General features: G+C 27.6%; 60 protein-coding genes, 1 tRNA gene and 2 pseudogenes (2 of these 63 running past the window's edge). 53 read left to right on the forward strand and 10 right to left on the reverse strand.

Annotated features, from left to right (window positions below; translation table 11 throughout):
• The 3 genes from MTX53_RS04665 to MTX53_RS04675 form a co-directional block, all read left to right on the forward strand.
• A protein-coding gene (locus MTX53_RS04665; RefSeq protein WP_244833335.1) for a DUF6431 domain-containing protein crosses the window boundary here: on the forward strand, nucleotides 1-175 show its end. The gene continues 359 nt to the left of window position 1, outside the view; the window shows 175 of its 534 coding nt (coding positions 360-534); the start codon falls outside the window, past its left edge; it ends in the stop codon at nucleotides 173-175.
• Nucleotides 176-256: 81 nt separating this feature from the next.
• On the forward strand, nucleotides 257-1501 hold the full coding sequence (locus tag MTX53_RS04670) for a DDE-type integrase/transposase/recombinase (protein ID WP_244833926.1): 1245 nt from the start codon (nucleotides 257-259) through the stop codon (nucleotides 1499-1501).
• Nucleotides 1501-2229 (forward strand): AAA family ATPase, encoded by a 729-nt coding sequence (locus MTX53_RS04675; RefSeq protein WP_244835068.1) that lies wholly within the window; start codon nucleotides 1501-1503, stop codon nucleotides 2227-2229. Before MTX53_RS04670 ends, MTX53_RS04675 begins: the two co-directional genes overlap by 1 nt.
• Nucleotides 2230-2335: 106 nt before the next feature.
• Here the strand turns inward: MTX53_RS04675 and MTX53_RS04680 are convergent, their stop codons facing one another.
• Complete coding sequence (locus MTX53_RS04680) at nucleotides 2336-3604, reverse strand: IS4 family transposase (protein WP_244835070.1); 1269 nt, start codon at nucleotides 3602-3604, stop codon at nucleotides 2336-2338.
• A gap of 414 nt (nucleotides 3605-4018) precedes the next feature.
• Between MTX53_RS04680 and MTX53_RS04685 the strand changes: the two are divergent.
• From MTX53_RS04685 to MTX53_RS04705, 5 genes and pseudogenes are all read left to right on the forward strand, one after another.
• Nucleotides 4019-4798: pseudogene (locus tag MTX53_RS04685) on the forward strand (DUF6179 domain-containing protein); the annotation flags it as partial.
• Between the two features lie 75 nt (nucleotides 4799-4873).
• Nucleotides 4874-5092, forward strand: coding sequence for a helix-turn-helix transcriptional regulator (locus MTX53_RS04690; RefSeq protein ID WP_244835072.1), 219 nt, complete (start codon nucleotides 4874-4876; stop codon nucleotides 5090-5092).
• Nucleotides 5076-5321, forward strand: a complete 246-nt coding sequence (locus MTX53_RS04695) for a hypothetical protein (RefSeq protein WP_244835075.1) — start codon at nucleotides 5076-5078, stop codon at nucleotides 5319-5321. Before MTX53_RS04690 ends, MTX53_RS04695 begins: the two co-directional genes overlap by 17 nt.
• 22 nt (nucleotides 5322-5343) lie before the next feature.
• On the forward strand, nucleotides 5344-5532 hold the full coding sequence (locus MTX53_RS04700) for a DUF4250 domain-containing protein (RefSeq protein ID WP_244835077.1): 189 nt from the start codon (nucleotides 5344-5346) through the stop codon (nucleotides 5530-5532).
• A 182-nt stretch (nucleotides 5533-5714) separates the two neighbouring features.
• Nucleotides 5715-6886 (forward strand): IS3 family transposase gene (locus MTX53_RS04705; RefSeq protein ID WP_244835078.1). Its coding sequence is split into 2 segments (ribosomal slippage): nucleotides 5715-5955 and nucleotides 5955-6886, totalling 1173 coding nucleotides; the frame shifts between segments, so codons are not numbered across the junction.
• A gap of 130 nt (nucleotides 6887-7016) precedes the next feature.
• Here MTX53_RS04705 and MTX53_RS04710 read toward each other — a convergent pair.
• A tRNA-Glu gene (locus MTX53_RS04710) sits at nucleotides 7017-7091 on the reverse strand.
• Between the two features lie 165 nt (nucleotides 7092-7256).
• Here MTX53_RS04710 and MTX53_RS04715 point away from each other — a divergent pair.
• From MTX53_RS04715 to MTX53_RS04830, 24 genes are all read left to right on the forward strand, one after another.
• Complete coding sequence (locus MTX53_RS04715) at nucleotides 7257-8108, forward strand: sirohydrochlorin cobaltochelatase (RefSeq protein WP_244835081.1); 852 nt, start codon at nucleotides 7257-7259, stop codon at nucleotides 8106-8108.
• Nucleotides 8109-8115: 7 nt separating this feature from the next.
• Nucleotides 8116-9426 carry a cobyrinate a,c-diamide synthase gene (locus tag MTX53_RS04720; protein ID WP_244835083.1) on the forward strand — a complete coding sequence of 437 codons (1311 nt, stop codon included), beginning with the start codon at nucleotides 8116-8118 and terminating at the stop codon, nucleotides 9424-9426.
• 21 nt (nucleotides 9427-9447) lie between these two features.
• Nucleotides 9448-10074, forward strand: coding sequence for a precorrin-8X methylmutase (locus MTX53_RS04725; RefSeq protein ID WP_244835085.1), 627 nt, complete (start codon nucleotides 9448-9450; stop codon nucleotides 10072-10074).
• 2 nt (nucleotides 10075-10076) lie between these two features.
• A complete protein-coding gene (gene cbiD, locus MTX53_RS04730; protein WP_244835087.1) occupies nucleotides 10077-11186 on the forward strand; it encodes a cobalt-precorrin-5B (C(1))-methyltransferase CbiD in 1110 nt (369 codons plus the stop codon).
• Nucleotides 11183-11785, forward strand: a complete 603-nt coding sequence (gene cbiE / locus MTX53_RS04735; protein WP_244835088.1) for a precorrin-6y C5,15-methyltransferase (decarboxylating) subunit CbiE — start codon at nucleotides 11183-11185, stop codon at nucleotides 11783-11785. Before cbiD ends, cbiE begins: the two co-directional genes overlap by 4 nt.
• Before the next feature lie 16 nt (nucleotides 11786-11801).
• Nucleotides 11802-12371 (forward strand): precorrin-6Y C5,15-methyltransferase (decarboxylating) subunit CbiT, encoded by a 570-nt coding sequence (gene cbiT / locus MTX53_RS04740; protein WP_244835089.1) that lies wholly within the window; start codon nucleotides 11802-11804, stop codon nucleotides 12369-12371.
• Nucleotides 12372-12385: 14 nt separating this feature from the next.
• Nucleotides 12386-13057 carry a cobalt-factor II C(20)-methyltransferase gene (locus MTX53_RS04745; RefSeq protein WP_244835090.1) on the forward strand — a complete coding sequence of 224 codons (672 nt, stop codon included), beginning with the start codon at nucleotides 12386-12388 and terminating at the stop codon, nucleotides 13055-13057.
• A 2-nt stretch (nucleotides 13058-13059) separates the two neighbouring features.
• Nucleotides 13060-13839, forward strand: coding sequence for a precorrin-4 C(11)-methyltransferase (cobM, locus tag MTX53_RS04750; protein ID WP_244835091.1), 780 nt, complete (start codon nucleotides 13060-13062; stop codon nucleotides 13837-13839).
• Nucleotides 13829-14830 (forward strand): cobalt-precorrin 5A hydrolase, encoded by a 1002-nt coding sequence (gene cbiG / locus MTX53_RS04755; RefSeq protein ID WP_244835092.1) that lies wholly within the window; start codon nucleotides 13829-13831, stop codon nucleotides 14828-14830. Before cobM ends, cbiG begins: the two co-directional genes overlap by 11 nt.
• Nucleotides 14831-14833: 3 nt before the next feature.
• On the forward strand, nucleotides 14834-15571 hold the full coding sequence (gene cobJ, locus MTX53_RS04760; protein WP_244835093.1) for a precorrin-3B C(17)-methyltransferase: 738 nt from the start codon (nucleotides 14834-14836) through the stop codon (nucleotides 15569-15571).
• Nucleotides 15568-16341, forward strand: a complete 774-nt coding sequence (locus tag MTX53_RS04765; RefSeq protein WP_244835095.1) for a cobalt-precorrin-6A reductase — start codon at nucleotides 15568-15570, stop codon at nucleotides 16339-16341. The genes cobJ and MTX53_RS04765 overlap by 4 nt, the downstream gene beginning before the upstream one ends.
• Nucleotides 16342-16375: 34 nt before the next feature.
• Entirely contained in the window at nucleotides 16376-17431 is a 1056-nt protein-coding gene (gene cobT / locus MTX53_RS04770) for a nicotinate-nucleotide--dimethylbenzimidazole phosphoribosyltransferase (RefSeq protein WP_244835457.1), read from the forward strand.
• A 5-nt stretch (nucleotides 17432-17436) separates the two neighbouring features.
• Complete coding sequence (locus tag MTX53_RS04775) at nucleotides 17437-17964, forward strand: cob(I)yrinic acid a,c-diamide adenosyltransferase (protein WP_244835096.1); 528 nt, start codon at nucleotides 17437-17439, stop codon at nucleotides 17962-17964.
• A 2-nt stretch (nucleotides 17965-17966) separates the two neighbouring features.
• On the forward strand, nucleotides 17967-18515 hold the full coding sequence (locus MTX53_RS04780) for a bifunctional adenosylcobinamide kinase/adenosylcobinamide-phosphate guanylyltransferase (protein ID WP_244835098.1): 549 nt from the start codon (nucleotides 17967-17969) through the stop codon (nucleotides 18513-18515).
• Nucleotides 18499-19305 (forward strand): adenosylcobinamide-GDP ribazoletransferase, encoded by an 807-nt coding sequence (locus MTX53_RS04785; protein ID WP_244835099.1) that lies wholly within the window; start codon nucleotides 18499-18501, stop codon nucleotides 19303-19305. Before MTX53_RS04780 ends, MTX53_RS04785 begins: the two co-directional genes overlap by 17 nt.
• A gap of 12 nt (nucleotides 19306-19317) precedes the next feature.
• Nucleotides 19318-20304 carry a bifunctional adenosylcobinamide kinase/adenosylcobinamide-phosphate guanylyltransferase gene (locus tag MTX53_RS04790; RefSeq protein ID WP_244835100.1) on the forward strand — a complete coding sequence of 329 codons (987 nt, stop codon included), beginning with the start codon at nucleotides 19318-19320 and terminating at the stop codon, nucleotides 20302-20304.
• 13 nt (nucleotides 20305-20317) lie between these two features.
• Complete coding sequence (locus MTX53_RS04795) at nucleotides 20318-21280, forward strand: cobalamin biosynthesis protein (protein WP_244835458.1); 963 nt, start codon at nucleotides 20318-20320, stop codon at nucleotides 21278-21280.
• 15 nt (nucleotides 21281-21295) lie between these two features.
• Complete coding sequence (locus MTX53_RS04800) at nucleotides 21296-22996, forward strand: diphthine--ammonia ligase (RefSeq protein WP_244835101.1); 1701 nt, start codon at nucleotides 21296-21298, stop codon at nucleotides 22994-22996.
• Between the two features lie 18 nt (nucleotides 22997-23014).
• On the forward strand, nucleotides 23015-24493 hold the full coding sequence (locus tag MTX53_RS04805; RefSeq protein WP_244835102.1) for a cobyric acid synthase: 1479 nt from the start codon (nucleotides 23015-23017) through the stop codon (nucleotides 24491-24493).
• A 41-nt stretch (nucleotides 24494-24534) separates the two neighbouring features.
• Nucleotides 24535-25050, forward strand: coding sequence for a hypothetical protein (locus MTX53_RS04810; RefSeq protein ID WP_244835103.1), 516 nt, complete (start codon nucleotides 24535-24537; stop codon nucleotides 25048-25050).
• A 223-nt stretch (nucleotides 25051-25273) separates the two neighbouring features.
• On the forward strand, nucleotides 25274-25936 hold the full coding sequence (locus MTX53_RS04815) for an ABC transporter ATP-binding protein (RefSeq protein ID WP_244835104.1): 663 nt from the start codon (nucleotides 25274-25276) through the stop codon (nucleotides 25934-25936).
• An 11-nt stretch (nucleotides 25937-25947) separates the two neighbouring features.
• Nucleotides 25948-28446 (forward strand): ABC transporter permease, encoded by a 2499-nt coding sequence (locus MTX53_RS04820; protein WP_244835105.1) that lies wholly within the window; start codon nucleotides 25948-25950, stop codon nucleotides 28444-28446.
• A 73-nt stretch (nucleotides 28447-28519) separates the two neighbouring features.
• Nucleotides 28520-29206: a response regulator transcription factor gene (locus MTX53_RS04825; RefSeq protein WP_244835107.1), complete on the forward strand. Its 687-nt coding sequence runs from the start codon at nucleotides 28520-28522 to the stop codon at nucleotides 29204-29206.
• Nucleotides 29203-30456 carry a HAMP domain-containing sensor histidine kinase gene (locus tag MTX53_RS04830; RefSeq protein WP_244835109.1) on the forward strand — a complete coding sequence of 418 codons (1254 nt, stop codon included), beginning with the start codon at nucleotides 29203-29205 and terminating at the stop codon, nucleotides 30454-30456. Before MTX53_RS04825 ends, MTX53_RS04830 begins: the two co-directional genes overlap by 4 nt.
• 62 nt (nucleotides 30457-30518) lie before the next feature.
• Here MTX53_RS04830 and MTX53_RS04835 read toward each other — a convergent pair whose 3' ends face one another.
• Nucleotides 30519-31085, reverse strand: coding sequence for a spore coat protein (locus MTX53_RS04835; protein ID WP_244835111.1), 567 nt, complete (start codon nucleotides 31083-31085; stop codon nucleotides 30519-30521).
• A 207-nt stretch (nucleotides 31086-31292) separates the two neighbouring features.
• Here MTX53_RS04835 and MTX53_RS04840 point away from each other — a divergent pair, with 207 nt between their 5' ends.
• The 8 genes and pseudogenes from MTX53_RS04840 to MTX53_RS04875 all read left to right on the forward strand — a co-directional run bounded on the left by MTX53_RS04840 (nucleotide 31293) and on the right by MTX53_RS04875 (nucleotide 36428).
• Nucleotides 31293-32030: an N-acetylmuramoyl-L-alanine amidase gene (locus MTX53_RS04840; protein ID WP_244835113.1), complete on the forward strand. Its 738-nt coding sequence runs from the start codon at nucleotides 31293-31295 to the stop codon at nucleotides 32028-32030.
• An 80-nt stretch (nucleotides 32031-32110) separates the two neighbouring features.
• A complete protein-coding gene (locus MTX53_RS04845) occupies nucleotides 32111-32452 on the forward strand; it encodes an ArsC/Spx/MgsR family protein (protein ID WP_244835115.1) in 342 nt (113 codons plus the stop codon).
• A 340-nt stretch (nucleotides 32453-32792) separates the two neighbouring features.
• Nucleotides 32793-33062 (forward strand): annotated as a pseudogene (locus tag MTX53_RS04850) (DUF2520 domain-containing protein); the annotation flags it as partial.
• 156 nt (nucleotides 33063-33218) lie between these two features.
• On the forward strand, nucleotides 33219-33725 hold the full coding sequence (locus MTX53_RS04855) for a DUF2520 domain-containing protein (RefSeq protein ID WP_244835116.1): 507 nt from the start codon (nucleotides 33219-33221) through the stop codon (nucleotides 33723-33725).
• Entirely contained in the window at nucleotides 33725-34552 is an 828-nt protein-coding gene (gene panB, locus MTX53_RS04860; protein ID WP_244835117.1) for a 3-methyl-2-oxobutanoate hydroxymethyltransferase, read from the forward strand. The genes MTX53_RS04855 and panB overlap by 1 nt, the downstream gene beginning before the upstream one ends.
• 55 nt (nucleotides 34553-34607) lie before the next feature.
• The gene (panC, locus tag MTX53_RS04865; RefSeq protein ID WP_244835118.1) at nucleotides 34608-35462 is read left to right on the forward strand and encodes a pantoate--beta-alanine ligase; all 855 of its coding nucleotides are present in this window, start codon (nucleotides 34608-34610) and stop codon (nucleotides 35460-35462) included.
• A gap of 43 nt (nucleotides 35463-35505) precedes the next feature.
• Entirely contained in the window at nucleotides 35506-35880 is a 375-nt protein-coding gene (gene panD / locus MTX53_RS04870; protein ID WP_244835119.1) for an aspartate 1-decarboxylase, read from the forward strand.
• Between the two features lie 254 nt (nucleotides 35881-36134).
• Entirely contained in the window at nucleotides 36135-36428 is a 294-nt protein-coding gene (locus tag MTX53_RS04875) for a hypothetical protein (RefSeq protein ID WP_244835120.1), read from the forward strand.
• Between the two features lie 41 nt (nucleotides 36429-36469).
• Here the strand turns inward: MTX53_RS04875 and MTX53_RS04880 are convergent, their stop codons facing one another.
• A complete protein-coding gene (locus MTX53_RS04880) occupies nucleotides 36470-37594 on the reverse strand; it encodes a GTP-binding protein (RefSeq protein ID WP_244835121.1) in 1125 nt (374 codons plus the stop codon).
• A 211-nt stretch (nucleotides 37595-37805) separates the two neighbouring features.
• On the opposite strand from MTX53_RS04880, the gene MTX53_RS04885 reads away from it, so the two are divergent.
• The gene (locus MTX53_RS04885; RefSeq protein WP_244835123.1) at nucleotides 37806-39242 is read left to right on the forward strand and encodes a carbon starvation protein A; all 1437 of its coding nucleotides are present in this window, start codon (nucleotides 37806-37808) and stop codon (nucleotides 39240-39242) included.
• Nucleotides 39243-39350: 108 nt separating this feature from the next.
• Here MTX53_RS04885 and MTX53_RS04890 read toward each other — a convergent pair whose 3' ends face one another.
• The 5 genes from MTX53_RS04890 to MTX53_RS04910 form a co-directional block, all read right to left on the reverse strand.
• Nucleotides 39351-40604, reverse strand: a complete 1254-nt coding sequence (locus tag MTX53_RS04890) for a DUF4317 domain-containing protein (protein WP_244835125.1) — start codon at nucleotides 40602-40604, stop codon at nucleotides 39351-39353.
• A 183-nt stretch (nucleotides 40605-40787) separates the two neighbouring features.
• Complete coding sequence (locus MTX53_RS04895) at nucleotides 40788-41693, reverse strand: hypothetical protein (RefSeq protein WP_244835127.1); 906 nt, start codon at nucleotides 41691-41693, stop codon at nucleotides 40788-40790.
• Nucleotides 41694-41843: 150 nt separating this feature from the next.
• Entirely contained in the window at nucleotides 41844-42743 is a 900-nt protein-coding gene (locus MTX53_RS04900; protein WP_244835129.1) for a hypothetical protein, read from the reverse strand.
• A gap of 94 nt (nucleotides 42744-42837) precedes the next feature.
• Nucleotides 42838-43740, reverse strand: coding sequence for a hypothetical protein (locus tag MTX53_RS04905; protein WP_244835130.1), 903 nt, complete (start codon nucleotides 43738-43740; stop codon nucleotides 42838-42840).
• 261 nt (nucleotides 43741-44001) lie between these two features.
• Nucleotides 44002-44913 carry a hypothetical protein gene (locus MTX53_RS04910; RefSeq protein WP_244835132.1) on the reverse strand — a complete coding sequence of 304 codons (912 nt, stop codon included), beginning with the start codon at nucleotides 44911-44913 and terminating at the stop codon, nucleotides 44002-44004.
• Nucleotides 44914-45060: 147 nt separating this feature from the next.
• Between MTX53_RS04910 and MTX53_RS04915 the strand changes: the two genes are divergently transcribed.
• The 4 genes from MTX53_RS04915 to MTX53_RS04930 all read left to right on the forward strand — a co-directional run bounded on the left by MTX53_RS04915 (nucleotide 45061) and on the right by MTX53_RS04930 (nucleotide 50294).
• The gene (locus tag MTX53_RS04915; protein ID WP_244835133.1) at nucleotides 45061-46050 is read left to right on the forward strand and encodes a hypothetical protein; all 990 of its coding nucleotides are present in this window, start codon (nucleotides 45061-45063) and stop codon (nucleotides 46048-46050) included.
• 16 nt (nucleotides 46051-46066) lie between these two features.
• The gene (locus MTX53_RS04920) at nucleotides 46067-46801 is read left to right on the forward strand and encodes a hypothetical protein (protein WP_244835134.1); all 735 of its coding nucleotides are present in this window, start codon (nucleotides 46067-46069) and stop codon (nucleotides 46799-46801) included.
• Between the two features lie 355 nt (nucleotides 46802-47156).
• On the forward strand, nucleotides 47157-48818 hold the full coding sequence (locus MTX53_RS04925; RefSeq protein ID WP_244835135.1) for a metallophosphoesterase: 1662 nt from the start codon (nucleotides 47157-47159) through the stop codon (nucleotides 48816-48818).
• Between the two features lie 129 nt (nucleotides 48819-48947).
• Entirely contained in the window at nucleotides 48948-50294 is a 1347-nt protein-coding gene (locus MTX53_RS04930) for an MATE family efflux transporter (protein ID WP_244835136.1), read from the forward strand.
• Here the strand turns inward: MTX53_RS04930 and MTX53_RS04935 are convergent.
• Nucleotides 50272-51153: a LysR family transcriptional regulator gene (locus MTX53_RS04935; protein WP_244835137.1), complete on the reverse strand. Its 882-nt coding sequence runs from the start codon at nucleotides 51151-51153 to the stop codon at nucleotides 50272-50274. The two genes, MTX53_RS04930 and MTX53_RS04935, sit on opposite strands and share 23 nt — an antisense overlap.
• A gap of 135 nt (nucleotides 51154-51288) precedes the next feature.
• Between MTX53_RS04935 and MTX53_RS04940 the strand changes: the two genes are divergently transcribed.
• The 8 genes from MTX53_RS04940 to MTX53_RS04975 form a co-directional block, all read left to right on the forward strand.
• Nucleotides 51289-52041: an AzlC family ABC transporter permease gene (locus MTX53_RS04940; protein WP_244835138.1), complete on the forward strand. Its 753-nt coding sequence runs from the start codon at nucleotides 51289-51291 to the stop codon at nucleotides 52039-52041.
• The gene (locus tag MTX53_RS04945) at nucleotides 52031-52336 is read left to right on the forward strand and encodes an AzlD domain-containing protein (RefSeq protein WP_244835140.1); all 306 of its coding nucleotides are present in this window, start codon (nucleotides 52031-52033) and stop codon (nucleotides 52334-52336) included. The genes MTX53_RS04940 and MTX53_RS04945 overlap by 11 nt, the downstream gene beginning before the upstream one ends.
• Nucleotides 52337-52457: 121 nt before the next feature.
• On the forward strand, nucleotides 52458-53312 hold the full coding sequence (locus MTX53_RS04950) for an SIR2 family protein (RefSeq protein WP_244835142.1): 855 nt from the start codon (nucleotides 52458-52460) through the stop codon (nucleotides 53310-53312).
• 259 nt (nucleotides 53313-53571) lie between these two features.
• Complete coding sequence (locus MTX53_RS04955) at nucleotides 53572-54135, forward strand: AAA family ATPase (protein ID WP_244835144.1); 564 nt, start codon at nucleotides 53572-53574, stop codon at nucleotides 54133-54135.
• Between the two features lie 131 nt (nucleotides 54136-54266).
• Nucleotides 54267-54863 carry an ECF transporter S component gene (locus tag MTX53_RS04960; RefSeq protein WP_244835146.1) on the forward strand — a complete coding sequence of 199 codons (597 nt, stop codon included), beginning with the start codon at nucleotides 54267-54269 and terminating at the stop codon, nucleotides 54861-54863.
• Between the two features lie 175 nt (nucleotides 54864-55038).
• Nucleotides 55039-56244 carry a flagellin lysine-N-methylase gene (gene fliB, locus MTX53_RS04965; protein ID WP_348521803.1) on the forward strand — a complete coding sequence of 402 codons (1206 nt, stop codon included), beginning with the start codon at nucleotides 55039-55041 and terminating at the stop codon, nucleotides 56242-56244.
• Nucleotides 56245-56518: 274 nt separating this feature from the next.
• The gene (locus MTX53_RS04970) at nucleotides 56519-57427 is read left to right on the forward strand and encodes a chemotaxis protein (RefSeq protein WP_244835148.1); all 909 of its coding nucleotides are present in this window, start codon (nucleotides 56519-56521) and stop codon (nucleotides 57425-57427) included.
• Nucleotides 57428-57458: 31 nt separating this feature from the next.
• Nucleotides 57459-57671, forward strand: partial view of a bifunctional diguanylate cyclase/phosphodiesterase gene (locus tag MTX53_RS04975; protein ID WP_244835150.1) — the 5' end (the start) only. It continues 2334 nt past the right edge of the window; the window shows 213 of its 2547 coding nt (coding positions 1-213); the start codon lies at nucleotides 57459-57461; the stop codon falls past the right edge of the window.

Consider the following 57671-nt stretch of genomic DNA (forward strand, 5'->3'; position numbering starts at 1 on the left):
ATTTATCGATGAAAGCAATATTTTTTATATAATAAAACAATATCTAGAGCATTGGAAGGAACGTATTACTTCATTTAAAATTTCATTAGATTTAAGTATTTCAAAGCAATGTTTAAAAAACTTTAAAAGACAATTTATGCAAATTAAATGCATCAATAATATTTTATTTTCGTAAAACCACATAACTTAGTTTTACTGTTAATTTATGTAGATATAAGCTTATATTGTAATAAAACAAAGGAGGCTTTTTCAAAATATGGACGAAAAAACTAGAAAAGAAATAGCACTTTTCAGGTACGGAATCTTGGCTCCTCTGATAAGTGGTACTTATGATGAAAATAAAAGTGTTAAACAATTTTTCCGAGATGCCGCAGGCAAAGTATATCAGACTCCAGATGGTGAAGATACTAAGGTAGCTGCTGCTACTCTTGAACGTTGGTATTACAATTACAAGAATAAGGGCTTTGAGGCACTCATACCTGTAAAACGATGCGACACTGGAAGAACACGTAAATTAGATTCTGATATTACAGAACAGATTAAATATTTAAAACAAGAATATCCAAGAATCCCAGCAACACTTATCTATCAAAAGCTTATTAACAATGGAACTATTGTTAAAGGAGATATTTCACTTTCAACAATTAATAGGTATGTTAATGTTCTTAAGCTTGAGAATAAATATTCTAAAAATAAAGATATGAAAAGATATGAGCGTGCTCATATAAATGAAGTATGGTGTGGTGACAGCAGCGTTGGACCTTATTTGAAGGTAGATGGTAAAAAGAAACGCGTTTACATAATAGCACTTATTGATGATGCTTCAAGATACATAACAGGAATAGATGTATTTTTTAATGATAATTTTGTAAATCTTATGTCTGTTTTAAAATCTGCTGTTACACGATTCGGGAAACCTAAAATCTTAAACTTTGATAATGGTGCTTCATATAAGAACAAGCAAATGGAACTTTTAGCAGCTAGAATAGGTACAACTATTAGTTATTGTGCACCCTATACCCCACAATCAAAAGCTAAAATTGAAAGGTGGTTTCGTACATTAAAAGATCAATGGATGTCCCAGCTTAATATGAATGATTTTAATAATTTAGATGAACTTAGGATAAGCCTTATTTCATATGTTAATAGCTATAATCAGCATATACATTCTTCTCTAGATGGACTATCTCCACAGGACAGGTTTTTCAAGGAATCTCACATGATTAAAAGGCTTACAGATGAACAAATTGAAACTTCCTTTTTACTTGAATATGAAAGAAGAGTATCAGCCGATAACGTAGTTATGATAGATGAAACAGAATATGAAGTTGATTATAGATACTCAAAACAAAGAATAACCCTAAGATATTCACCTGATTTAAGCAAAATTTATGTAGTTGATAAAAACACTTCTGAACTTACAGAAATAAAGCTTTTAAATAAGCATGATAATTCTGTTATAAAAAGGGAAAAAATAAAACTTACTGGAGGTCAAGAATAATGGATTATATAAGTAGATATGGAATGGATTTTAATCCGTTTATAAAAAATTCTAAGGAAATAGTAGTAGAAACTTCTGACTATAAAGAAGTTATTTGTAGACTTAATTATTTACTTAATAATAAAGGTTTCGGAATCCTGACCGGAGGTCCAGGGCGAGGTAAAACTACAATAATAAGAAACTGGTCTAATAGCCTTAATTCATCACTTTATAAAGTTATTTATAGTTCCCTTTCTACACTTACTGTTGCAGAATTTTATAAAAATATGGCTGCCCAGCTTGGACTAGAGCCAATGTGCAGAAAAATTGATAATTTCAAAATTATCCAAAATGAAATAACTAGATATTCAGTTGAAAAACGTATAACTCCTGTAATAATTATTGATGAAGCTAATTATGTAAGTAATGGAATACTTAATGATTTAAAAATGCTTTTTAATTTTGACATGGATTCAAGAGATCGTGCAATAGTACTTCTTGTGGGGCTTCCTCAGTTAAATAATACCATGAGGCTAGTTGCTAATGAGCCTTTAAGACAACGTATAACAATGAATTATAATTTAGATAATCTCACAAAATCAGAAACTAAAGACTATATATTAGCAAAGCTTACTGGTGCTAAATGTAATACTGATATTTTTGATGATACCGCTCTTGAAGCAATTGCTAACGCTTCGAACGGACAATGTCGTCAACTTAGTAGATTAAGCTATGCAAAAATAAATTGAAAGAAATCATTTTTGATGTCTATTTTAATTTATCTTAAAAAATGGTACACTAAATAAATCCACTGGATAAAGTGAATTTTAAATATGTATTTATTTATATTTAATATTAAAAACAGGATTTAATATTATGATGGTGCTTTTTTCTTGGATGTTTGTTTTTGCGCTCACAAGATCGGTTGCAACGTATTTGTGAGCGTATTTTTATAGCTTTTTCAAGTATTAATTCTAACAGCTTATTTCTTAATCTAGATTTAACTAATAAAGCTATAATTCGTTTGAATACCTGTCCCAAAATAAAATTCCTATTTGATTGATATATTGAATTTAAATCTTTATCCTTATTATCATTTGATATCGCAGCATCGGCATCTTTTTTTATAAGAGCTGCAATCATCGATAAATAAATAGAAACGTAAAAATCTTGCTTTATGGCAATTGGCTTAGTACCTGAAAATTCTTCGATTTTAAGACTGCATTTTAATTCTTTATATTTAGATTCAACGCCCCATCTTAAGAAATAGAGTTCTTTGAATTTTAAAGGCGTAATAGTATCATCATAGATGTTAGTCACTAAAGTTTCTGTCACCTCATCTGACAGCTTAACTTTTACTACTCTTATTTTTTTTATTTCACCTTTAACTTTATATTTTAAAATAAAGTCAGGGGAATCTATTGATTGTGCAAGTTTAAAAGATGTTGATACTCGCATTAAAAATAGTAATTCCTTGGAATTTAAATAATCAAACATATCATATGAAGGATAGCCTCTATCAAAAATAACAATGCTTTTTCGAGGACAGAATTTATCTCCTATTGACTCTATATGTTGTTTTGCAATATGTCTTTCACTTGTCTTATATTTAGTAATTCTAGCATCTACAATAATGTCATTTAATACATCATATAAGGCTGACGCCGTCGCAATAGCAGTTCTTGTCTTATTTTGATTACTGCTTAATCCAAAATATTCACCACATTCTTTTGTATCTGGCACTTGTAGACTAGTTCCATCTACAGCTAGAATATTAAAACCATTCCAAGTGTTTAAATTTTTATTTATACTATAAAATTTATCAACAAAAAGTCTGCATAATTCATTAAAGGCTTCTGGTGATATATTTTGTCTTGCCTTAGAAAATGCTTGTTTTGTTATTGACGGAAATTTTAAACATTTATGATCTTCAATAAAATTATCAATTTCAGAAGAGATGGATTTTCGCAATGCGGAGCAAATAAAATGAACCGTATTTGAAAAGGATAGTTTTCTATTCCTTGAGAATGAGTTACCTAAGCTGTATGCTTCTTTGTACTCACTTGAAGTAATTAAATCGTTTGTTTCTTTTAAAATTAAAGATAATAATCTAGTATTTTTCATAATGTAAAACCTCGCTATAAATTTATTTCTCTATAGCGAGGCTGCAAAATTTTCCACTATTGTCAAGTGTTTTTTTTATTAAATTATCATTTTCTCTTAAGTTGACGACATTGTTCGAACGGAGTTCCTAGAATTGTTAATAAAATCTGTGATTCTAGCCTTATGATAGGCAATACAAAAAATATGAATACAATTGATAGTGACATAATAATGCTTGCTGTTAATGAAACTGAACTTGGATAAAAGTAAAATCTGCAAATATCAATAAGGTATTTGTGGATTTTTTTGTAATATTCAGAATATTTATCATCATAAACCGTAACGAAGTAGCCTCATTTTCATTGAAGATTTTGAAGAATATATTCATTTTTAGCATCAAATAAAGTTATGATATTAGCATCAAATAATTTGACGTTCAATAATTTATACAGTTTAAATTTGGAAAATGAGTATTGTAATAAATTTAATATTAGTGAAATTAATAAATTATTATATGGTTATGATAAAAAATGCGAAGAACTTCTTATAAATATATTTGAAATTGTTCTTATTAATTCAATAGGAAGGATAATATGTCAGAAGGATTTAAAGAGTCTTAATATTAATAAATTAGACAGGCTTTATATAAAAAATAAATTAGAGAAATTATCTTTAGAAGAATTAGAAGAAGAATTGGTAATAGATGCAAAAATATGCTGTGAAAGTTTAGAAATTAAAAATGAAGATTTAAAAGGTTATATTAAAAAAGCTTTATCGCCTTTGGCTTTACTTATAAATGAAAGGGTAAAGATAGACAAGTTAGATAAAGTGTTTATATCTTTTGATAGTGATAATAATGAGAGTGTTAAATATGTTGATAGCAGAAAAATGTCAAATTCACAATTTAAAAAGTTGAGTGAGGAAATTAGAGGGTGTTCTTGTGCAGAAGATAAAATTAAATTGATAAAAGATAATATTAAAAGTTTAGAAGATTTATTTGATATGTTAAATGCAGATTGCTTATTTAACGAAGAATATAATATTTATTTTAAAAGTTTATCAAAAATGGAAATAGTACTCTTATCAAAGTATATGGAAGAAAATTATAGTGAAAAAGAGCTAAAGACATTATTTAATGACTATATGTTGAGCCTTAGCAAAGAAGAACAGATTGAAATAAATAAACTTAAAGAAAAAATTACTGATATTTGTTGACATAATGATTATATGGATGTAATATGAAGTTAGTTTCACATGAAGCTAACTTCATATTATTTTGGAGGTGTTTATTTGAAAAATAGAGTGAAAGAATTAAGAAAGAAAGCAAATATGACACAACAGCAGCTTGCAGATTTAGTTTTTGTTTCTTCAAGAACAATTATTTCGCTTGAAAAAGGTCAATATAATCCATCAATTATGCTTGCATATAAAATAGCTTGTGTTTTTAATACAAGTATTGAAAATTTATATTGTTTAAAGGAGAATTTAGAAAATGAAAAAGATATATAATAAGAAGAAATTTTTTAGCGGAATAGTATTTTTAATATTAGCTGTAGTAACTTTTTTTGCAATGAGTATACCATCTATTGATAAAAGCGCTTTTAGAAGTATGGAATCAGTAGTAATTGGTATACTTTGCTTTTTATTTGGAATAACAGAAGTATATAGGAGTTTAAATAAGAAATGTACAAAAGAAGATAGACAAAATGATGATGAAAGAGAAAAATTAATTATTTAGATAAGGAAGGTAGGTGAAAATTATGGATAGAGAAAAATTATTATCTATGGATCCATATATGTTATTAAGTCTTGTTAATATGAAATTAAGAGATGAGTTTATTAATTTAAAGGATTTATGTTCGTACTATGGAATAAAGAATGAAGATCTTAAAGAAAAGCTAAAAAAAGTAGATTATGAATATAACGAAAAAAATAATCAATTCGTATAAGTGAATAATTTATTGATATGGGGGTATGAGTTTATGCAGCGATATTTAATACATGATTTAGAACCCAAAAATATTAAAAAATATTTAAGACAAGTTAAGGATATTACAGTGTTGTGATAAAGTAAAGTTGTAACATGAGTACCTAATAAATTATAATTTTATTAGGAAAAGGGGAATAGATTATGGTACAACATTTTGAGGAAGAAGTAAAAAGAAAAATAGTAGCTCTTCATGTTGAAGGAAGAACAATTAAAAGTTTAGTTGATGAATATAAAGTATCAAAGGCTAGTATTTCAAATTGGGTTAAGCAATACCGCAGCGAATGCCAGACAAACCAGGATTTAAAAAGCGAATATGATTATCTTACTGAAAATAAGAAGCTTAAGAAACAGCTTCAGGAAATGCAGAAGGAAAATGATTTCTTAAAAAAAGCAGCGGCATTCTTTGCAAAGGAAATCGATTGATGGTTTATCGATTTATTGATGATAATAAACAGCACTTCGGTGTACGATGGCTGCTTAGACGATTTAGTATCTATCCTAATGCATATTATAACTACAAAAAAGCAAGAAAACAGGCTTATAATGATAAGAAGAAGTCTATATATTCTACAATAGAAGAAATCTATCATGAAAATAATGGTGTATTAGGCTATAGAAATATGAAAATATTCTTAGAACGTAAGCATATATATTTAAGCTGCCAGATTGTCCATAAATACATGAATACTGACTTGAAGATATATTCTATAGTTCGTAAAAAGAAGCCTTCTTACAGACATGGAAAAGCGTACAAGAAATTTCCTAATTTGTTGAATCAAGATTTCGCAGCTGCAAAAATTAATGAAAAATGGTGCACTGATTTCACATATATTACACTTGCTAATGGTCAAAAAAGATATAACTGTTCAATCGTAGATCTGCATGACCGCTCAGTTGTTGCATCACTTAATGGTAAAGAAATCACGTCTGATTTGGCTATAAAAACAGTAAAAAAGGCATTCGCCGCGCAGCATATTACTAATAATGGTAATATATTACTTCATAGTGATCAAGGTACTCAATTCACGTCAAAGGAGTTTGTTAATTTCTGCAAAGGTAACGGTATAACGCAAAGTATGAGTAAGGCTGGTTATCCCTATGATAATGCACCTATGGAACGATATTTCAACACTCTTAAGAATGAATTGATAAATCTAAAATATTATCATAATGATAAAGAGCTTAATTCAGATATCGATAACTTTGCATACGTCTGGTACAACCACTTACGTCCACATACATTTAATAATGGTCTAACGCCATTTGAAGCAAGATATAAAAAAATTAGGTCAAAGTGTTACAAAAACACTTGACCACAACAGTGAAAATAAAAAATTATGGTGTAAAAATGGTGTAAAATCAAGATAAGTATTTAAAACTAGGTCGGGAAAACATAAAAAAATACCAGTACTTAAAACTCTTTAAGCACTGGTATCACTCAAATGGTGACCCATACGGGACTCGAACCCATGATTTCACCGTGAGAGGGTGACGTCTTAACCACTTGACCAATGGGCCATAACAATGTTTATTATAAGACCATTTAGTTTTTTTGTCAACAAAAAAATTAAAAAAGAATAATTTGTAACATCATATTACCTAAAATGTTTAAATTAAGGGTATGTTGTATTATAATTTAGAAAGAATGATTTTTAAAAATAAATATATAGGCAGGAGCAAATTATGAATAATAAAAAAGCTATTCTTATAGCAGGGTTTGGTACTACCCATATGGATGCTCTTAAAAATTCTATTCTTAGAGTTGTTTCTAAAGTTAAAGAAGAATTTAAAGAATATGATGTTTTTATGGCATTTACAGCACATAAAGTAATAAAGGTATTAAAAAATAAATATGATCTGAATATTTTAACTGTAGAGGAAGCAATTGAGGATCTTTTAAATAGAGGATATGAAGAGGCTATTGTTCAGCCCCTTCATATTATTCCAGGGGAAGAATTTGATTATATAAAAGGCGTATGTGATGTTAATAGATATCGATTTAAACGTCTTTTTTTAGGACGTCCAATTTTATATTATCAGGGTATTAATGAACTTCCTTCTGACTATTCTCTTTTTATAGATACTATAAAAAAAGAATTTGAAGGAGAAGAAAGCGTTATTTTATTTGGTCATGGAACTTTACATCCATCAAATTCTGCATATGGAATGCTTCAGACAGTTCTATTTTATAAAGGATATAATAATGTATACGCAACAACTGTTGAAGGCTATCCTTCTGTTTCTGATACTTTAAAACTATTTAAAGATAAAAAGATAAAAAAGACTAAACTCATACCTTTATTTTTAGTATGTGGTGATCATGCAAAAAATGATATGGTATTAAACGAAGATTCATTAAAAAATCGTCTTATAAATGCTGGCGTTGATGTTTCAGTTGATTTATCTGGGCTTGGCGAAAATGATGAATTTGTAAATCTTTATATAGAAAGAATAAAAGATACTATAAAAGGAAATTATCAAAATGTAGGTAAAACTAAAAAATTCGATTATAGTGATTATTTAATAGAGAAGTAGGGATATAATGGTTAAAAAATCTATTATTATTTCATCTGATGGGAGCAGTAAAGGCAAGACTACATTTACGCTTGGTCTTATGAAAGCATTAAAAGACAGAAATTTAGAAGTACAGGGTTATAAATCAGGACCTGATTACATTGACATAAAGTTTCATGAACATGTAACAGGAAGGATGTCTATAAATCTTGATTCATATTTAACATCAAAAGAGGGAGTTATTCAAAGCTTTTTAGATGGTGAAGGCGATGTTGGTGTTATTGAAGGTGCTATGGGACTTTATGATGGAATTTCGATATCTGCTAAAGCTTCTACTTATGAAGTATCTAAGATCCTTAATGATATGCCGATAATTCTTATTCTTTCTCCTAAAGGGCAGAGTCTTACAATATGTGCGCTTATAAATGGACTTATATCTTTTAAAAATGCCAATATTTGCGGAGTTGTACTAAATATGGTATCGTACAGATACTATCTTATTTTAAAAGAAGCGATTGAGAAAAACTGCAATGTAAAAGTATTCGGCTATATTAAAAAAGATGAAGATATTATGCTTAGTAGTAGGTATCTTGGTCTTGTCCAGAGCGATGAAGTTAGTGATATTGATGAAAAAGTAGAAAAAATATCATTATCTATTAGAGAAACAGTAGATATTGATGATATTTTAAATTCAATGAAAAGTTTTAAAAGAGAAAAGAAAATGCTTAATATAAAAAAGCGTGATATCAAAATAGCAGTAGCTTATGATAAGGCGTTTCAATTTTATTATGCAGAAAATATAAAGATTTTAGAAAAGTTTGGAAACGTAGTCTTTTTTAGTCCACTTGAAAGTAAGCATTTACCTGAAAATTGTGATTCCCTCTATCTTGGAGGAGGTTATCCTGAACTTTTTAAAGAAGAATTATCCCAAAATACTTCGCTTTTAGAAGATATAAATAAGAAACTTAATAATGGTCTTAGATGTTATGCTGAGTGCGGAGGCCTTATGTATCTTATGAAGTCAATTGAAGGCTATAAAATGGTAAACTTTTTTGATGGAGAGTGTTTTATGACAAAATCTCTTGTTAATTTTGGATACTGCAAAGTTTCTATAAATGAGAAATGTTTTAAAGAAAAATTCTTTTTAAATGCACATGAATTTCATAGATCAATAATAAAAAGTTCAATGGAAAATGTTTATACGGTTCAAAAAAAAGATTACGATGGAACTATAAAAGAATGGAAATGTGGATACCATAAGAAAAATACTCTTGGAGGATATGCACATATAAGTTTTTTATCTAATATAAAATTTTTAGAGTCACTTCTTTTTTTATAAAATATATTTTGGAGGGTAAAGATGGAGTATATTAAAAATCCTATGGAAATTGAAAAAAAGAGTTTTGAGATAATAGAGAGTGAACTTGGAGAAACTCATTTTAAAGGAGAGGAACTTCTTATTTTAAAGAGAGTTATTCATACAACAGCTGATTTTGATTATAAGAATATCCTTGAGATAAGTCCGAGTGCTATTGAAACTGCAAAAGAGCTTTTTAAAAAAGGGGCAAAAATATATACAGATACACATATGATTTTAAGCGGCATAAATAAAAAGGCTCTTTCAGCTACAGAAAGTAGTGCTTTTTGTTTTGTACGTGATAAAGATGTTGAACTTAATGCTAAGAAAAATAATATAACAAGATCTATGGCTGCAATAAAGAAGGCATCATCAATTAATGCTCAAATATATGCATTTGGAAATGCGCCTACAGCACTTTTTACGCTAAAAGAGATGATTAATAAAAATGAAGTTAAACCAAAACTTATAATAGCAGCTCCAGTTGGATTTGTAGGAGCTTCTAAAAGTAAGGAAGATATGGATAAACTTAATATCCCATATATAAGAATAAAGGGCAGAAAAGGAGGTAGTACAGTTACAGCTGCTATAATAAATGCGCTTATGTATATGGTATATAGGAGAGAATAAAAATGTTTGATATGTATATAAAAAGTGGTCTTAAAATGCTAAGATGCGGATATACAACAGGCTCCTGTGCTTCAGGGGCTTCTAAGGCAGCAGCCTTTATTCTTATGAATAAAAATACTAAGATAGATAATATTACAATTACTACTCCTGAAAATGTGAAGATAAATATGGATGTAACAATTGAAGAGATTAAAGATTCTAAAGTTATATGTTCTGTCATAAAAGATTCTGGAGATGATCCTGATATAACAAATGGAATAAAGATAACTGCAGAGGTAGAAAAGTGTACATCTAAAGAGAAAATTTTAATTGAAGGTTCAGAAGGCGTAGGAAAAGTTGTATCTGATGGACTTTTTGCTAAAAAAGGTGAGTGGGCAATAAATCCTGTACCTAGAAAAATGATTTATGATTCTGTTTTATCAGTTTTAGATGATAAAACTCATGTTAAAGTTACAATTTCTGTGCCAGAGGGAAGAAAGATTGCAGAGAAAACATTTAATAGCCGTCTTGGAATTGAAGGCGGGATTTCTATACTTGGTACGACAGGAATTGTAAAACCAATGTCATTTGAGGCACTTAAAGAATCTATTGCAATTGAAATTAAACAGAAAGCTTTAAAGACAAAGAAACTTATTCTTGCATTTGGAAATCTTGGAGAAAAATATGCTGAGAGTTTAGGATATTCTAAGGATAAAATAGTAATCTGTTCAAATTTTATAGGATTTGCACTTGAAACATGCGTTTTATCAGGAGTTACAGATGTTTTAGTTGTAGGTCATATAGGAAAGATGTGCAAAATTGCTTATGGCTGCTTTATGACTCATAGCAGAGTATGTGGTATAAGACTTGAAGTTTTGGCGTTAGAGCTCGCTCTTCTTGGGAAAGATACTGAATTTATTAAGAAAGTTTTAAATGAAAAAACATGTGAAAGTGCAGTAAAGCTTTTAGGTGATGGATATTATGAGCTTTATAAAAATATAGGAAGAAAAATTATAGAAAAGATAAATATTTATACTCAAAATAAACTTTCATGTAATATTATTATGTATTATGGTTCAAAGAAACAGAAAAAGCTTTATAATTCATTTGAAGATTTAGGAGAAAATTTATGATATACATAGTAGGTCTTGGACCTGGAAACCGTGAATATATGCTAAATAAAGCAATATCTGTACTTGAAAAATCAGATATTATTATTGGATTTAAAAGAGGAATTTCATCAGTAGATTTTATACATACTAAAAAAGTATGCATAAAGAGTTTTAAGGAACTTAATAAGTATTTAACTGATACTTCAAAAAATATTTCGATTATTGCATCTGGTGATCCATTATTTTTTGGAATAACAAAATATATTAAAGCTTCATTTGATATATCATTTGAAGTTATTCCAGGTATAAGTTCATTTCAGTATCTTGCATCAAAAACTCATATTTCATGGGATGGAGCTTATCTTTCAAGTTTGCATGGCAGAAATGAAGATTTTATTTCTGAAATAAAAAATCAAAAAATAAGTATATATTTGACAGATAATATTAATAATCCTAAAAAAATATGTGAAAAATTATATAAAGAAAGAGTTAAATGTAATATAATAATTGGTGAAAACCTTTCGTATACAGATGAAAAAATAACAGAAGGGACTCCGGAAAAATTAAAAAATAACGATTACAGCAATTTGAGTATCATGATTATAGAAAAGTTAAGTTAGATAGGGAGGCATTAAGATGTATTTTCTAAAAGATGAGAATTTTATACGGGGAAACTGTCCTATGACAAAAGAAGAGGTTAGAATTCTATCTATTGCAAAAATGAATATAGATAGCAGTTCAATTGTACTTGATATTGGAAGTGGAACAGGAACAATTACAGTACAGTCTTCAAAAGCTGCTAAAAATGGTAAAATTATGGCTATTGAAAAAGATGAAGAAGCATATAATGTAACAACAGAAAACATAAAAAAGTTTAAATGCGATAATGTACGTATAATAAAAAATGAAGCATGTTCTATACTCGATAGACTTATAAGCGATAAGATAAAATTTGATTCTATTTTTATAGGCGGCAGTAATGGGAAACTTGAGGAAATTGTTTTAAAGGCTAATGCTGTCTTGAAAAAAGGCGGAACTATTGTTATGAATTTTATAAGAATTGATAATGCTTGCCGTGCTATTGAGGTATGCAAAAGACTTGAATATAATACAGATATTTCTCTTGTAAACATAAGTAAAAATAAAGGTAAATCACTTATGCTTATTGCGAATAATCCTATATATATAGTTCAATGCACAAAATAAAACTGGAGGAAAGTATGGGAACATTATTTGGAATAGGAGTAGGTCCTGGAGATAAAGAACTTTTGACTATAAAGGCTTTAAACACCATAAAAAGATGCAAAACTATAGTAGCTCCTGCAGCTAAAGAAGATGGTGGATATAGTATAGCTTACGAAACAGCAAAAGATTATATAGATAAAAAAACTACAGTTTATTTAAAACATTTCCCAATGGGGACAGCAGATAAAAAAGAAAAAGTATATGAAATATATAAACTTATAGAAAACGAATTAAAAAAAGGAAATGATGTTGCGTTTTTAACAATAGGTGATCCTTATATTTATAGTACATATATTTATCTTCTTGAGTTTATAAAAAATAGAAATTATAATGTAAAAACTATCCCTGGAATTCCATCTTTCTGTGCAGCAGCTTCAATCTCTGATAGCATTTTAGTTATTGGTGATGAAATCTTAACTATAATGCCTGCATCGAAAGTATCTGAGATTAAAGATGAAAAGTATGTAGTTATTATGAAAGTATATAAAAAAGAAAAAGAGATTCTTGATATACTTGATAGAAAAAACTTTTCTTATACATACATTTCAAGAGCAGGAAGAGACAATGAGAAAATTTTAAGAAACAGAGAAGATATATTAAAAAATTGTGATTATATGTCGCTTATAATAGCGCACAGAAAGGAATAGATATGGTTTATTTTATTGGGGCAGGTCCTGGAGATGTTGATCTTATAACAGTAAAGGGAAGAAAAATTTTAGAAAAAGCTGATGTTGTAATATATGCAGGTTCTCTTGTATCAAAAGAGCATCTTTCTTTTTTGAAAAAGAATGCCTATGTTTTTAATTCAGCTAAAATGACTCTTGAAGAGATTATTGATGTAATAAAAGAAAATGATTTTGATAATAAAATAATAGTAAGACTTCATACAGGAGATCCTTCTATATATGGTGCAATAAAAGAGCAGATGGATGAACTTTCAAAATTAAATATAAAATATGAAGTTATTCCTGGAGTAAGCTCATTTACTGCTGCAGCTGCTGCAATAAAGAAGGAATTTACTCTTCCATCAGTTTCACAGACTGTAATTTTAACAAGAATAGGTGGGAAAACAAAAGTACCTAAAAATGAAGACCTTGAATCTTTAGCACATATTGGATGCTCTATGGCAATATTTTTATCTGTATCAATGATTGATGATGTTGTTAAAAAGCTAAGAAATGGATATGGACGTAATGTTCCAGTAGCTGTTATAAAAAGGGCAACATGGGATGATCAAGATATAATACTTGGACATCTTGATGATATAGTAGAGAAGGTAAGAGAGAAAAACATTACAAAATGCGCACAGATTTTAGTTGGAGATTTTATTGACTGTGATTATGAGAAAAGTCTTCTTTATGATAAAACTTTTTCTACATGTTACAGAAAAGCTAAATCTTTCTTAGGTGAAAAAACAAATGAAAAATAGAGACATGGCCGTAATATGTCCATCATTAAAGGGAGAGAATATAGCATTAAGTTTAAAGAAAAATTTTGATTTTGATTTATTTATTAAAAAATCATCTACTTTTAATCTTTTTGAAATATCTAAAAAGTGTATGAATAGATACGATAAAATAGTATTTATATCATCTACAGGAATTGCAGTTAGGGCAATAGCACCTTTTTTACAAAGTAAGGATAAAGATCCTGCAGTAGTTACTATAGATTTAAATAAAAAATATGCTATAAGCCTTGTAAGTGGTCACTTAGGAGGAGCAAATTTTTTAGCATCATCTATAGCAGATACTATTAAATGTGAAGCTGTTATTACAACTGCAACGGATAATATGAATATTAAAGCTCCTGATGTATTCTCATTAGAGAACAATTTAGTAATTGATGATATAAAAAAGATTAAGTATATTTCATCAATGCTCATTTCTGGAAAAAGAGTTGGATTTTTTGATGAATTTTCATTTAATTTCCCAGGAAATGGCTATAAAAAAATTGATTCTCTTGAGGAAAACAGCATATGGATAACGAATAAGTGTAGTCCAGAAATTAAAAACATAGATATGAAAAAAGTACTTAAACTTATAAAAAGAAATGTTGTGTTAGGAATAGGATGCAGAAAAAATACAGACAGCAAAAAGATGTTTTCTTTTGTTAAGGAGATTTTAGAAAAAAATAATATAGATTTAAGAGCGGTTTTAAAGATAGGATCAATTTATATAAAAAAAGATGAGCGTGCAATAATTGATTTATCAAAAAAACTTAATGCAGAGTTTATTACTTTTTCTAAAGAAAAAATACGAACATGTGATTCTCTTTTTGAAAAGAGCGATTTTGTATTTGATAAGACAGGAGTTTATTCTGTGTGTGAGCCATGCTGTTATCTTCTTTCGGATAAGATTTTAGTAAAAAAAATAAAGAAAGATGGAATGACACTTTCTGTTGGAATAATAGGAGGAAATTAAGAAGTGGGAAAACTTAAAATCGTAGGTATAGGTCCTGGAAGTATAGAAAATATGACGCTTAGGGCGTTTAATGCAATAAAAAATGCAGATGCTATTGTAGGATATACAAAGTATATAGATATGATAAAAGAATTGACAGATGGAAAAGAAATTTTTTCATCTGGTATGAGACAGGAAACTGAAAGATGCAAAAAGGCACTTTTAATGGCAAAAGAGAAAAATGTTGCTCTGATAAGTACAGGAGATGCAGGTATATATGCAATGGCTGGGCTTATTTTAGAGATGAAAGGCGAAGATAGCCCTGAAATAGAAATTATTCCAGGGCTTACTGCATCTATTGGGGCTTCTTCTTTAGTAGGTGCACCTCTTATGAACGATAGCTGCAGTATAAGTTTAAGCGATCTTATGGTGCCATATGAAAAAATTAAAAAGAGAGTATATCTTGCAGCAGAAGCTGATTTTGTAATATCTTTTTATAATCCTAAAAGCAGAAATAGATCAACTTATTTAAAAGAATGTATAGATATAGTTAGAAAATTTAGAGAAGATAAAACTCCTGTAGCACTTGTAAAAAATGGATTAAGAGATAATGAGGAAATACGATTATGTACAATTTCTGATATTGATTATGATTTTGTAGATATGATGACTATGGTAATTGTCGGAAATTCAGAAAGCTACTATAAAAATAATATTTTTATAACACCAAGAGGGTATGAAAAGGCAGGTAAAATAAAATGATATGTCTTATTGCAGGAACAAAAGATGCTGAAAATATATTAGATATTTTAAATAAATATACTGATGATATAGCGGTAAGTACAGCAACAGCATATGGTTCATCTCTTATAGAAAATTATAAAGTAAAAGTTATAAATTCACACCCTCTAGATGAAGATGATATGAAAAAATGGATTAAGAAAAATAATATAAATCTTTTAATAGATGCATCTCATCCATATGCTAAATCTGTAAGTGAAAATGCTGAAAATGTATGTGAGTGTTTAAATATAGAATACATAAGATATCAGAGAAAAGGTGTTTTAGAAGATAAAAAGGATGATTTTATAATAAGAACTTCATCTTATATAGAGGCTTATGAAGCTTCAAAAGGTATGAATGGAAATATTTTAAATACAACAGGAAGTAACAATGCAGAAAAATTTAAAAGTGATGATTTTAAATATAGAATGATTTTAAGAGTTCTTCCAAATGAACATGTTATAAAGAAAGTAAGAGATGCAGGATATAATGTAGAAGATATAATTGCAATGAAAGGTCCTGTATCAAAAAAACTTGAAGAAGCTTTTATAGATTTTTATAATGTAAAAGCGCTTATAACTAAAGATAGCGGAATTTATGGCGGTGCTCTTGAAAAATATGAGGCATGCAGAGAAAAAAACATAAAGCTTATTATAATTGAAAGACCATATGTTACTTATAAAAATTATTTTTATGAATATGATGAATTAGAAAAATATTTAAAGGAGAAAATAAAAAGTGATTTTTAAGACTAAAGAAGATTTATTTAATATATTAGAAAATATAAAGCCTGCATATAAGGATGCTAAAGACAAAGCTTTAATAAGAGAGGATTCACTTGCAAAGCCTCTAAATAGTCTTGGAAAGCTTGAAAGTATGGCAGTTAAAATGTGTGGAATAACAGGAAAGATGAATAATAAAGTCGATAAAAGGCTTGTTATAGTAATGTGTTCTGATAATGGAGTTATAAAAGAGAAAGTATCTTCATCTCCTCAAATTGTAACTTTAAGCCAGACTCTCAATCTTCCTAAATATATAACTGGAGCAGGAGTTATTGCAAAAGCTAATAATACTGAACTTAAAGTTGTTGATATAGGAGTAAATGCAGATATATCGGATGAAAATATATCAAATAGAAAAATAAGAAAATCAACACATAATATAAAACTTAGAAGTGCTATGAGTTATGAAGAGGCAGTAAAATCAATACTTATTGGAATTGATGAAGTGCGTCTTGCCAAAGAAAAAGGATATAAAATTATTGGAACAGGAGAGATGGGAATAGGGAATACTACAACAAGTTCAGCTGTACTTATTTCTTTATGCTCATGTGATTATGAGAAGGTTATAGGAAGAGGCGGCGGACTTACTGATGAAAGCCTTTTAAGAAAGAAGAGTGTTATAAAAGAAGCACTTAAAGTAAATAATGTAGATAAGTCTGATCCTATAGACATTTTATCTAAGGTTGGCGGTTTTGATATAGGAGGCATGGCAGGAGTATTTATAGGAGCTTCGTATTATAGAATTCCTGTAGTTATTGATGGATTTATATCAGCTGTCGCAGCACTTATAGCATATAAACTTAATAAAAATGTACGTGATTTTATTTTTACATCTCATATGTCTAAGGAATATGGATATAATGTTGCACTTGAAGAAATGAATTTAAGCCCTATACTTAATCTTGATATGGGACTTGGAGAAGGAAGCGGGTGTCCTCTTTCTTTTTCAATAATAGAAACTGCATGTGCAGTATTAAACAATATGGCTACATTTAAAGAAGCAAAAATAGATGATAGCTATCTTGATGAGCTTAGAAAAAATAATTCAAAGGAATGATTTTAATGGAAAAAGGACTTATTGAAGTTTATACAGGAGACGGAAAAGGAAAGACAACAGCAGCAGTAGGACTTGCTGTAAGAGCAGCAGGTAGAGGATTTAAAGTGCTTATGACTCAATTCTTAAAAGATAATAATACAGGAGAACTTATTTCAATTCAAAAAATTCCTGGATTTTGTGTATATTCTGGAGAACCTGTAAAAAAGTTTTTTGAATTTATGACTGACTCTGAAAAAAAGGAACTTGTTAATGAACATAGAAAAAGATTTAAAGAAGTTATATTAAAAGCTAAAAATGAAAAGTATGATATGCTTATACTTGATGAGATAATAGCGTCTGTTAATCTTAATATTATTGATATAAATGATCTTATGGAATTTTTAAAAAATAAGCCTGAGTCTCTTGAAGTTGTTTTGACAGGAAGAAATCCTAAAGAAGAAATATTAGAAATAGCAGATTACGTTTCAGAGATTAAAGCTATAAAACATCCATATAAAAATGGAATAAGTGCAAGAATAGGAATTGAAAGATAGAAATGAAAGTTTTAATAATAGGCTCATCAAAAAGTGGAAAATCAGAGATTGCAGAAAAAATATCATATAAACTAAACAAAAATGGTAATCTTTTTTATTTAGCAACTATGAAACCATATGATAAAGAGGATGAGTTAAGAATAAAAAATCATAAAAAAAATAGAGAAAAATATAATTTTAAAACATTAGAAATTCAAAGAGATTTTGAAATTTTAAAAGATAATATTTCAGAAAATGATACGATTTTATTTGAAAGTGTTACATCAGCATTAACAAACAATATGTTTTATAATAATAGAGTAATAAATGATGCTGGAAAAAATGTTATAAGAAGCTTAAAAAAGAATATTCTTTCTTTTAAAAATGTTATAATTGTAAGTGATTATATTCATTCTGACAGCATAGCGTATGATGATATTACTGAAAATTATAAAAGTCAATTGGCTCTTGTAAATACATTTCTTTCAAAGGTATGTGATGTTGTTATTGAGTGTTCATTTTCAAATATAAAAATTCACAAAGGAAAGAGAGAGTATGAAAAAATTATTTAGAAGCTTTATAATAGCTATTTCTATGTTTACGATAATAAAAACACCAAATGTTGAGTGGGATGAAGATGGAAATAAATATATTATGACATTGTATCCTCTTGTTGGACTTATTGTAGGTTTCTTATGGGCATTACTATATATAGGCATACATTTAATGAATACTACAGAAGTTCTTGAAAGTGTAATTATGATGGTTTTTCCATTTATAATAACAGGTTTCATACATTTAGATGGCTTCACTGATGTATGTGATGCGATATTATCAAGAAGAGAAAAAGAAGAAAAGCTTAAGATACTAAAAGATTCAATGATAGGTGCGTTTGGCTGTATTGCATTAATTATATTATTTTTTGTAAATTTTGGAGCGCTTTATTCTATATTTTTAAAATATAATACAGTTTATTATAGTTTTTTAAATATAGGAAAATTATTTGGAATTGGAAGTCCATTTTATGCATTTTTATTTATTCCTGTTATAAGCAGAAGTCTTGCTGCATTTTATCTAATGCGTGAAAAGACTATAAAAGAAAGCTCACTTGGTGCATATTTTAAAAAAGAGACAGGAATAAATGAACTTCTTATAATGCTTTCTTATATTTCATTTTCTGTAATGTTTATGGCATTTTTTATAGGATATAAATCAATAGTAATAACACTTTTTATGTACTATTTTTGTTCTGTTTCTGTAAGAAGATGTATAAGCAATTTTGGTGGAGTTTCAGGAGATGTTGCAGGATTTTCACTTGTTATAGCAGAGACAGTAGGTCTTTTAACTTTTGCATTATTATAAGGTGGTACTTAGATGATATTAATTTTTGGTGGAGCATATAATGGAAAAAAAGAATATGTAAAAGAAAATTTTAATGTTTCAGATAAAGATATTTTAAATTGCAAAGATGAAAAAATATTTTCATTAATTTCAAATGAGAAGGTAATTAATGGATTCCATATTTTTATAAGAGAGTGTATAAAAAAAGATATTGATGCATTAGATTTAGTTTTACATAATATAGAAAAGCTTAAAGACAAGATAATAATTTCTGATGAAACTAATTCAGGAGTAGTTCCTATAAAAGCGAAAGAACGCCTTTATAGAGAGATTTTAGGTAAAGTTCTTCAATATTTATCTAAAAAATCAAATATAGTTATTAGAGTATTTTTTGGGCTTGAAGAGGTTTTAAAGCATAATGTTTCGATAACTCTTATACGTCATGGAAAGACTTATTGCAATGAAAAAAGTCTTTATTGTGGAAAAAGTGATGTATCTATAAGTAAAATTGGAGAAGAAGAGCTTTTAAAGAAAAAGCATTATTTTAATAAAAAATATGATTATTATTTTACAAGTGGACTTAAACGAACTGAAGATACATTTAAAATATATTTTGGAAATATACTTCACGAAAAAAATCCACTTCTTAAAGAATATAATTTTGGTTTGTATGAGCTTAAATCTTATTATGATATGGAAAAGGATAAACATTTTATAAAATGGCTTTATGATGAAACTGATGATATAAAGTGTCCTGAAGGTGAGAGCAGAAGAGAATTTAAAGAAAGAATAAAAAAAGGATTTAATATTCTTTTAGAGAAAGCATGTAAAGAAAAAATATGCACTATGGCAGGTGTTCTTCATGGAGGCTCTATAGGCATGATTCTTGAACTTCTATATGATAATAAAAAGAAATTTTATAACTGGCAGCCTGAAAATGGAGAAGGTTATATAATAAAAGCAGATGTATTAAAAAATAAAATAATTAAGGCAGACTTAATTTCAGATAAGAAAGGATGAACTTAGATTGCATATATTTTCGATTATTATAGGATTTATACTAGATATTATTATAGGTGATCCTGATAACCCGTTTCATCCTGTAAGATTTATAGGGAAACTGTGCAGTATATTTGAAAAAATTACAAGAAAACTATTTAAAAATTCATTAAAGTTTGCAGGGCTTATCACATGGATTTTAGTATCATTAGTTTCAGTTTTACTTTCATTAAGTATTGTAAAAATTGCATTTATGATAAATTTTGTGTTTGGAATTATAATTGAAGGAGTTATAATTTATTTTTGCATTTCATGCAGAGCATTACATAAAGAAGGCAGAAAAGTAATAGAAAGTCTTGAAAAAGGAGACATTAATGAGTCGCGAAAAAGACTTTCATACATAGTTGGACGTGATACTAAAAATCTTGATGAAAAAGGAATTATAAGAGCTGTAATAGAAACAATAGCTGAAAATATTTCAGATGGAGTTATTGCACCTCTTTTATTTATAGGCATTTTTGGCGCAGTAGGTGGAGTTTTATATAAAGCTGTAAATACAATGGATTCAATGTTTGGCTATAAAAATGAAAAATATATTGAATTTGGGTATTTTGCGGCTAAGATAGATGATATATTTAATTTTATTCCTTCAAGACTTACAGGCTTTTTCGTTATTGTAAGTTCTCTTATATTAAATTATAATTATATTAACAGTTTTAAAATTTTTAAAAGAGACAGAAAAAAACATTTAAGCCCTAATAGTGCACAGTCTGAATCTGCTGTTGCTGGAGCTTTAGAAGTTCGACTTGGTGGACCTAATTATTATTTTGGAAAGCTCGTAGAAAAGCCATTTTTAGGTACAGAGCTAAAAACGATAGAAATTTCAGATGTAAAAAGGGCTGTAAAGATACTTTATACAGTATCTTTTATTGGATTTATTGTTTCAATATCGCTTAGTTTAAGTGTTTTTTTAATTTCTTATTATAGTGTTTTATAAGAAAGGATGTGAAAGATGGAAAGTAGAGGACATGGAGCAGATGCTCAGATTGTAAAAAGAAAACTTAATTTAAAAGGAAAGATTATAGATTTTTCAGCTAATATTAATCCTTTAGGCCCAAGTAAAAATTCTATAGAAAAGCTTAAAGAAAATATGAATCTTATTGAAAAATATCCAGATATATCATATTACGATATGAAAAATGCGATAAAAGAATATGAAAGAGAAAATTTAGAAATAGATTCTTTCAATATAATACTTGGAAATGGTGCTTCAGAGATTATCTATAAGATATCAGAAGCATTAAAACCAAAGAAAGCACTTATTATAGAACCATCATTTTCTGAATATGAAGAATCTCTCAGACTTCAAAAATCAGAGATAGATTATTATATATTAAAAGAAGAAAATGATTTTATATTGTGTGACGATTTTCTTGATTACATAAAAAATGATATTGATATTATCTTTTTATGTAATCCTAATAATCCTACAGGAAAGCTTGTTTCAGAAGATTTATTAAAAAAAATAATGGATAAATCTTTAAAAACAGGTTCGATACTTGTTATTGATGAGTCGTTTATAGACTTTACGCATCAAAAATCATCATCGAAGTATTTAAAAGAATATAGCAATTTAATTATTTTAAAATCACTTACTAAGTTTTTTGCATCTCCAGGGATAAGATCAGGTTATGCATTAGTATTTAATAAAGATATTTTTGAAAAAGTATCTTTATATATGCCATCATGGAATATAAACGCTTTTTCTGACATATATACAAGGTATGCGCTCAAAGATAGGCAGTACATAAAAAATACCAAGGAGTATATACAAAATGAAAAAGAGTATTTAGAATTTGAACTTTCAAAAATAAAAAATATTAAAGTTTTTAAGACAGATACAAATTTTATTTTATTTAAAGCTTCAAAAAATCTTAAAGAAAAACTTATTTTAAAAAACATTTTAATAAGAGATTGCTCAAATTTCAAAGGGCTTAGCTCAGGATTTTTTAGAATTGCTGTAAAATCTCATAGTGATAATAAAATTCTTATTGATAATATTAATCTATTAAATAATGCAGTGGTTTCGTTTAGTGGTGGAAAAGACAGTATGCTGTGTTTATATAAAGCAATAAATAAAGGATATAATATTTCTGCACTTTTAGTAACTTCTGATTGTCAAAATCATTCGAATTTTCATAGAATACCTATGAAGATTTTGGATAAGGTGTCTAAATCTCTCGGAATTAGAATTATAAACGTTATTGTAAATGATGGCGAAAATTATGAAGAAAAATTTGAAGAGGGTCTTAGAAAAGCAAAAAAATTTGGCGCATCTACATGCATTTTTGGAGATATAGATATAGATTCTCATAAAGTATGGGGAGAAGATAGAGCTTTACATGCTTCTATGGATGCAGAATTTCCACTTTGGAATAGAAAGCGTGAAGAAGTTACGAATGAATTTATAAAAAGCGGATTTAAGGCAGTAATAAAAAAGGTTAATTTAGATTATTTAAGTTCTGATTATTTAAATGAAGAACTTGATTTTAAATTAGTTTCGAAGTTTAAAGATTTAGATATAGATGTGTGTGGTGAAAATGGAGAATATCATACATTTGTTTATGATGGACCGTTATTTAAAAATAAAATTGATTTTAAAGTTGTAGCAAAAGAAAAAGATAGACAATATGCCTATTTAAAGATCGAGTAAATTTTATGAGGTGGATTAATGAATAAGTCGAGTATTATGTTTTTAGGAACAGCATCTAGTGTTGGTAAGAGCATGATGGCTGCAGCATTATTAAGAATATTAAAAAATAAAGGATTTTCTGTTGCACCATTTAAAGCTCTCAATATCTCACTAAATTCATATGTAACCTATGATGGACTTGAGATTGGAGTGGCACAAAAAGTTCAGGCAGAGGCAGCTAAAATAGAACCAAGCGTATTAATGAATCCTGTACTTTTAAAGCCAGCTTCAGGAAAAACTCAAGTTATAGTTGAAGGAAAAGTTGTAAAAACAATAAATCCTTATGAATATACAGAAATAAATGATAAATTAAAAATTAGAATAAAAAAAGTATATAACAAAATAAGAAAAAATTATGATATAATTGTACTAGAAGGTTCAGGAAGTTGTGCCGAAATTAATCTAAGGGAGACAGATATAGCCAATATTGAAATGGCTAAAATGTCTAAATCACCAATTATATTAGTATCAGATATAGATAGAGGTGGAGTATTTGCATCTATTTATGGAACGCTTTCCCTCATTAGAGAAGATGAGAGGAAAATGGTAAAAGGAGTCATTATAAATAAGTTTAGAGGGGATAAAAAAAGATTTGAAAAAGCAGTAACACAGCTTGAAGATATCATAAAAATCCCAGTGCTTGGTGTAATGCCATATGAAGAACTTAATATAGATGATGAGGATGCAGTTACAGAAAAATTAGTTAATAATAATGATAAAAAATCACTCATTGATATTGTAGTTATAAAATTAAAATCAATGTCAAATTTTACTGATTTTAATACTTTTTCAAGATATGAGTTTATAAATGTACGATATGTTGATAAGAGTGAAGATATAGGAAACCCTGACCTTATAATTATACCAGGAACTAAAAATACGATTAAAGATTTAAGGTTCCTTAAAAAGAAAGGTTTATTTGAAAAAATAATAGAAAAGCATCAAAATGGTACAGTTATTTTAGGAATATGTGGAGGATACCAGATGCTTGGAAATATTATTGTTGATAGCCTTTCAATAGAAAGTGATATAAGAGAAGAAACTGGATTTTCTCTTCTTAATTTCAAAACAAGATTCAGCGAAGAAAAAGTTACAAGAAGAGCAAATTGTACAGCGTTTGATTCAATAAATGTTTCTGGATATGAGATTCATAATGGAATAAGCAAAATTGGTAAAAATTCAGAGATTTTTATGAAATCAGAAAATGGGAGTATTCTTGGAATATGCAACAAAGAACATAATGTATTTGGAACGTATCTCCATGGAGTATTTGATTCAGATGAATTTTTAGATTACTTTTTAGAAAACGTATTAAAAATAAATTTGGATTCATATATGACTAAAAAGAATGAAGCTTACGATGAATTTAAAGATAGACAGTATGAGAAACTTGCAGATGTATTTGAGAAAAATATAGATGTAGATAAAATAATTACTATAATTAATAATGGGTTATAGAGTTATTATTTATATACAATATATAAAAGTGAGGGATTGTAATGCTAACAGAAAATGAGGAACTAGGTTTAGAACAAATTGAAAATTTAGCTAGAAAAAATATAAAAGGAAAGCAGTTTTTTAGAGTCACAGATATTTTAGAAACCGCTTTTTGTCTTTCAGAAGAGCAAGCATATGATGTACTAAAAAATATTATGGGAAGAAAGAGTGTTTCTAATTCAACTGAAAGTATAATATATGAATATCTTGATATGCTTGAAAAAGGATACTGTTCAATTAAAGAACAGCTTGAAATTATGAATGGAGATAAACTTTTCGTTGTCAAAAATACTATCCAGCTAAGAGAGAAAAATTTTACTGGTGGAACATTTTTTGATGCAATGAGAGATGTATATAATATTAAAGAAGAAGAGATTCCAGCTATATTAATGAAATATTTAAATACAATAGAATCTCCCACTTTTAATTTTATAATAGATGAGGATAGTTTTAATAAATTTATTGAAACAGATATTGATGAACTTGAAAATCAGTATAATAGATTTAAAGAAGAATAAAATTATACTAATTTATATTTCAAAATTTAATAAATAATATAAAAAAGACGTGCTTTTTATAAAATAGCAGGTCTTTTTTATTGATTTTAAGCTTACTGTAAGGTATTTTGGACATAATATAGTTTAATGAATCAATTATTACAATTTTGTAATGATTAATTTAATAAACTAGAAACATTATTACTTTATACTTAAGATGAAATCAAAAAAGGAGAGATGAAATATGAATATAATTAAAACAGAAAATTTATGTAAAATATATGGTAAAAAAGAAAATAAAGTTGTAGCAATTGATAATATAAATATTGAGGTAAATAAAGGAGAATTTTTAGCAATTATAGGTGAAAGTGGATCAGGAAAAAGTACACTTCTTCATCAGATTGGAGGAGTTGATAAGCCTACATCTGGAAAAGTAATTATTGATGGAGTAGATATCTATGGTCTAAATGATACAAAACTTGCAATATTCAGAAGAAGAAAGATAGGATTCATTTTTCAGTCATTTAATCTTATACCAGTTTTATCTGTAGAAGAGAATATAAAGCTTCCAGCTCTTTTAGATAGAAAAAAAGTAGATAAAGATTATTTTAATGATATAGTTAAAACTTTAAAAATAGATGATAGGCTTAATCATCTTCCGTCAGAGCTTTCAGGAGGACAGATGCAAAGAACTGCAATTGCACGTGCACTTATAAATAAACCTGCAATAGTACTTGCTGATGAGCCTACAGGAAATCTTGATAGTGAAACTTCTAGAGAGATAGTTGAAATGCTTAAGGTTTCATCTAAAAAATATAATCAGACAATAGTTATAATAACACATGATCTTTCAATTGCAGAAGATGCAGATAGAGTTATAAAAATTAAAGATGGAAAAGTAATGTAAGGGGGATAGATATGAAAAGTTATAGTACATTATCTATAAGATATTTAAAAGAAAATAAAAAGAAAAGTATTCTTACAATACTAGGCATAACAATGGCTTCAATACTTATCTCAGCAGTATTTACTTTCGCTTTGAGTTTTGTAGATTCAATGATTTCTTATGAAAGATCAATTAAGAATTGGGAATTTTCATTAAATAGTATTACAAAAACAAATGCAATAAACGTAAAAAATAATGTAGAGATTAAGGATGTATCTATTCAAGGAAAAACTGAAAATTTATTTTTGGGTTCAGAAAATAAAAAAACAAATTTAACAAAAAGTGGTGGAGAATATTACAATAACATTTATAGAAATAAAATAATATCTGGAAAATATCCGTCAAAGGAAAATGAAGTTGTACTTGATAAAGTCACCGCAGATAAAATGTCAGTTGATGTAGGAGATGAGATAAAACTCAAAGATAATGATGGAAATATTTTAGCATATTCTATAAGCGGTTTAACTGAATTTGATAAAGTTTCTGCTAATGAAAATATAACTCTATATGGTTTTTTAGATTATGATAATTTACCTGAAGATTCTTCGTATAAAGTATATGTCAATTTAAAGAGCAAAAAAAATAAGCAGGATATCATAAAAAATGTAATTGAAGATTCTAAAATAGAAATAACTGAAGGAACAAAGACAGATAATAGTGAGCTTTTATATTTAACAGGAAATGGAGGCTCAGATGATATTACAGCTAGTATGAAAAAAGTTGCTGCTTTCTTCATAATAATAATAATGGTTTGTACAATTACTGTAATCTATAATTCATTTAATATTTCAGTACTTGAAAGAATGAGATATTTTGGAGTATTAAAAGCTATTGGAGCAACAAAAAGGCAGATAAAGAACTTAATTTTAAAAGAAGGATTTATAATGGGAATCATTGCAATTCCTCTTGGGTATATTATAGGATTCTTAGCTTTAAAAATTGGTATGAGTATTATTGCTAGTGAAAAATTTATGTTTATCTTTGATGATTTTAAAGTTGGATTTTATCCTATAGTTATTGTTTTTGATGCATTTTTAATATTTATTACAATATATATTTCACTTCTTATGCCAATAATAAAAGCAAATAGAGTATCTATTATTGAAGCTATAAAAAATGTAGGTGAAATTAAGATTGGTAAAATAAAGCATAGAAAAAATAGAATAATAAATTCCTTATTTGGAGTTGAAGGAAGCATTGCATACAAAAATATAAGAAGAACTCCTTTTAGATTTATAGTTACGATACTTGCACTTACTGTATCTATTATACTTTTTAATGTTTTCTATGGATTTATTGATTTTTCAAAGCAGACTATATCACAGCAGTATATGAATGTTCAATTTGATTCATGTGCTCAAAAATGGAATTATCCGGAATCTTTTACTGATGATGAAATAGCAGAAATAAAGAGTCAGCCTTTTATAAGAACAGTTTATAGTATATATTCTAATTATTTGAATGAACCAATTGAAAATAAATTTGTTAGTGATAATAATAATAATCAAATAAACGAGTATGAAGATATTGGATATGGAGTTCTTAGAACAAACATTTCAGTTTATGATAGTGAAAAAGAAATAGATATTTTAAAAAAATATATAAATTTAAGTAATAAAGATATTGAAAAGCTTAATGATGGAGGAGTAATACTTGTTGATGGATATCCTAAAAAGGATAGTAGTTCAGGAAAAAAATATATAAGAAGACAGACAACATTTAATGTATCTGATGTAATAACTCTTCCAAAAACAAATGTTAATGACAAAGATAAGATAAAAAATGATATAGTATCTAACAATGTTTATAATTCAGAAGTAGTAGGAATTATAAATTACTCACCATTAACAGGAACAATGATGAATGGTCAAATTGAACTTATTTATACAAAGCAAGGGTATGAAAAAGTAAATTCTAAAGTTCAAATAAACAAACTTGCATTTAAATTTGATGGTGCTGAAGAAGCTAGAGAAGAATGCTTCAAATATTTTGATGAAATTAAAGATTCTAAAGGATATTTTTATGAAGACTTTACAAATGTTATAAAGGATACACAAACTATATTCAATCAAGTAGAATTCTTTGTTTACTGTTTCATAATAATAGTTACAATTATATCAATTATTAATATTTTTAATACGATCTCTACAGGTATAATAACAAGGAAAAGAGAGTTCTCAGTCTTAAAGGCTGTTGGAATGACAGAAAAACAGCTTAGAAAATCAATTATGTTTGAAGGAAATTTTTATGGAGTTATTTCAGCAATACTTGGTGGAATATCTTCAGCATTACTCTTATTGTTACTTATAAACCTTGGAGGAGGAATTGCGGCAATTAATTATCATTTTAACTTTATAGCTTTTACTATTTCAATTGTATCTGCAGTAGTTATAACATATATATCAACAGCTATTTCACTTAGAAAACTTAAAAAAATAACAATTGTTCAAGGAATAAGAGATGAAAATTAAGGAAACATAGAATTTATTCTATAATGTATGATAATATGGTTATATTACAATTTATCATTGGAGGAATAAAAATATGGATGTACTACTTGTTGAAGATGATGCTGCACTTTCTATGGGCATTGAGTATTCTTTAAAAAGTGAAGGTTTTAATGTGTATAAAGCTTCTTCTGTAAAATCTGCAGAGAAGCTTTATGCAGAAAGAAAATATAATATAATACTTTTAGATGTAATGCTTCAAGATGGAAATGGATATGATATATGCAAAAAAATAAGAAAGAAAGATGATACACCTATAATATTTTTAACAGCATGTGATGAAGAATTTAATGTAGTTATGGGACTTGATATGGGAGCTGATGATTATCTTACAAAACCTATAAGGATAAAAGAGCTAATTGCAAGGATTAATGCTGTTATAAGAAGAAAAGGTAAAAGTAATGAAATGGATTCTAAAAAAATTGAATCAAGAGATTTTACTATATATCCAATGAAATTTGAAGTCTATAAAAATAGCCAAAAAATAGAACTTACATCAATTGAATATAAGCTTTTAATGCTTCTTATAAAAAATCAGTCAATAGTTCTTACGAGAGATAAAATACTTGAAAAATTGTGGGATTATGAAGAAAATTTTATAGAGACAAATACGTTAAATGTTTATATAAGAAGACTTAGAATAAAACTTAAGGAAAACCCAGATAATAGATATATAGAGACTGTACGTGGGATAGGATATAAATGGATTGGTGATGATAAATGACATATATTTTTCAAACATTAAAAAATAATGAAATGAAAAGACTTACTAAAAAATATATTATAATATCTATTATTGGAATTTCAATAATTATATTATTTTCATCAGTAATATCAAAGGAATTTTCAAAGATATTAATAAAACAGAATACAATTATTTTTTCTGAAATTATAGATGAAAATATAGATTATAAGAAAATAGTTGAAAATTTTATAAATAACAATGATATAGATGAGGATAATATACAAAAGAGTAAGGATATACTTAAATCGTATGGATATGATTTAAACATTTCAAATGCAGCAGATCCTTTAAAATTTCAAATACAGAAAATGGTTTTAATCTTATTTATTCCAGTATTTCTTTTTATTATTTTGATACTTTATATTATAAATATGTATGAGTTTGTAAAAATTTATAAGAATATAAATAAGGTTTCTGAAAGCATTTCACAAATAGCAAATGGAAAGATAGTGAAACTTCAAAATGAATACGATGAAGGTGACATATCGTTTCTTTTATCATCTGTAAATCTTGTAGCAGATAGAGTAAATAATTCAATATCAAGTTTAAAAAATGAAAAAATTAATTTGAAAGATTTTCTAGCAGATATATCTCATCAGCTTAAAACACCTCTATCTGCACTTATAATGTTTATAGATATTTTAAGAAATAATAAAAATATAGAAGAAGAAGATAGAAAAAAATTTCTATCTGAATGTGATGAGCAGTTAAATAGAATGCAGTGGCTTATAATGAATCTTTTAAAAGTTGGAAGGCTTGAAGCTAATGCTATACAGTTTAATATAGAGAAGGAGCAATTAAAAGAGACTATAGATATTTCTGTAGCAGCACTTAAAAATATGGCTGATAGTAAAAATATAAAAATAGATGTAAAATGTGATGAAAATTGTCTTTTATATCATGATAAAGGATGGCTTGCAGAGGCTATATCAAATCTTATAAAAAATGCAATAGAACATACAAAAGAAGGCGGCAAAGTTGAAATAATTGTTTCAAAAGGCCCAATTTTTGTAAAGATATTTATAAAAGATAATGGAAAAGGAATGAGCATAGACACACAAAAAAACATATTTAAAAGATTTTATAAAGGTGAAGATAGTACAAATCCTACTAGTATAGGAATAGGACTTTCACTATCTAAAAGTATTATTGAAAAATTAAATGGTAGAATATCTGTAAGAAGTGAAATAGGAAAAGGAACAACATTTATAATTATTTTTCAATTATAATAATAAAAAAAGGAGATGTTACACTAAGCATTTATTTAGTGTAACGTCTCTTTTTTAATTAATTAGCTATATAATCCATTTGCACTCATATAATTGTAAATTTGTTCACCATGTTCCTGCTCTTCTTTTTGAATGTGGTTAAGTACCTGTCTTGCGTTAGGATCTCTAAATTCAAAGATCGCTGTATTGTATGTTGAAGAAACGTACTTTTCAGTTGAAAGAGCATCATTACATAAAGTTTTGTCAATATCTTGTGAAGAAGCAGTATTTCCTGAAGAATATGCATTTGAACTTGAGCTTTGAGATTGCATACTCTGCATAGAATTTGCTTGAGATTGAGCTTGGTTAGTCTGGCTAGCTTGTTGATTACTTTGATTAGCCTGACTTTGCATAGAACTGCTAGAATTTTGGCTTGAAGATCCAGATGATACACTTGGAACAGTTCCACTTAACATTTGATTTATTGTGTTTAAGTGATTTTCTTCATTACTCTTAAGAGTTGTAAATAAACTTTTTAATTTGGGATCACAAGCTTTTTGAGAATATGAGTCGTATTTTTTTACACATAATTCTTCATGCTTTTTTTCATCTTGTAAAAACATAGATTCTTTTTGATTTAAATTTAACATAAATATCACCTCAAAAATAGGATGTGCAAATAATAAAATTTTATTCTAAAAAGTTGTACTTAAACATATAATCTATATGAATGAATAGAGATAGTGATATGTATAAGTAGAGTATTTCTCTTTATAACTGTTTTTATAAAGGAAATGAGTTTATTTTAGCTATATTATAAACTATAGCGGAATCTTTTAGATAAAGGGGGAAATAAAATGAAATTTGGAATAGATTTAGGGCATGGAGTTGATGGGGACAGAGGTGCTGTAGGTAGAATTCCAGAGGAAAATATAATAGATGAAATAGGAAAAATTTTAATAAAGAATTTAAAGCAGGCAGGACATACTGTGGTAGAGCTTCGACCGGATCGCGCAAAGAATGTTCCAGATAGTCTTATGATGAGATATAATAAAGCCAATTACTATAATGTTGATATGTGTATTTCAATTCATGCAAATATTGGAGGAGGACGTGGAACTGAAATATATACTTACAACGGAAATGAATTTTTAGAAGCCAAAAATGTATTAGATAATTTAATTTCATTAGGTTTTAAAAATAGGGGTATAAAGGATGGTTCACATCTTGCTATGATTAGGAGAACAAAGTCAAAATCAATGCTTATAGAAATATGTTTTCTAGATAGCGATGATGTTGATATTTATAAAAATGCAGGATCTAAAAAAATATCAGATGCAATACTAAATGGAATTACAAATTCGAAAGCAGAAAAGAAACGCTGTTTTGTTGTAACAAATTATTTAAAATCTTCCTATGAAGGATATGATGGAGTTGAGATAAATAAAGTAATGAATTATTTTAAGAATATAAGATGTTACTTACGTTTTAATCAGAAAGGTATCTGGATTGAGACGCAGTATCTTAAAGAAGATGAATGTGAAAAATTAAAAGAAAAACTTGGAAATCTATTTTATGAAATAAAATATGAATAAAATTTAATTAAAAAAATGAATATGTTATAATTAATATATGAAAATATTATAAATTTTATTTTGCATAAGTCGGAGGAAATATGAGCATTCAGATTTTTGGAACAAAAAAATGCTTTGATACTAAAAAAGCACAGAGATTTTTTAAAGAAAGAAGAGTTAAATTTCAGTTTATCGATTTAAAAGAAAAAGAGATGAGCAAGGGAGAATTTTTAAGTGTTGTTAAATCATGTGGAATAAATGACCTTATAAATGATAAAGCTAAAGATTATAAAAAAAGCAATCTCGATAAAATAAGAAGTGCTGAAACTAAAATGGAAATTGTATTTAAAAATCAGCTTCTTTTAAAAACACCTATTGTAAGAAGTGGACCAAAAGCAGCAGCAGGGTTTGATGAAGATAAATGGACAAAGCTTATAGAGTGATTTTGAGTATTTTTATATAATTTAATTTCTAAATTTAATGGATAAAAATAAAGCTAGAGTTTATTTTATGACTCTAGTTTTATTTTTTTACTATATTATCTAAAATGACATAAAAAAAGGATTATTTTATAAATATTTAATATCTAATAAGAATTAACTGTAAAAAATTGTTGTAAAAAAGAATATACAATGTTAAAATATTTTTGGATAGTATCTTATAGAACTATACCAGACATTTTTTTATTAGAATGTATAAGCAACTCATATCTATGTGAATGAGATTGAAATTAGGATGTTGTATCACTTTAAATGGAGGTGATACTTTATAAAAATCGGGTTTATTGGTCCTGGGAAGGTAGGCGTTAATTTAGGACGCTACTTTACTCATAAAGGGATAAAGATAAATGGCTTTTATGGAAAAAATATAAATAGTTCCAGAAAAGCTTCAAAGATAACAAATTCAAAAGTATATAATAATTACAAAGAAATTATTAACGATAGTGAAATATTATTTATAACAACACCTGACGATATCATTTCAATTATAGATAGAGAAATTTGCAAGTTTGATTTAAAAAACAAATCTATATGCCATACAAGTGGCTCATTAAAATCAACTGTTTTATCTAATTCTAAATTATCTGGGGCATTAGTCTATTCTATACATCCCATGTTTGCATTTTCCAATAAAAATATACCAATAAAAAAATTAGAACAAATTTATTTTTCCATTGAAGGAGATTTAGAGACTAAAAATACTGATACTTTGCCTATTATTAATCTTTTAAAAACTATTAAAAACAAGTATTTTATAAGAAAAATAGAAGATAGTGCAAAATATCATTTATCTAATGTTTTTGCATCAAATCTCGTTCTTTCTCTTCTTGATATTTCTGCAAGATATCTAGAAAGTCTTGGTCTTAATGAAAATGATGCATTAGATGCACTTTTTCCATTAATAGAAGGAAATATAGAAAGCATTCATAAAAATGGCTTTGTAAACTCACTTACAGGTCCAGTTGCAAGAGGAGATATTGAGACAGTAAAAAAACATATTGAAGTTTTAAATAATGAGGATAAATGTTTATATAATTTATTATCACTTAATTTATTAAAGCTTGTAGAAAAGCGTGATTCTAATATTAAAATGGAAGAAACTTGTTCTTTTGAAGGTATGGATATTAGTAGAGATAAGAACTTAAAAAAGGAAAATGCACTTAATATATCAGAAAAATATAAGGACTTATTTAAATTATTAGGGGGAGAAGAATAGTGAAAAATACAGTTTTAACATTTCAAAAGGCTAAAGAAAATGGAGATAAATTATCTATGCTTACAGCCTACGATTATTCAATGGCAAAAATTATAGATGAAAGTGGCGTAAATGGAATCTTAATTGGTGATTCATTAGGAATGGTAGTTAAAGGCGATGAAAATACATTAGGCGTAACAGTAGATGATATAATCTATCATACTAAAGCTGTTAAAAAAGGTGCTAAAAACGCTCTTATAGTAGGCGACATGCCATTTATGTCATATCATATATCAGAAAAACAGGCTGTTATGAATGCTGGAAGAATCATGAAAGAAGGAGGAGCAAATGCCGTTAAACTTGAAGGCGGCTCTAACATTACAAAACAGATTAAAGCTATTGTAAATGCTCAGATTCCAGTAATGGGACATTTAGGATTAACTCCTCAGTCTATAAATGCATTTGGAGGATTTAGAGTTCAAGGTAAAAGCGAAGAAGCTGCAAAAAAATTAATAGATGATGCTAAAGCTTTAGAAGAAGCAGGAGTGTTTGCAATTACACTTGAAGGTATTCCAGAGGTAGTTGCTAAAATCATTACAAAAACTGTAAATGTTCCTACAATAGGAATTGGTGCAGGAAAAGAATGTGATGGTCAGATACTTGTTTATCAGGACATGCTTGGTATGTTCAATGATTTTGTCCCTAAATTTGTAAAACAATATGCTAATATAGGTTCAATTATGACAGAAGCAATAAAATCATATGTAAAGGAAGTTAAAGATGGAAGTTTCCCAGAAAAAAAGCATACTTACGAAATTAATGAAGAAGTATTAAAAAAATTATATTAATATTGATTTTAAAGTGAGAAAAGTAGTAAATAGCTTAAATCTATATTAGAAAAGGATGGAAAATATGTTATTAAAGAAAATCGAAGAAGTAAGAAAATTAGTTAAGGACTTTAAAAAACAAGGTCTTAGTGTTGGGTATGTGCCTACTATGGGAGCTCTTCATGAAGGTCATGAAAGTCTTATTAAAAGAGCAGTAAAAGAAAATGATAGAGTTATTGTAAGTGTATTTGTAAATCCAACACAGTTTGGAGAAAATGAAGACTATGATTCTTACCCAAGAAACATAGAAAAGGATATGGAAATATGTGAAAAATGTGGAGCGTTTGCCATATTTAATCCAGATCCAAGTGAAATGTATTTTGAAAATAGATCTACAAGTGTAAAAGTATCAGGACTTACAGATGTTTTATGTGGAAGTAAAAGGCCTGGACATTTTGATGGAGTATGCCTTGTAGTTTCAAAGTTCTTTAACATAATAAAACCAGATAGAGCGTATTTTGGACAAAAGGATGCTCAGCAAGTTGCTGTTTTAAAAAGAATGGTGAGAGATTTAAATATTGATGTTTTAATAGTACCATGTCCAATAATAAGAGAAGAGGATGGTCTTGCAAAAAGCTCAAGAAATGCTTATTTAAACGCATCTGAAAGAAAAGCAGCTGTAGTATTAAATAGAAGCTTAAAATATGCTAAAGAATTATTAGACAAAGGTGAAAGAGATGGAAGTAAAATAAAAGAGGAAATTATAAATAAAATAAATGAAGAACCTCTTGCTAAAATTGATTATGCTGAGTTAGTTGATAGTGAAGACTTAATAAATGTATCAACTACTATTAATAAAAGTATTCTTGTTGCAATAGCTGTTTATATCGGTAAAACAAGATTAATAGATAATTTCACATATGAAATATAATGTAATATATAATATTTAGGCACATCTTTTAGGAGGAAAAAACATGATATTAACAATGTTAAAAGGGAAAATACACAGAGCAACAGTTACTCAGGCTGAACTTAATTATATGGGAAGCATAACAATTGATAAAGTATTAATGGATGCTTCGGGCATAATTGAAAATGAAAAAGTTCAAATAGTTAATAATAATAATGGTGCAAGACTTGAAACATATGTTATACCTGGAAAAAGAAATTCTGGAATAATATGCTTAAATGGTGCAGCAGCAAGACTTGTTCAAACAGGAGATAAAGTTATTATAATATCTTATAGTCAGATGGATGAAAAAGAGGCAAAAGAATATAAACCTAAAGTTGTTTTCGTTAATGATGATAATTCAATAAAAGAAATTACAAACTATGAATATAATGATTAATCTAAAATAATAATAAGTAAAGATCTCACAGAATATCAAATATATTTTGTGGGATTTTTTATTTAAAAATATATACAATATTTATATGATAATTTTGTAATAAACCAGAACTATATGTAGAAGTTAAAGGAATAATATGTTAACATTGTAGTATACTAAGATATATTAATCTGCTTACATTTCTTTTCTTGGAAATGTAAATGTTTTTATATACAATGTTATAACTACATTATATAGGGGGATGAAAATAAAAAATGAATCAAAATGTATTAAAGAGTGCTGAATTTTTAAATAATATGCTTAAGGAATTTAGTAAATCCATTCAAAAATACATAAATGAATTTAATAAGGAAACTACTACACCTCATATGCTTTATAAGTATGTTGATAAGGGATATTATAAGCTCAATATTATGAATGTTGAGATGCACGTAACTTTAAAAGATGTACTTAACAATAAAAAAGAAACATTAAATAGTATGGATGAAAAAGTTTATGATTATTTAGATAATCTAATTATTGAAAATATTAAAAGTATAGTTAAGTAAATAAAGACTGATGCAAATTTATCGCATCAGTCTTTAATTTTCTATTTAACAAGACATGTATCAAGCATTTCACATATTTTTGACTTATCTAAGTTTTGACCTATGAATACAAGTTTTTCTATTCTGTCTCCATAAGTATCATCCCAGTCATCTTTTATTGTAGGATCTTCTGCTACAAGGTCAGAGAGTTCTTCTTTAGAAGCTGATGCATACCATTGTCCAGTAGGGGTTGCATCTGTAAGCTTTCCAGCCTGTTCAAATATGTATGCCATTTCTCTTTCATCTGAAAACCATACAAGACCTTTACATCTTATAATGTTTTTTTCAAATTTATTTGTTATGTCTTTAAATTTATTTCTATCAAAAGGCTGTCTTTTCTTATATACAAATGATGAAATACCATATTCATCAGTTTCAGGTTCTTCTTCTTCAGGATTTTCAAGTTCTTCTATCCATGCTGCTGATGAACATGCATCTTCAAAATCAAAATTATTAGTGTTCATAATTTTAGAAACATCTACTTTTGAGTAGTTTGTTTCTATTATTTCAGCTTTAGGCTGAAGTGCACGAACAACTGCTTTAACTCTGTTAAGATCTTCTTTTTTAACTTCGTCAATTTTATTTAAAATTATAGTGTTACAGAATTCTATCTGCTGAATAAGAAGATTCTCAACATCTTCATCATCAATTGAATCTTTCTTTAAAAGATTGTTTCCACATCCAAATTCAGATACAAGTCTTGCTGCATCAATTACTGATACTACATTATCAAGTCTGCATATCTTAGGAATTTGTTGCTCAGCTAATAAATCATCCATAGCTGTTATTGTTTGAGCTATTGGAACAGGTTCACATATTCCACTTGCTTCTATTAATATGTAATCAAATTTTCCGCTTGTGCATAAATCTATAATTTGTTTTATTAGATCAGTTTTTAATGTACAGCATATGCATCCGTTTGATAAAGGAACAAGGTTATTATCCTGTTCTTTAACTATGCCTCCTTTTGAAATTAAGTCAGCATCAATATTTACTTCACCGATATCATTTACTATTACGGCTACTTTAAATCCTTCTTGGTTGTTTAAGATATGATTCATAAGAGTTGTTTTGCCAGCTCCAAGATAACCTGTAAGTAGTGTTATAGGTACTATTTTTCTTGGCATAAAATTCATTCCTTTCAAAATATGTATAATTTATTTTTATATCTACATTAAAATTTTACTACTGCAGTTTCATTTGTCAACGATAGATAATATTGATAATAATGGAATAATAAATAATTTTTTCTTGGAAAAGGTTTTCAGGAACGTATAAAAGTGGTACAATAATAATTGAAAAATAAACATACCAAAGAGAGTGAAAGAGGCGATTATTATGGTAAGTTTTTTTGTATGTTTAATAGGACTAATTGTTGGTTATATATTGTATAGTAAGTTTATTGAAAAAGTGTTTGGGCTTGATATTGAGAGAGCCACACCAGCAATGGAACATCCGGATGGTGTCGATTATATGCCTATGCCGACATGGAAGGCATTTTTGATTCAGCTTCTTAATATAGCTGGACTTGGACCAATATTTGGTGCTTTATCAGGAGCAATATGGGGACCAAGCGTATACTTATGGATAGTTTTTGGAACAATATTTGCAGGTGGTGTTCATGATTTCTTAAGTGGTATGTTATCAGTAAGAAATGATGGAGCTAGTATTTCAGAAATAGTTGGTATGTATTTAGGAAATACTATGAAAAATGTAATGAGAGTATTTTCAGTAATTCTTCTTGTTATGGTTGGAGTTGTATTTATGGTAGGACCTGCTGGACTTTTAGCAAGAATTAGTCCAACATGGATGAATATCACATTTTGGACAATAGTAGTACTTATTTATTATTTCTTAGCAACATTACTTCCTATAGACAAAATCATTGGAAAATTATATCCGTTTTTTGGAGTTTGTCTTATAGTTATGGCACTTGGCATTGGAGGAGCAACAATATTTAATAGTGGGACAAACCCTATGCCAGAGATTACATTTTCTAACATGCATCCTGATGGAAAGCCAATATGGCCTCTTATGTTTATAACAGTAGCATGTGGTGCTATATCAGGATTCCATTCAACACAGTCACCAATGGTAGCAAGATGCATAAAAAGTGAAAAATATGGAAGAAGTGTATTTTATGGTGCGATGGTAGCAGAAGGTGTAATTGCACTTATCTGGGCATCAGCTGGTGTATCATTTTATAATGGTACTCAAGGACTTTTAGACGCAGGAGGAGGATGCTCATCTACAGTATATGATATGTCTATGAAACTTCTTGGATCTGTTGGAGGTATACTTGCTATGATAGGTGTTATAGCATGCCCTATAACATCAGGAGACACAGCATTTAGAAGTGCAAGACTTACAATATCAGACTGGTTTAAGATTGATCAGAAAGTTATTAAAAATAGACTTATGTTAGCAGTTCCTTTACTTTTATCTGGTTATTTAATTTCACTTATAGATTATCAAGTTGTCTGGAGATATTTTTCATGGTCAAACCAGACACTTGCAATGATGGTATTATGGGCAGGAGCTGTATATCTTGCAAAATATGCAGGATTTGCTAAACCAATATCATCAATTGTTGCAGCAATTCCAGCAACATTTATGTCAGCAGTAAGCTGCACATATATTTTATATGCAGATGAAGGATTAAAATTATCAGCTTCAATATCATATCCAATAGGAATTCTATTTGCAATTGTATGTGCAGGATTATTCTTATTTAGAACACTTATACCATCATTAAAAGCTGAAAAGGAAAGTTAGATTTTAAATTGAAAATATAAAATATGTGAGAGAGTTTTATTTTATTAAATTAAGCCTATTGATTCACAATTAACAACTTGTGAATCAATAGGCTTTTTATTATTAGAATTAATTTAGTTTATCTAACATAACTCCATTTAATTTAATATGTTCATCATCTTCTAAAGGAATTACTATACATTTACGCCCATCAATTACATCTGATTTTATATCAGGCACTTTTTCAGGCTTTACGCTTAATACTACATCATAATCTGAAATATCGTCTGTTGAATTTTCATCTTCTATAGTTTGTTTTGTTTTTTGAAGTTCTTCTTTAAGGACTTGAACTTTTTTATTTAGTTCATGTTCTTTCTTCTTTTTTATGTTTTCTTTTACTGCTTTTTTATCAATTAGGTTTTCTGCAAGAGGAAGTTCATCTGAAAATTTTTCTTCAAATGATTTCTGAATCTTTTCAGATAAATCTTCGGATACTCCAGAATCAGATAATATGTTTGAAAATTTATCACTAGTTAAAATTTCAGGATTTTCTTCAGTTACATCATCATTTTCTTCAACAGCTGAATTTATATTTTCTTGAATTTCCATAAGCATCTTATTTGTTTCTTTATCTTCAGTTCCACCAGCTGCAGAGCATATAAGAGAATGAAATGTTTCTTTTTGAAGCGCCGCGGTCTGTTTTGAAGGACAGCTTAAAGCACCTTCCATAAATTCTTCATGAGGATCTTTTGGATTTTTAGTATAGTATATAACTGAATCGAAATTACTGCTTCTATCTGTAAAAGCGGGGAACACAAAGCCAATATCAGGTTTTGAAACAACCCAGTCACGCATAAGAGAACCAATTCTATTTTCATCTTGCAGATATCCAAGACCAGGTTTTGAAAGCTCAACAGGACAAACAGCACAGAGAATATATTCATATACTTCTTCAGATTCATCAAGATTTGAGTTATCTGTAGTTTTTTTCATAACGTCATAAGCATCATGAAAGACGAGTATTAAAAAGTTTCCCTCATAATCATAATTATCTATAACTGATTTATAGAAATTTTCAAGAAGATTATCATCTTTTAATGCACTTTTTTTAAGTGCAATTAAAGACTGTCTTGTTGAATCTATATCTTCACCTTCAAGAGGGAAGTCAAGCTGAAGCAGATTATTTCCTATTGTACCTGATAATACTTTTTTGGCAATTTCTAAATATTTAAAAAATTCTTCATCATCAAGGTTTAAAAATGTTTCTTTGATATGAAGAATAATATTCTTTTGTGAATTTACGTAACATCCGCATAGTTTAGTAAATGTGCATTTATCTTTTTTAAAACGTTTTTTTAATTCTGCTATATCTTTTTTTTTCATAATTTTAATCTTTACCTCTCCATATAGTTTTTAGCATAAAGCCTTTTATTTTAGTATAGTTTTGATTTTATTTATGTGCAAGACATATATTTTATTTATAAAAAATAATCGGCTATCAATTTAAATATAATTGATAGCCAATTCATTAATTAAATTTAATATATAATTTTAAATTCATATTTGTTAGATATTGCAGTCATCAGTTGGACACTGAGGAATATTGTCAGTTCCTTGAACACAATTTAATTGTGATGATTGAGGAACAAAGACTGCGAGTTCTTCTCTGTTTGTGAAGAACATTTTTTTATTTACTTTAAGTCCTAATTCTATAGATGCAGGAAATGTGTCAGTAGCATCATCAAAAGTTCCATCAGAAGTTACACTAAAGACATCTAAACAAGGAGTAAATTGATCATATATTGTAAGAGTAGTATCTCTTGGAAGGCATAATGCACCTGAGAATGTGAAATCACTAATTCCTAAACCTGAAGCGTCAATTGGACTTGCGAAAGAAAAAGATCCTGTAAAATCTTCACATCCAATTTTACCTTTTACTAATACTTCTAAAGTACATATAGTAAATGTTATCTGACTTTGTATAATTCTATAAGATACTCCGTTTAAATCGTCATCTCCATAGCAGCATCTATCAGTTGCTAATGTTCCTGTGAAGTTATTATATAAAGTGATAGCACCACATACAAATGAAGGATCCACTGCTGTTAAGGGTAGAACTGCTCCGTTTGCATATACTTCTAAAGGGTTATTACCGTCATCAATTCCTATTGCACTATATGAAATACCTATTTTTGTGATACATACAGGAGCACCATCAGTATAAGTTACACCTGCTGGTGGAGCATCTACAGTAAATGCTACTGGTGTATAAAATGCGGATTCTATTTTTTCAAAAGTCATGCAGTTTAGTATTCTTTCTGTTAATATTGGAGTACATACTGCGTTTGTTATTGAGCTGCATGTAACTGGTGAAGTTACAGTACAGCATTCTGGTTGTGAGTTATCTTTAAATAAAGGGCTGCTGCAATTAGCTTGACAGCAACCAGTATCTTTACATATTTGGTTTGCCATGTAGGTCCCCTCCTAAGTTTGTTTATAATTTTTTATCCTACCTGTTAATATAGTATGATATTTAATTATTGTTGTTACATAAGAGGATGGCATAAAATTTTTTTATTTTAATATATTATAATCATTGCTAATATAGATGTTTATTATTTTTTAGATATTGCAATCATCATTTGGACATTCTGGAATGTTACCAGTTCCTTCAACACAATTTAATTGTGATGATTGAGGAACAAAAACTGCGAGTTCTTCTCTGTCTGTAAAGAGCATTTTTTTATCTATTTTAAGTCCTAATTCCACTGATGTAGCAAATTGATTGTTAGCAGCATATACAGCATTAGTAGTTACACTAAAGATATCTAAGCATGGATTAAATCTATCATATATTGTAAGAGTTTTATCTCGTGGAAGGCATAATGCACCTGAGAATGTGAAATCGCTAAAGTTTAAATCTGCAGCTTCATACATAGGTGGGTAAGAATAAGATGCTGTAAAATCTTCGCATCCAATTTTACCTTTTACTAATAGTTTTAAAGAACATATATTAAATATTAACTGGCTTTGTATAAATCTATAAGATACACCAGTTAAATCATCATCTCCATAGCAGCATCTATCAGTTGATAATGTTCCTGTAAATTCTTTATATAACTCAGTACCATTACAGTTAAATACAGGACCTGAGGCTGTAAATGGGATAGATGTTCCATTTGCATATACAGTTGGAGCATCACCAACGGTAATTCCTATTGCACTATATGAAATACCTATTTTTGTAATGCATATAGCATCACCAACAGTATAAGTTACACCATCTGGTGGAGTATCTATAAGAAATGTTACTGGTGATACTAATGAAGTTTCTGTTTTTTGAAAAGTCATACAGTTTATTATTCTCTCTGTGATTATTGGAGTACATACTGCGTTTGTTATAGAACTGCATGTAACTGGTGAAGTTACAGTGCAGCATTCTGGCTGTGAGTTATCTTTAAATAAAGGGCTACTGCAATTAGCTTGACAGCAACCAGTGTCTTTACATATTTGGTTTGCCATTTAGGTTCCCTCCCGATTTTGTTTATAATTTTTTATTCTATCTGTTAATATAATATGAAATTTAGTTATTACAGTTATCTAATTTTATTATTTTTTAGATATTACAATCATCATTTGGACATTCTGGAACGTTGCCAGTTCCTTCAGTGCAATTTAATTGATATGATTCAGGCACAAAGACTGTAAGATTTTCTATATCTGTAAAGAGCATTTTTTTATCTATTTTAAGTCCTAATTCTAATGATGCGCTAAATTCGTCATCAGTTGTATATGAGGCATCAGTAATTACGCTAAAGATATCTAAGCATGGATTAAATCTATCATATATTGTAAGAGTAGTATCTCTTGGAAGACATACTGAACCCGAGAATGTGAAATCATTAATTCCTAAATCTGAAGCTAGAATTGGATTATTAGCAGGAGAATAAGATGCTGTAAAATCTTCACATCCGATTTTACCTTTTACAAATACTTTTAAAGCACATATATGAAATTTTATTTGGCTCTGTATAAATCTATAAGATACACCATTTAAATCATCATCTCCATAGCAGCATCTATCAGTTGATAATGTTCCACTAAATTCTTTAAATAAATTAAGAGAATTACAGTTAAATGCAGGTAATACTGGGTCTACTGTTATGAGTGATCCATTTGCATATATTGTTGGTTTATTAGCAAATGCAATTCCTATTGTGCTATATGAAATACCTATTTTTGTAATGCATATAGCATCTCCAGCAGTATAAGTTACACCATCTGGTGGAGGATCTATAACGAATGTTACTGGTGTAGAAAATGAGGATTCTGTTTTCTCAAAAGTCATACAGTTTACTATTTTTTCTGTTATTATTGAAGCACATACTGCGTCTGCTGCTGAGCTACATGTAACTGGTGAAGTTACAGTGCAGCAGTCTGGCTGTGAGTTATCTTTAAATAAAGGGCTGCTGCAATTAGCTTGACAGCACCCAGTGTCTTTACATATTTGGTTTGCCATTTAGGTTCCCTCCTGAGTTTGTTTATAATTTTTTTATTCTACCTATTAATATAATATGAAATTCAATTATTAATGTTACATAATTGGATATTATATTTAGCTGATATTAATGAATTACTTCCACATTCTAGTACTTCTTGGACTATTTTCACCCTATTTTCTTCAGTAAATTTTTTAATAAATCGCATTAAAAATACCCCCTCAAAATATTATAAAATACATTAAATGTATTAGTATAATATTTTGAGGGGGCCTATGAGTTTAGATGTTGCAATTATTATGTGGACATTCTGGAATATTATCAGTTCCTTGAATGCAATTTAATTGTGATGATTGAGGAACAAAAACTGCAAGTTCTTCTCTATCTGTGAAAAGCATTTTTTTATCTACTTTAAGTCCTAATTCTACTGATGCAGTAAATTGATTAGTAGCAGCATATACAGCATTAGTAGTTACACTAAAGATATCTAAGCATGGAGTAAATTTATCATATATTGTAAGAGTTTTATCTCTTGGAAGACATAATGAACCTGAGAATGTGAAATCACTAATTCCTAAATTAGAAGTGTGATATAAAACTGGGTAAAAATAAGATGCTGAAAAATCGTTGCATCCAATTTTTCCTTTTACTAATAGTTCTAAAGAACATATATCAAAGCTTATCTCGCTTTGTATAAATCTATAAGATACACCAGTTAAATCATCATCGCCATAGCAGCATCTATCAGTTGATAATGTCCCTGTAAATTCATTATATAATGAAGTGGAAGTTGGAACAGTAGGACAGACAAATGCAGGGCCTGAGGTTGCTAAAGAGATAGGTGTTCCATTTGCATGTACAGTTGGATCACCAACACCAACGGTAAGTCCTATTGCATTATATGAAACACCTATTTTTGTAATGCATATTGGATCTCCAACGGTATAAACTACACTTGGTGGAGTATCTATAGAAAATGTTGCTGAAGTTTCAAATGCAGTTTTTGTTTTCTGGAAAGTCATGCAGTTTATTATTTTTTCTGTTAGTATTGGAGTACATACTGCGTTTGTTATAGAGCTGCATGTAACTGGTGGAGTTACAGTGCAGCATTCTGGTTTTGAGTTATCTTTATATAAAGGGCTGCTGCAATTAGCTTGACAGCACCCGGTATCTTTACATATTTGGTTTGCCATTTGGTTTCCCTCCTGAGTTTATTTATAATTTTTTTATCTTATCTGTTAATATAATATGAAGTTTAATTATTGCTGTTACATAAGCGAATAGCATAAAAATTTTTTATTTTAATATATTATAATAATCATGAATATTGGAGAAAACGTATGCCATTTCTTAATAAATTCAATATTGAAATTTCTATATCTAAGAAAATTTTAATTAAAATAAGGCTTGATCAGAATATATATTTAGATAAATATGATAAAAATAATGTTTTACTTTCAACATATAAAATAGAAAATGGATCATATTTATATGATAAGGTGTGGTTTTCGAAGATGAGTGATTTTTCTATATGTGGACTTTTATTAAAAAACAGTAATAAATTAATTTATATTTATATAAACTTAAAGAAAAATTTTATCATAAAAGAATGTATATCAAATAAGATTTCAGGGTATCAAACAATAGAATTCCCATATATTTATAAGAATAAAGATAGTACACATATTTTTTTCTATATAAATTATAATAAAAATCCTAGAAGATATTATTTAGTACATTATTATTATAATAAACATAAATGGAATAAAAATATAATATGTAATTCGTTATGTGCTATATTAACTAATTATGTATCATTTGTAAAAGAAAATGAATGTAGTGTATTTTATTTAAAAGGTGAACAATATTTTGAAGAAATATATTACAGATATTTTGATTTTAATACATTAAAATGGTCAGATGAAGAAAAAATTACGGATAATAAAAAGAGAAAAGTATATTTGGCTGTAGTTAAGGATAAAAAAAAGAATTATCATATAGCTTATTCAGAAAGTAATGGGAGAGTTTATAATATTTCATATATACATTTATCATATATAAATGAAAACAAATATGTTGAAAAGTATAATAATACTGTTTCAAAAACTATTGCTCCTATGTATCCAAATATAATTTTAACTAATTCTGTTATTTATGTGCAGTGGATAGAATATAGCTCTTTATATTATTTAAAAATAAATAGTGAAAATTTTCACACTGAAAGTCCAATGGTTATTGGAGAGAGTATGGGAAGCATATTTTTAGGATGCATAAATAATGATGAACAAAATTTCGTTTCATTTATTAATAAAAATGGTAAAAGAATATAATATCAAGGAGGTTAACATGGATTTGGTAAAATTTAGTGATACAGTATATGTTAGTGATGAAAAATTTGTTCCATATAAGAATGAAAATTTAGTTGTAGGAAATATTAATGAAATAAATAAATCTAGCAATAGTGCTATTTTGAATTTTAATCTTCAAAATATTGAGATAGAAAATATAAAGGCGTTATATTTTTATATATATCTTCAAAGTATAAGTATTTATCTAAGCCCTAAAGCTGATATAAATATAATAATACAAAAATATATAGATAGTGAATATGAAGATTTAAGTAGTACAATTTTATCTATACCAGTTTCAACACGAAAAAAATATATAAAGATAGATTTAAAAAATTTAATTGATATAAATGATAATAAGAATCTTCAATATAAGATTATAATTAGAAGTGGAATGGAAAATTTGAGATTAAGGTTTTCTTCAAATTCTTCAAAAAATCCTCCTTATCTTGAGGCATTTTTTAAAGATGCAGATAAAAAAAATATGGATAATGAAAAAAAGATAAAGGCAGCAGATAAAGATGAGTATATAGAACTTAAAGAATTACTAAAAAAGAATATTGAGAAAACAGAAAAACTAGAAGCTTCTTCAAAAGAAATAGAAAAAAAATTAGAGGAGCTTAATCTTGAGATACATTCAAAAATGGATGATAAATTTTATGAAGAATTAAAAGAAAATATAAAAAAAATATCAGATAAGCTTAATATTATTACAATTGAACCTCTTGAATAAAATTTTCACAATTTGAATACCTAAAGTTAAGAAAAAAGTAGAAATAATAGAAAAACATGATAAAACATATTGTAAAAAACCGTTTTCAATGATATCATAAATTTATGAAATAAAAGTTTATTTTATAAACTACTTTAATTAAACGATTTCAAAAAATAATTCTGGAGGTGGTATTTAACTAAAAAAATATTAAATAATATTCCAAAAATTTAACATCTAATTTTTTAGAAGATAATTTTTTGAAATAATATTTAATTGACACTTAAAGTGTACTAAAGAAAAAATTAATAAAAACGAAAGGAAGATGTCAAAACTAAAAAAGTAAATAGGAAGGTTTTGACAAAGGGGAAAAGTGATGAAAGTATTAAAATACGCAAAGAAAATGATTGGATTTTTAATAACAGTATGTATGGTATTAACATTAAATTTAGTTATATCATCAACAGAAGTTTCAGCACAGACAAATGATGTTTTAACTTATGTATTTAAAGATAGTGAATCTGGTTTCGCTGAGGGAACGATAACTCTTAAATCAGAAGAAGGCGGCACATATTATATTTATTGGGCAGATAATGAAAAAGCATTAGATGGATATTATGAAATTACAAAAAGCAAAATAGAAAAAGGACAAAGCTATGAATTTTCATTTGAAAGTAATGTAGCAATTCCTTCTGGAGCTTCAAAAATTATAGCATTTAAGTCAGATGATGAACCTACAGATAAAAGCATAAAAAATGCAGCAGCAATTTTTGATATTCCAGCTGAAAAGAAGATGATTAAGTCATCAGAAAGTCCATTATATACATTTAATTCATATTCAGACATACATATAGACGAAGAACATTTTGGACAAACACCAGCAAATTATTGGCAGTATTCAGAAAAACACTTAGAGGATGCTTTAAAATATGCTAAAGAAAAGAATTCTGATTTTATAATTTCAAGCGGAGATCAAGTTACTAATGCTTCATGGGATAATATAGATAAAGAATATAAAGCTTATCAGAACATATTATCAAAATCTGATTATACAAATCATATCTATGAATGTTCAGGAAATCATGAAGTAAGACAGGATACACATGTACAAGAGGGACTTGATGCATTTATAAAAGGTACAGGCCTTGACAGTAAAATAGATACATTAAGTATGAATAAGCCTTATTTTACTGTAGAAGAACCCACAACTAATGATTTATTTATTTTTATGGCACTTGAAAAAGGATATAGACCAGCTAAGTATGATGAGTTTACAGATGAGCAGCTTAATTTTCTTGAAACAACTTTAGCTGATAATTATGGAAAAGGCAAAAATATTTTCTTAATTCAGCATGCATTAATTTCAGGATATGGTGCTGGAGATGATGTAAATACACCTTACTATGGTGGATCAATTAATAAAGATTTAGAGAGTGCAAAGAAGTTTGAAAAAATAATAGAGAAATATCCTAATATAGTTTGGATTTCAGGACATACTCATGAAGATTTTAGAATGGGATATAATTTTAGTAATAATAATGGAACTTCATGTTATATGATTCATAATAGTTCTGTATCAAATCCTACACACTTAAAAGAGCAGGATGGTAAAAAGAGTCTTGATTATGGATTTATTGAAAATAGTTCACAAGGATATTATGTTGAAGTTTATAAAAATGCTATGATCTTTTATGGTGCAAATTTAGTAGATGAAAAGATATATCCTTCATATTCATATATTATTAAGAATAATACATCAGTACAAAATGGAGTAAAAGAAGATAAATATGAATTAGTTGATTCTGATATCACAGCAGGTAATGTTGATTCTATATTAGAAAATGTAAAAACATATCTTGATATTAATTATGAATATGCATCATATGATAAGTATCAGGATTTAAAGAAAGTTTATTATGAAAACAAAGACCTTAATACTAAAGAATTAACTTCATCAAAGCTTAAGAATATTTATAGTAATCTTAAGAGTAAACTTTCTGATCTTTCTACTATTATTAATTATGTAGATAAAAAGTAAAATACAACTAAAAGCTTTTTATAAGGGCTACTGCTATATTTTGCAGTAGCTACTTTAATGTAAATAAATTTTTGATATAATTAAAATATTATATTAAAAGTTTATTATTATATGAAATGGATGAAAAATATGATTAATTTAAACACAAATTTATTAAAAGGAAATATAGTAAAAACATTAATTATTTTTGCAATACCTATTTTTATATCAAATGTATTTCAGCAGTTATATAATACTGTTGATACTATGATAGTTGGAAATTTTCTTAAAGATACATCACTTGCTGCAATTGGTGCATGTGCAGCTATTTTCGAACTTATGGTAGGATTTACAGTAGGAGTTGGAAGTGGAATGAGCATTGTAGCCGCAAGATTTTTTGGAGCAGGGGATACGGAAAATTTAAAAAAATCTGTTACAGCATCAATAATTATAGGAGTTTTAATTTCTCTTTTTATAATGATTATTTCAAAGATATGTCTTATGCCTCTTTTGAGAATTCTTGATACTCCTTCTGAAATAATAAATGAATCTTATTCTTATATTTCTACAGTAACTATGTTTGTAGGAGTAATGTTTTTATACAATTTAGCCTCTGGCCTTTTAAGAGCTATAGGCAATAGCGTTATGCCTCTTGTATTTTTAATTATTTCTTCTATTTTAAATATAGTTCTAGATTTATTATTTATAACAAAACTTAATATGGGCATACGTGGAACCGCTATCGCAACAGTAATATCTCAAGCAGTATCTGGAATACTTTGCATATTATATATATTAAAAAGGACAAAAGTTCTTGTCCCATCAAAAAAACATTTTAAATTTGATAAAAATATTTATAAAGAAATTTTAAGTCAAGGCTTGTCTATGGGATTTATGCTTTCAATAGTATCTACTGGAACTGTTATTTTGCAGTCATCTATTAATAAGCTTGGATATTTAATTATAGCAGGACATACTGCTGCAAGAAGATTAAGCAGCCTCTGCACAATGCCTATAGGAACACTTGCTGTTTCTCTTGCAACCTTTATTTCACAAAATAAAGGAGCAGATAAGAAAGAAAGAATAGTAAAAGCTGTACGCTTTGCAAATATTATGGCAATAATTTACGCGGCTATTATATCTGTTATTTTACTATTCTCTGCATCATTTTTGGTTCAATTACTATCAGGTTCTAAAGAGCATGATGTAATTTATAATGGAGCGAGATATCTTATGATAAATGCACCTTTTTATTCTGTTTTAGGCATACTTTTAAATTTAAGGAATGCACTTCAAGGACTTGGAGAAAAAGTTATTCCGCTTGTTTCAAGTATAATTGAATTTACTGGAAAAGTTATTTTCGTTATTTTATTTATTCCATATTTAAAATACTTTGGAGTAATAATATGCGAACCTGTAGTCTGGTGTTTTATGTGTCTACAGTTATGGTTTTCATTTTATAAAAACCCATATATTAAAAGTCTTGTTTTGAATTAAATTCATTTATTATAAAGTTTATAAAATATCTTCCCGCAATAGGGAGGATATTTTTATTTTTATATACGAGTCCTATTGTACGTACAACTTTGGGGCTTATGCTTTTGGTTATAATTTTTTGATGGTGATTTTTAAGCACAAGATTAGATAAAATAGATACACCAAGTCCATTTTCAACCATAGACATTATTGTATAATCATCATAAACTTTATATTCAATGTTAGGAGAAAGATTTTTTTCCTTAAAAACTTGAAGAGGTTCACTTATATCGCCTTCATCTAATAATATATAAGGCTCTTTTGAAATGTCGTCTAAAGTTATTTTTCTCTTTTTACACAGCTTGTGTTCTTTAGGAAGTACAGCAAGCATTTCGTCATCTCTAAGATTAATTACAGTTAAATCTTTGGATGCTGCAGATGGATTTATAAATCCAAAATCAACACTTCCGTCTTTTACCCAGTTATCAACGTTTGTATATTCTCCTTGCATCAAGTGAAAATGGACATAAGGATATTTTTTCTTGAATTTTTTAATAAGAAGAGGAAGCCAGTTGCATGATACGCTTGAAAATGTTCCAATTCTTATAATTCCACTTTGAAGTCCCTGCATTTCTTTTTTCTTTTCAAGTAGTTCAAGTTCAGCGTTTCTGATATTTTTTATAAATGGAAGATATTCTTTTCCATCTGGAGTAAGAATTATACTTTTTTTAGTTCTTGATATAAGTTTTGTATTAAGTGTGCTTTCAAGAGATGATATCATTTGGCTTACAGCCGATTGGGTATATCCAATTTGATCAGCTGCTTTTGTAAAGCTTCCTGTTTCAATTACTTTTATAAATGCATCATATTTAGTTAACATAATTATTTCACAATCCTTTAAGTATAATAAGATAATCTAATAAAAGCATTATAAGAATTAATTTAACTAATGTCAATTTAGATGATAAAATAAGACGTAAATAATTTATTTTTATTAATGAAATGAGGTTAAAATATGAAAAGTAATAAGAATAATTTTCTTGAAGGACTTCATGATGCGGTTCCTATAGCAATGGGATATTTTGCAGTGTCATTTACGCTTGGAATAGCTTTAAAAAAAGCAGGAATTACAGTATTTGAATCTGGAATAATGTCCGCATCTAACTGTACTTCAGCAGGCGAATTCGCAGCAATTGATATTATTAAGAATAATTCTTCATATATGGAAATTGCATTTATAGAACTTATTATTAATATAAGATATCTTTTAATGTCATGTGCATTATCTCAAAAATTAGAGAAAGGAATTGCATCTATTCATAGAATTTTTCTTCCATTTTGTATAACAGATGAGATATTTGGGATCTCAATTTTAAGAAATGGACGATTAAGTCCTTTTTATAGTTATGGAGCAATATCAATAGCTCTTCCAGCATGGACACTTGGGACAACCTCAGGGGTAATATGTGGACAGATTCTCCCACTTAGAGTAGTAAGCTGTTTAAGTATTGCACTATATGGAATGTTTATAGCAGTTATAATACCGACTGCAAAAAGAGAAAAGTCAGTATTGTATGTTGTAATAGTTTCAATGGTCTTAAGTTTTCTATTTGCATATATGCCATATGTAAAAAATATTTCATCAGGCACTAGAATTTTAGCTTTAACTATAATAATATCATTTGCTGCAGCAATTATACATCCTATAGCAGATAAAGAAAAAGACGAAGAAAAGTATGAAAAAGGGGAAATATTAAATGAAGCATAATATTTACATATATATTTTTATAATGGCACTAGTTACATACATTATAAGAGCACTTCCGTTAACACTTATTAGGAAAGATATAAATAATAAGACTTTTAGATCATTTTTGTATTATGTTCCGTATGTAACACTTTCAGTAATGACTTTTCCAGCAATACTTTCTGCAACAAATAGTATGATTTCTGGATTTTGTGGATTTATTTGTGCGCTTATTTTAGCCTTTAGAGGAAAAAGTTTATTTCAAATATCTTTAGGTGCATGTATATGTGTATTTTTTATAGAACTTTTTATATAAAAATATAATTTACGCAAATAAGTTAATATAATTGGATAAAATAATTAATAGTATATTTTAGGACTTTTATTTTAGTGTGAGTCTTTTTAAGTATTATATTTAAATTTTAGAAGGTGCATATATGGAATTTTATGATATGATTGACGAGATTAATGAATCTTTAAAAAATGAAAAACTTGTAATTTTTGTAGGAGCAGGTGTTTCAAAGAATTCAGGTATACCAACATGGGGACAGATGGTTAGGACATTTGCAAAAAAGATAGGATATCCTGATATAAAACTTACAACAAATGACTACATAAAAATACCACAGTATTTTTATGTAGTTGATAAATCAGAAAATCACACAGAATATTATAAGACTTTAAAGGAAATCGTTGATATCAATTGTGAACCTAATATTATTAATAAGCTAATATACAAAATTCATCCAAAGTATATAGTTACAACTAATTATGATAAACTTATGGATAAAGTTTCAACTGATTATGAAATAATAAAAAAAGATAAAGATCTTTTAAAGACTAAAGGAAATAATTATCTTATAAAAATGCATGGAGATGTGGATTATATAAGAGAAATAGTTTTTAAGGAAGACGACTATCTTCAATATTCAGAAACGCATAGACTTATGGAGATATTTATAAAATCACTTTTAATTGATCATATATTTTTATTTATTGGGTATTCATTAAATGATTATAATTTAAATACTTTTGTAAGCTGGATAGATTTTATAGCTAAAGAAATGAAAGTAAAAGAATCTATGCATAAAAATTTCTTTTTATCAAGTAGTATTCAAGCGGGAAAAGAATATTTAAAAACTTATTATGAGAGTAAAGGACTTCAAGTAATCGATATGTTCAATCTTCCAAAGAATGTGGAAAATGAAGTAAAAAAAATAAAACTTAAAGATGAGATAGGAAGAAGAACGTTTGCAGTCCTTAAGCTTTTAGATATAAAAAATAATTTATAGAAGCTTTTTATTATATAAATAAAATTAATAAAAATGCATATATTAGTTATGAGGATAATATGATTCATATTTTATTAATAAATGTTCCTATATTAGAATAAAAGACAAATTTTTTTGTTTAATTTTATATATTTTAGAATTTACCCTTTATTTTTAGTGTGAAAATGAATTATAATAGATTATGTTAGAGTGTATGCATTTTGTATATTTGTATATCTTATCTTATTAAAATAAATTGTACGGAGAGATGAAGAATATTATGAAAAGATTAATTTTAGTTACATCACCACCAGCTTGTGGTAAAACTTTTATATCAAAAGAAATATCTAAAGCACTTAAACCTATTGTATATCTTGATAAAGATACCTTAATTGGTTTATCTAATCAAGTTTTTAAAGTCGCAGGAGAAGAAAACAATAGAAGTTCTGATTTCTTTGAAAAATATATAAGAAATACTGAATATGAAGTAGTTATTGCTCTTGCAATGGAAGCGCTTGACTATTGTGATACAGTACTTATAAATGCACCATTTACAAGAGAAATAAGAGATCTTGATTATATGGATAAATTCAAAAAGAAATTAGCAGAAAAAGACTGTAAGCTTGTTTTAATTTGGGTTGAAACAGATAAAGAAGTATGTCATCAGAGAATGATTGAACGTAATTCATCAAGAGATACTTGGAAACTTGCAAACTGGGATGAATATATATCAAAATGTAATTTTGAAAAACCAGTTGGAATTCCAGAACTTAGAGTATTCAAGAATTCATCTATGGAAGAGTTTAATGAATCTATGGCTCAGCTTGTTAAAGACTTTAAATAATAAAAAAAGACTTGCGTTAAAATGCAGGTCTTTTTTTATTTACGTTACAAATAGTATCGATACAATTGCTATAAAATGTATCGAATGATATAATAATCCTCGTTATAATAATTAAGGGGGTTATTTATTAAATGAATAATATGAATATTAAACTTAAAAAAATAGTTTTAACTGGTCTTTTTGCAGCACTTGCATTTGTATCATTTACTTTTTTTCAAATAAAGATACCAGTTCCTGGAGGAGATGCTACATCGATTCATATAGGAAATGCATTTTGTGTTTTAGCTGCACTTATTCTTGGAGGATTCTATGGGGGACTTTCAGGAGCTATAGGACTTACAATATCTGATATGCTTGATCCTGTATACATACTTGGAGCACCTAAAACATTTGTTTTAAAATTTTGTATAGGACTTATTACAGGAATTGTTGCCCATAAGATAGCTAAAATAAATGAAAGTAGTGATAAAAATTATATTTTTAAATGGAGTGTTATAGCATCAATAAGTGGACTTGCATTTAACGTTATTTTTGATCCACTTGTTGGATATTTTTACAAGCAGTATGTATTAGGACAGCCTCAAAATGCTGCAAAGATACTTGCTAAGATAAATGGAATTGCGACATTAATAAATGCTATTATTTCAGTAATTCTTGTTGCAATTATTTATAATGTGTTAAGACCAACACTTGAAAAAGTAGGTATGATATTAAAAGATAACAAGTAGATTTGAGATCTAATAAAAGGACAATTAGCGTTTATGTTAATTGTCCTTTTTCCATATAAATATACAAAATTTATTAATAAACAAAGAAAAATATGTTAAAATATCATTGATTTAATGAAATGTATTATACGCAAAATTATTAAATATAATTAATAACTAAAGAGGTGCTAAAATTTTGAAGAAGGTAATAGAATACCCTGAATATGTTGAAAAATTTAAATGTATAGGAGGCAGCTGTGAAGACAGTTGTTGTATTGGCTGGGATGTTGATATAGATAAAAGCACATTTAAAAGCTATTTTAAAGTAAAAAATGAAGAAATGAAAAATAAGTTCTGTAAGTATGTTCATAATAATACTGAGTTTGAAAATAAAGACATTGATTATGGAAAGATGAAATTACTAAAAGGAAAAAGATGTCCTTTTTTAGACGACAATAATTACTGCATTATATTTTCTAAAGTAGGAGAAGAATACTTATCAAATGTATGTACATTTTTTCCAAGAACATTAAATAAAATAGAAGAAAATTATGAAATAAGTCTAGACGTCTCATGCCCTGAAGCATCAAGACTCGTACTTTTAAATGAAGATGGAATAAAATTTAAAAAAGAAAAGATGAATCTTAATAAATATATTTTATCGTGTGATATAAACTTTAATGGAAAAAAAGATACAAATATAGAATACTTAATGAAAGCTAGAAAAAAGAGCATTGAAATAATACAAAAAAGGGAATTTACTTTAAGAGAAAGACTCATATTTTTAGGTGATTTTTTAGAAAAACTTGAAGATACATTAGAAAATAATATATTAAATACTGATAATTTCATTGATACATATAGTATAAAAAATATTAAAGGATATAGTTTAAATGATAAAAATTATATAATGCAAGTAGTCTTTTATAAAAATTTAATAGAATTTTTAGATGTAGATAATGAAGTTGACAGCAAGAAATTTATAGAAAATACTGAAAATGCATTAAAAGGATTTAAAATAAATAAAGATAGTAATATAACTAAGGATTCTGTAGAGTATGTAGAATATTTTAAAGAATATCAAAAGAATTTTCTCTGCAGTAGAGAATATATATTTGAAAACTATATAGTTAATTTTATGTATCAGAATTTATTCCCATTTTCTGAGACAGAGTCTCCGCTTGATGGTTATGTAATGCTTATATTAAGAGTATCTCTTATGAGATTTTATCTTACAGGGTTATTCTTATATAATAAACAGGAATCAGACGATAATATCGTTAAATTTATTCAAAACTTTTCAAAAACTTTGGAACATCATAAAACATATTTAATAGATATTTTAACTTACATAAAGGATAAAGAGTTTGATAATATAGAATTTATAAAGAGCTTAATTTAAAATGTTTTTTTATGATATATATAACATTTAAAATAGGGAAGCGTATTTTTCGCTATCCCTTACATAAGGATAATAAATTTTAACAGCATAGTATACAATATAATTAAATAGTATAGAAAATATTACTAAAAAATGATATAATATATATATGATATATATAGGTTTTATAATATCATTTAAAATATTAATGAAATCTGAAAACAATTACATATAAAATTTAAATAAAAAAATATATAATTTAATTAGGACGATGAATATACTAGGGGGAGATAAAATGGAGAATGAAATACTATTAGAATCTGGAACTGGAGAGTTAGAAATAATAGATTTTTTAGTGAATGGTAACAGATATTCAATAAATGTTGTAAAAGTAAAAGAAGTTATTGAGATGCCTTATGATACTTTAACAAGACTTCCTGATCCAAAGCCTGAAATTGCAGGACTAATTTTATGCAGAGATCAGATCCTTACATTAATTGATTTAAAGTATATTTTATCAAAGAAACATACAGAAAAATTAGGTGCAAAGGTAATTATATGTGAATTTAACAGGGTAAAGGTAGCATTTAATATTGATGATATAGTTGCAGTAAATAGAATTAAGTGTGAAGAAATAAGAAAACCAGATGATTTATCAGAAAACAGTCTTGCTGTTGGGAATATATTAATTGATGGTAAGGTATCTATAATGCTTGACTTTGAAAAAATTGTCACTGATATTTGTCCATCTTCTGGAATTAGTGAAGACAGACTTGTAAAAGTAGAGTATAAAGATAGATCAAATATAAAATTATTGTTAGCTGATGATTCTGCACTAATACGTAAATTATTAAAAGATACTTTAATAAAAGCTGGATTTAAAAATATGACAGTTTTTGATGATGGTAAGCAGGCTTATAATTATTTATTAGAGCTTAAAGAAAATAAAAAAGAAAACTTTACAGATGATGCTGAGCTTTTAATTACTGATATTGAAATGCCTCAGATGGATGGACTTACATTAACAAGAAAGATAAAGGAAGATCCTATTTTAGGAAAACTTCCAGTTGTTATATTCTCATCTCTTATTACTGATGAGCTAAGACATAAAGGTGAATCAGTTAAGGCTGATGCACAGTTAAGTAAGCCAGATGTAGAAAAGCTTGTTAATGTAATTGATAAATTACTTGAGAATAAAAGATGAATTTAAAGCTTGTTTAGGGGAAGTATGCTTTATGGATAAAAATCGTGGTAAAGAAAAAATTGAGAATCTTCTTTCACAATTTAGTAATAAAAATTTAATGATTAAGTTAATGAATACATATGATATAATATATGAACTTAACATAAATGAAGATAAGTATAGATTATTTAAAATTAATCCTGAGAATAACTTAAGAATCAGACAAAATGGTTCATATAATGAATTTATTTTACGTTTGATTAAA

The sequence above is a fragment of the Clostridium sp. BJN0001 genome, from assembly GCF_022869825.1.
In the GTDB taxonomy this organism is placed as follows: Bacteria; Bacillota; Clostridia; order Clostridiales; family Clostridiaceae; genus Clostridium.

Coding starts and splice junctions, on each gene's coding strand:
- MTX53_RS04880 (WP_244835121.1), bottom strand. CDS start 37,594: ATGCCAAGAAAAATAGTACCTATAACACTACTTACAGGTTATCTTGGA.
- cbiG (WP_244835092.1), top strand. CDS start 13,829: ATGAAAAATAGAGACATGGCCGTAATATGTCCATCATTAAAGGGAGAG.
- MTX53_RS04780 (WP_244835098.1), top strand. CDS start 17,967: ATGAAAGTTTTAATAATAGGCTCATCAAAAAGTGGAAAATCAGAGATT.
- MTX53_RS04810 (WP_244835103.1), top strand. CDS start 24,535: ATGCTAACAGAAAATGAGGAACTAGGTTTAGAACAAATTGAAAATTTA.
- MTX53_RS04930 (WP_244835136.1), top strand. CDS start 48,948: ATGATTAATTTAAACACAAATTTATTAAAAGGAAATATAGTAAAAACA.
- MTX53_RS04715 (WP_244835081.1), top strand. CDS start 7,257: ATGAATAATAAAAAAGCTATTCTTATAGCAGGGTTTGGTACTACCCAT.
- MTX53_RS04700 (WP_244835077.1), top strand. CDS start 5,344: ATGGATAGAGAAAAATTATTATCTATGGATCCATATATGTTATTAAGT.
- cbiT (WP_244835089.1), top strand. CDS start 11,802: ATGTATTTTCTAAAAGATGAGAATTTTATACGGGGAAACTGTCCTATG.
- MTX53_RS04915 (WP_244835133.1), top strand. CDS start 45,061: ATGCCATTTCTTAATAAATTCAATATTGAAATTTCTATATCTAAGAAA.
- MTX53_RS04695 (WP_244835075.1), top strand. CDS start 5,076: ATGAAAAAGATATATAATAAGAAGAAATTTTTTAGCGGAATAGTATTT.
- MTX53_RS04970 (WP_244835148.1), top strand. CDS start 56,519: ATGGAGAATGAAATACTATTAGAATCTGGAACTGGAGAGTTAGAAATA.
- MTX53_RS04815 (WP_244835104.1), top strand. CDS start 25,274: ATGAATATAATTAAAACAGAAAATTTATGTAAAATATATGGTAAAAAA.
- panD (WP_244835119.1), top strand. CDS start 35,506: ATGATATTAACAATGTTAAAAGGGAAAATACACAGAGCAACAGTTACT.
- MTX53_RS04670 (WP_244833926.1), top strand. CDS start 257: ATGGACGAAAAAACTAGAAAAGAAATAGCACTTTTCAGGTACGGAATC.
- MTX53_RS04955 (WP_244835144.1), top strand. CDS start 53,572: ATGAAAAGATTAATTTTAGTTACATCACCACCAGCTTGTGGTAAAACT.
- MTX53_RS04790 (WP_244835100.1), top strand. CDS start 19,318: ATGATATTAATTTTTGGTGGAGCATATAATGGAAAAAAAGAATATGTA.
- cbiE (WP_244835088.1), top strand. CDS start 11,183: ATGATATACATAGTAGGTCTTGGACCTGGAAACCGTGAATATATGCTA.
- MTX53_RS04805 (WP_244835102.1), top strand. CDS start 23,015: ATGAATAAGTCGAGTATTATGTTTTTAGGAACAGCATCTAGTGTTGGT.
- MTX53_RS04845 (WP_244835115.1), top strand. CDS start 32,111: ATGAGCATTCAGATTTTTGGAACAAAAAAATGCTTTGATACTAAAAAA.
- MTX53_RS04675 (WP_244835068.1), top strand. CDS start 1,501: ATGGATTATATAAGTAGATATGGAATGGATTTTAATCCGTTTATAAAA.
- MTX53_RS04935 (WP_244835137.1), bottom strand. CDS start 51,153: ATGTTAACTAAATATGATGCATTTATAAAAGTAATTGAAACAGGAAGC.
- MTX53_RS04950 (WP_244835142.1), top strand. CDS start 52,458: ATGGAATTTTATGATATGATTGACGAGATTAATGAATCTTTAAAAAAT.
- MTX53_RS04835 (WP_244835111.1), bottom strand. CDS start 31,085: ATGTTAAATTTAAATCAAAAAGAATCTATGTTTTTACAAGATGAAAAA.
- MTX53_RS04820 (WP_244835105.1), top strand. CDS start 25,948: ATGAAAAGTTATAGTACATTATCTATAAGATATTTAAAAGAAAATAAA.
- MTX53_RS04725 (WP_244835085.1), top strand. CDS start 9,448: ATGGAGTATATTAAAAATCCTATGGAAATTGAAAAAAAGAGTTTTGAG.
- panC (WP_244835118.1), top strand. CDS start 34,608: ATGGAAAATATGTTATTAAAGAAAATCGAAGAAGTAAGAAAATTAGTT.
- MTX53_RS04830 (WP_244835109.1), top strand. CDS start 29,203: ATGACATATATTTTTCAAACATTAAAAAATAATGAAATGAAAAGACTT.
- MTX53_RS04720 (WP_244835083.1), top strand. CDS start 8,116: ATGGTTAAAAAATCTATTATTATTTCATCTGATGGGAGCAGTAAAGGC.
- MTX53_RS04775 (WP_244835096.1), top strand. CDS start 17,437: ATGGAAAAAGGACTTATTGAAGTTTATACAGGAGACGGAAAAGGAAAG.
- MTX53_RS04875 (WP_244835120.1), top strand. CDS start 36,135: ATGAATCAAAATGTATTAAAGAGTGCTGAATTTTTAAATAATATGCTT.
- cobM (WP_244835091.1), top strand. CDS start 13,060: ATGGTTTATTTTATTGGGGCAGGTCCTGGAGATGTTGATCTTATAACA.
- MTX53_RS04745 (WP_244835090.1), top strand. CDS start 12,386: ATGGGAACATTATTTGGAATAGGAGTAGGTCCTGGAGATAAAGAACTT.
- MTX53_RS04765 (WP_244835095.1), top strand. CDS start 15,568: ATGATATGTCTTATTGCAGGAACAAAAGATGCTGAAAATATATTAGAT.
- MTX53_RS04785 (WP_244835099.1), top strand. CDS start 18,499: ATGAAAAAATTATTTAGAAGCTTTATAATAGCTATTTCTATGTTTACG.
- MTX53_RS04890 (WP_244835125.1), bottom strand. CDS start 40,604: ATGAAAAAAAAAGATATAGCAGAATTAAAAAAACGTTTTAAAAAAGAT.
- MTX53_RS04945 (WP_244835140.1), top strand. CDS start 52,031: ATGAAGCATAATATTTACATATATATTTTTATAATGGCACTAGTTACA.
- MTX53_RS04825 (WP_244835107.1), top strand. CDS start 28,520: ATGGATGTACTACTTGTTGAAGATGATGCTGCACTTTCTATGGGCATT.
- MTX53_RS04920 (WP_244835134.1), top strand. CDS start 46,067: ATGGATTTGGTAAAATTTAGTGATACAGTATATGTTAGTGATGAAAAA.
- MTX53_RS04905 (WP_244835130.1), bottom strand. CDS start 43,740: ATGGCAAACCAAATATGTAAAGACACTGGGTGCTGTCAAGCTAATTGC.
- MTX53_RS04885 (WP_244835123.1), top strand. CDS start 37,806: ATGGTAAGTTTTTTTGTATGTTTAATAGGACTAATTGTTGGTTATATA.
- MTX53_RS04895 (WP_244835127.1), bottom strand. CDS start 41,693: ATGGCAAACCAAATATGTAAAGATACTGGTTGCTGTCAAGCTAATTGC.
- MTX53_RS04900 (WP_244835129.1), bottom strand. CDS start 42,743: ATGGCAAACCAAATATGTAAAGACACTGGTTGCTGTCAAGCTAATTGC.
- MTX53_RS04680 (WP_244835070.1), bottom strand. CDS start 3,604: ATGAAAAATACTAGATTATTATCTTTAATTTTAAAAGAAACAAACGAT.
- cbiD (WP_244835087.1), top strand. CDS start 10,077: ATGTTTGATATGTATATAAAAAGTGGTCTTAAAATGCTAAGATGCGGA.
- MTX53_RS04960 (WP_244835146.1), top strand. CDS start 54,267: ATGAATAATATGAATATTAAACTTAAAAAAATAGTTTTAACTGGTCTT.
- MTX53_RS04925 (WP_244835135.1), top strand. CDS start 47,157: ATGAAAGTATTAAAATACGCAAAGAAAATGATTGGATTTTTAATAACA.
- MTX53_RS04910 (WP_244835132.1), bottom strand. CDS start 44,913: ATGGCAAACCAAATATGTAAAGATACCGGGTGCTGTCAAGCTAATTGC.
- MTX53_RS04840 (WP_244835113.1), top strand. CDS start 31,293: ATGAAATTTGGAATAGATTTAGGGCATGGAGTTGATGGGGACAGAGGT.
- MTX53_RS04800 (WP_244835101.1), top strand. CDS start 21,296: ATGGAAAGTAGAGGACATGGAGCAGATGCTCAGATTGTAAAAAGAAAA.
- MTX53_RS04940 (WP_244835138.1), top strand. CDS start 51,289: ATGAAAAGTAATAAGAATAATTTTCTTGAAGGACTTCATGATGCGGTT.